Source organism: Butyrivibrio sp. WCD3002 (assembly GCF_000424265.1).
Classification (GTDB): Bacteria; Bacillota; Clostridia; order Lachnospirales; family Lachnospiraceae; genus Butyrivibrio.
The window spans coordinates 1,795-59,465 of the sequence record NZ_KE384156.1 but is presented as its reverse complement, the minus strand read 5'-3'; the positions used below and the strand labels follow the sequence as shown (position 1 = coordinate 59,465).

The 57,671-nt window shown below is 41.1% G+C and carries 43 protein-coding genes and 1 tRNA gene (1 of these 44 running past the window's edge); 41 read left to right on the top strand and 3 right to left on the bottom strand.

Annotated features, from left to right (window positions below):
- From flgK to G608_RS23490, 32 genes are all read left to right on the top strand, one after another.
- Positions 1 to 1,147, top strand: partial view of a flagellar hook-associated protein FlgK gene (gene flgK, locus G608_RS0119270; RefSeq protein ID WP_026497349.1) — the 3' portion only. 710 nt of this gene lie to the left of the window's left edge; 1,147 of the gene's 1,857 nt are visible here — the last part of the coding sequence; the start codon falls outside the window, past its left edge; the stop codon is at positions 1,145 to 1,147.
- A gap of 93 nt (positions 1,148 to 1,240) precedes the next feature.
- On the top strand, positions 1,241 to 3,346 hold the full coding sequence (locus G608_RS22735) for a flagellin N-terminal helical domain-containing protein (protein WP_051209577.1): 2,106 nt from the start codon (positions 1,241 to 1,243) through the stop codon (positions 3,344 to 3,346).
- A gap of 82 nt (positions 3,347 to 3,428) precedes the next feature.
- Entirely contained in the window at positions 3,429 to 3,896 is a 468-nt protein-coding gene (gene fliW, locus G608_RS0119260; RefSeq protein WP_026497348.1) for a flagellar assembly protein FliW, read from the top strand.
- 52 nt (positions 3,897 to 3,948) lie between these two features.
- The gene (gene csrA, locus G608_RS0119255; RefSeq protein WP_026497347.1) at positions 3,949 to 4,167 is read left to right on the top strand and encodes a carbon storage regulator CsrA; all 219 of its coding nucleotides are present in this window, start codon (positions 3,949 to 3,951) and stop codon (positions 4,165 to 4,167) included.
- A 91-nt stretch (positions 4,168 to 4,258) separates the two neighbouring features.
- Positions 4,259 to 6,898: a flagellin N-terminal helical domain-containing protein gene (locus G608_RS24385; protein WP_207637700.1), complete on the top strand. Its 2,640-nt coding sequence runs from the start codon at positions 4,259 to 4,261 to the stop codon at positions 6,896 to 6,898.
- A gap of 211 nt (positions 6,899 to 7,109) precedes the next feature.
- Positions 7,110 to 7,574, top strand: coding sequence for a flagellar protein FlaG (locus tag G608_RS0119240; protein ID WP_026497346.1), 465 nt, complete (start codon positions 7,110 to 7,112; stop codon positions 7,572 to 7,574).
- 87 nt (positions 7,575 to 7,661) lie between these two features.
- Complete coding sequence (gene fliD / locus G608_RS0119235) at positions 7,662 to 9,317, top strand: flagellar filament capping protein FliD (protein WP_026497345.1); 1,656 nt, start codon at positions 7,662 to 7,664, stop codon at positions 9,315 to 9,317.
- A gap of 58 nt (positions 9,318 to 9,375) precedes the next feature.
- Positions 9,376 to 9,810: a flagellar export chaperone FliS gene (gene fliS / locus G608_RS22005; protein ID WP_242829438.1), complete on the top strand. Its 435-nt coding sequence runs from the start codon at positions 9,376 to 9,378 to the stop codon at positions 9,808 to 9,810.
- Between the two features lie 42 nt (positions 9,811 to 9,852).
- A complete protein-coding gene (locus G608_RS22000; protein WP_051209575.1) occupies positions 9,853 to 10,332 on the top strand; it encodes a hypothetical protein in 480 nt (159 codons plus the stop codon).
- A 61-nt stretch (positions 10,333 to 10,393) separates the two neighbouring features.
- Positions 10,394 to 11,392 carry a hypothetical protein gene (locus tag G608_RS0119220; RefSeq protein WP_026497344.1) on the top strand — a complete coding sequence of 333 codons (999 nt, stop codon included), beginning with the start codon at positions 10,394 to 10,396 and terminating at the stop codon, positions 11,390 to 11,392.
- A 45-nt stretch (positions 11,393 to 11,437) separates the two neighbouring features.
- Positions 11,438 to 11,893 carry a flagellar assembly protein FliW gene (fliW, locus tag G608_RS0119215; RefSeq protein WP_026497343.1) on the top strand — a complete coding sequence of 152 codons (456 nt, stop codon included), beginning with the start codon at positions 11,438 to 11,440 and terminating at the stop codon, positions 11,891 to 11,893.
- A 21-nt stretch (positions 11,894 to 11,914) separates the two neighbouring features.
- Entirely contained in the window at positions 11,915 to 12,997 is a 1,083-nt protein-coding gene (locus G608_RS0119210) for a nucleotidyltransferase family protein (RefSeq protein ID WP_035796338.1), read from the top strand.
- Between the two features lie 15 nt (positions 12,998 to 13,012).
- Positions 13,013 to 14,173 carry a UDP-N-acetylglucosamine 2-epimerase gene (neuC, locus tag G608_RS0119205; protein ID WP_026497341.1) on the top strand — a complete coding sequence of 387 codons (1,161 nt, stop codon included), beginning with the start codon at positions 13,013 to 13,015 and terminating at the stop codon, positions 14,171 to 14,173.
- A gap of 21 nt (positions 14,174 to 14,194) precedes the next feature.
- The gene (locus G608_RS0119200) at positions 14,195 to 14,878 is read left to right on the top strand and encodes an acylneuraminate cytidylyltransferase family protein (protein ID WP_026497340.1); all 684 of its coding nucleotides are present in this window, start codon (positions 14,195 to 14,197) and stop codon (positions 14,876 to 14,878) included.
- Positions 14,879 to 15,161: 283 nt separating this feature from the next.
- Positions 15,162 to 16,568, top strand: a complete 1,407-nt coding sequence (locus tag G608_RS0119195) for a flagellin N-terminal helical domain-containing protein (RefSeq protein WP_026497339.1) — start codon at positions 15,162 to 15,164, stop codon at positions 16,566 to 16,568.
- A gap of 143 nt (positions 16,569 to 16,711) precedes the next feature.
- Positions 16,712 to 17,017 carry a hypothetical protein gene (locus G608_RS0119190; RefSeq protein ID WP_026497338.1) on the top strand — a complete coding sequence of 102 codons (306 nt, stop codon included), beginning with the start codon at positions 16,712 to 16,714 and terminating at the stop codon, positions 17,015 to 17,017.
- A gap of 27 nt (positions 17,018 to 17,044) precedes the next feature.
- Entirely contained in the window at positions 17,045 to 18,844 is a 1,800-nt protein-coding gene (locus tag G608_RS0119185) for a motility associated factor glycosyltransferase family protein (protein ID WP_026497337.1), read from the top strand.
- A gap of 10 nt (positions 18,845 to 18,854) precedes the next feature.
- The gene (locus G608_RS0119180; RefSeq protein WP_196810257.1) at positions 18,855 to 20,711 is read left to right on the top strand and encodes a motility associated factor glycosyltransferase family protein; all 1,857 of its coding nucleotides are present in this window, start codon (positions 18,855 to 18,857) and stop codon (positions 20,709 to 20,711) included.
- A 13-nt stretch (positions 20,712 to 20,724) separates the two neighbouring features.
- On the top strand, positions 20,725 to 22,470 hold the full coding sequence (locus G608_RS0119175; RefSeq protein WP_081677518.1) for a glycosyltransferase family 2 protein: 1,746 nt from the start codon (positions 20,725 to 20,727) through the stop codon (positions 22,468 to 22,470).
- A 29-nt stretch (positions 22,471 to 22,499) separates the two neighbouring features.
- On the top strand, positions 22,500 to 23,465 hold the full coding sequence (locus G608_RS21995) for a polysaccharide deacetylase family protein (protein ID WP_026497334.1): 966 nt from the start codon (positions 22,500 to 22,502) through the stop codon (positions 23,463 to 23,465).
- 13 nt (positions 23,466 to 23,478) lie between these two features.
- Positions 23,479 to 24,576 carry a hypothetical protein gene (locus G608_RS0119165; protein WP_026497333.1) on the top strand — a complete coding sequence of 366 codons (1,098 nt, stop codon included), beginning with the start codon at positions 23,479 to 23,481 and terminating at the stop codon, positions 24,574 to 24,576.
- A 407-nt stretch (positions 24,577 to 24,983) separates the two neighbouring features.
- Positions 24,984 to 26,417: a flagellin N-terminal helical domain-containing protein gene (locus G608_RS0119160; RefSeq protein WP_026497332.1), complete on the top strand. Its 1,434-nt coding sequence runs from the start codon at positions 24,984 to 24,986 to the stop codon at positions 26,415 to 26,417.
- Positions 26,418 to 26,560: 143 nt separating this feature from the next.
- Positions 26,561 to 27,205, top strand: a complete 645-nt coding sequence (locus G608_RS0119155) for an acetyltransferase (protein ID WP_026497331.1) — start codon at positions 26,561 to 26,563, stop codon at positions 27,203 to 27,205.
- Between the two features lie 129 nt (positions 27,206 to 27,334).
- Entirely contained in the window at positions 27,335 to 28,180 is an 846-nt protein-coding gene (locus tag G608_RS0119150; protein ID WP_026497330.1) for a Uma2 family endonuclease, read from the top strand.
- A gap of 52 nt (positions 28,181 to 28,232) precedes the next feature.
- Positions 28,233 to 29,231, top strand: coding sequence for an N-acetylneuraminate synthase (gene neuB / locus G608_RS0119145; protein ID WP_026497329.1), 999 nt, complete (start codon positions 28,233 to 28,235; stop codon positions 29,229 to 29,231).
- 30 nt (positions 29,232 to 29,261) lie between these two features.
- The gene (locus G608_RS0119140; RefSeq protein ID WP_035796333.1) at positions 29,262 to 30,551 is read left to right on the top strand and encodes an ATP-grasp domain-containing protein; all 1,290 of its coding nucleotides are present in this window, start codon (positions 29,262 to 29,264) and stop codon (positions 30,549 to 30,551) included.
- Positions 30,552 to 30,586: 35 nt separating this feature from the next.
- Complete coding sequence (locus G608_RS0119135; RefSeq protein WP_026497327.1) at positions 30,587 to 31,357, top strand: SDR family NAD(P)-dependent oxidoreductase; 771 nt, start codon at positions 30,587 to 30,589, stop codon at positions 31,355 to 31,357.
- 29 nt (positions 31,358 to 31,386) lie between these two features.
- Positions 31,387 to 32,838 carry a LicD family protein gene (locus tag G608_RS22725; RefSeq protein WP_051209574.1) on the top strand — a complete coding sequence of 484 codons (1,452 nt, stop codon included), beginning with the start codon at positions 31,387 to 31,389 and terminating at the stop codon, positions 32,836 to 32,838.
- Between the two features lie 176 nt (positions 32,839 to 33,014).
- A complete protein-coding gene (locus tag G608_RS0119125) occupies positions 33,015 to 35,324 on the top strand; it encodes a glycogen/starch/alpha-glucan phosphorylase (protein ID WP_196810256.1) in 2,310 nt (769 codons plus the stop codon).
- A 147-nt stretch (positions 35,325 to 35,471) separates the two neighbouring features.
- Entirely contained in the window at positions 35,472 to 36,170 is a 699-nt protein-coding gene (locus G608_RS0119120) for an MgtC/SapB family protein (RefSeq protein WP_026497325.1), read from the top strand.
- 64 nt (positions 36,171 to 36,234) lie between these two features.
- Complete coding sequence (locus tag G608_RS0119115) at positions 36,235 to 37,416, top strand: acetyl-CoA C-acetyltransferase (protein ID WP_026497324.1); 1,182 nt, start codon at positions 36,235 to 36,237, stop codon at positions 37,414 to 37,416.
- An 11-nt stretch (positions 37,417 to 37,427) separates the two neighbouring features.
- Positions 37,428 to 37,958 (top strand): hypothetical protein, encoded by a 531-nt coding sequence (locus tag G608_RS23490; protein ID WP_051209573.1) that lies wholly within the window; start codon positions 37,428 to 37,430, stop codon positions 37,956 to 37,958.
- A 366-nt stretch (positions 37,959 to 38,324) separates the two neighbouring features.
- Here G608_RS23490 and G608_RS0119105 read toward each other — a convergent pair whose 3' ends face one another.
- On the bottom strand, positions 38,325 to 38,948 hold the full coding sequence (locus G608_RS0119105; RefSeq protein ID WP_026497323.1) for a TetR/AcrR family transcriptional regulator: 624 nt from the start codon (positions 38,946 to 38,948) through the stop codon (positions 38,325 to 38,327).
- Positions 38,949 to 39,129: 181 nt separating this feature from the next.
- Here G608_RS0119105 and G608_RS21980 point away from each other — a divergent pair, with 181 nt between their 5' ends.
- From G608_RS21980 to G608_RS0119060, 9 genes are all read left to right on the top strand, one after another.
- Positions 39,130 to 41,280 carry an efflux RND transporter permease subunit gene (locus tag G608_RS21980; RefSeq protein ID WP_051209571.1) on the top strand — a complete coding sequence of 717 codons (2,151 nt, stop codon included), beginning with the start codon at positions 39,130 to 39,132 and terminating at the stop codon, positions 41,278 to 41,280.
- Between the two features lie 55 nt (positions 41,281 to 41,335).
- A complete protein-coding gene (locus G608_RS0119095) occupies positions 41,336 to 44,485 on the top strand; it encodes a hypothetical protein (RefSeq protein ID WP_026497322.1) in 3,150 nt (1,049 codons plus the stop codon).
- A gap of 193 nt (positions 44,486 to 44,678) precedes the next feature.
- Positions 44,679 to 45,548, top strand: a complete 870-nt coding sequence (locus tag G608_RS0119090) for an ROK family protein (protein WP_026497321.1) — start codon at positions 44,679 to 44,681, stop codon at positions 45,546 to 45,548.
- Between the two features lie 38 nt (positions 45,549 to 45,586).
- Positions 45,587 to 46,924 carry a replication-associated recombination protein A gene (locus G608_RS0119085; RefSeq protein ID WP_026497320.1) on the top strand — a complete coding sequence of 446 codons (1,338 nt, stop codon included), beginning with the start codon at positions 45,587 to 45,589 and terminating at the stop codon, positions 46,922 to 46,924.
- Between the two features lie 30 nt (positions 46,925 to 46,954).
- A complete protein-coding gene (locus G608_RS21975) occupies positions 46,955 to 48,763 on the top strand; it encodes a DUF5722 domain-containing protein (RefSeq protein WP_051209569.1) in 1,809 nt (602 codons plus the stop codon).
- A 95-nt stretch (positions 48,764 to 48,858) separates the two neighbouring features.
- Entirely contained in the window at positions 48,859 to 50,013 is a 1,155-nt protein-coding gene (locus G608_RS0119075) for an NAD(P)-dependent malic enzyme (RefSeq protein WP_026497319.1), read from the top strand.
- Between the two features lie 21 nt (positions 50,014 to 50,034).
- On the top strand, positions 50,035 to 50,550 hold the full coding sequence (locus G608_RS0119070; RefSeq protein ID WP_026497318.1) for a DUF4364 family protein: 516 nt from the start codon (positions 50,035 to 50,037) through the stop codon (positions 50,548 to 50,550).
- 34 nt (positions 50,551 to 50,584) lie between these two features.
- On the top strand, positions 50,585 to 52,201 hold the full coding sequence (locus tag G608_RS0119065; protein WP_026497317.1) for a HAMP domain-containing sensor histidine kinase: 1,617 nt from the start codon (positions 50,585 to 50,587) through the stop codon (positions 52,199 to 52,201).
- Between the two features lie 97 nt (positions 52,202 to 52,298).
- Positions 52,299 to 52,371 (top strand) — tRNA-Thr (locus tag G608_RS0119060).
- A gap of 84 nt (positions 52,372 to 52,455) precedes the next feature.
- Here the strand turns inward: G608_RS0119060 and G608_RS0119055 are convergent.
- Both G608_RS0119055 and G608_RS0119050 read right to left on the bottom strand, forming a co-directional pair.
- Positions 52,456 to 53,007 (bottom strand): tyrosine-type recombinase/integrase, encoded by a 552-nt coding sequence (locus G608_RS0119055; RefSeq protein WP_026497316.1) that lies wholly within the window; start codon positions 53,005 to 53,007, stop codon positions 52,456 to 52,458.
- Positions 53,008 to 53,607: 600 nt separating this feature from the next.
- Complete coding sequence (locus G608_RS0119050) at positions 53,608 to 57,666, bottom strand: hypothetical protein (RefSeq protein WP_026497315.1); 4,059 nt, start codon at positions 57,664 to 57,666, stop codon at positions 53,608 to 53,610.
- Positions 57,667 to 57,671: the final 5 nt, after the last annotated feature.

Below are 57,671 nucleotides of genomic sequence, written 5' to 3'. Positions count from 1 at the left end.
AGCCACAAGACTTCGCGTAAGTATCGCAGGCGGACAGCAGCTTCTTGATACCAACTCTTTCAGAAAGCTTATATGTGTTGCAAGAGAACCCAATGAAAATGTAAACCAGAGTGACCTTGAGGGACTATATGATATTAAATGGGCACCATCAAATTTCAAGGAAGGCGACAGCACAGCCAAGCTTGATCACTTTGACCTGGATAATAAGCTTATAGGCGGAGAGCTTCAGGGCCTTATAGATATGAGAGAGGGTAATAACAACTTCTACTTTAACGGTGAGGTTGTAAGAGCCATAAAAGACACTGTTACAGGAATTACCACAGTTACCATAAAGGTATCAAATCCTGATCTTATGGATATGAACAAATGCACACTTCCCGGTGCAGGTAAGCTGGAGGTGGCAAGTAAGATTTATTCCTATGAAGGCTGGGAATATGATGGCGGAGATACATATACCTTTAAGCTGACAGCAGACAGTACCAGATCCACAATTCCACCTACGGGAAGAACAGCCCAGGTGGGAGGTGCCTTTGATTATCAGGGCATACCCTACTACATGCAGCAGATGAATGACTGGGTAAGAAGATTTTCAGCTAGCGTAAATGACATCATGACTAAGGGCTACACCTCTGATTCCATGGAGGGCCAGTACGTTCTTACAGGTACCAGCAACATGGATTCGAGCGCACAGTATTCATTTGAAGCCCTCACAAGTCTTTCAAATAATAAAGGCTATTATGAGGTTACTGCAGGTAATTTCATAGTGGCAAGGGAAGTGAAAGCAAATGCAGATCTTCTGGCAACTAAGATGGATGTTACAGAGGGTGAGTCGGAATATCTGAATATCAAGCATCTGTACGAATTCCTTACAAAGGAGGAGATGTTCAGAGGTGCAACCAGCGGAGAGTTCTTGGATAAGGTACTTGGAGATGTGGCACTGAATACAAGTAATTCCAATACTCTTGAGGAGACCTACACAGCCCTTGAGAACACTATTCAGAATCAGAGACTTTCGGTTATGGGTGTTGACTCCGACGAAGAAGCATCAGCTCTTGTACAGTTTGAGCATTCATACACACTTAACTCAAAAATGATAAATACTCTTACAAAGGTATATGACAGACTGATACTTGAAACAGGAGTATAAAGTTGTAACAAAGACCTGACAGGGAGCGTTGGGTAGCATAATAAGCGGACAGATAAGAAAGGATTCATGATCGGTACGCCAAGAGGAATAACCATGAGAATCACCAATAAGATCATGAGCAACAACTCCCTTTACAACATTAACAACAACAAGGTAGCTGAGGACGAGGTCAGCACACAGATGGCCACAGGCAAAAAGATAAACCGTCCTTCAGACGATCCGGTTGTTGCCATAAGATCTTTAAGACTGAGATCTACAGTCACTCAGCTTGATCAGTATTATCAGAAAAATTCCAAGGATGCAAAGAGCTGGTTGGACGTAACTGAGGATGCACTTTCCACAATTACGGACGTTCTTACTGATGCCATTTCCCAGGCAACAAGGGGTGCCAACAAGGATCTTACAATGGATGATCTTGAGACCATCATCACACAGCTTAATGCTCTGTCAAAGGAATATTATTCAACAGGAAATGTGGATTTTGCAGGAAGATATATTTTTACAGGCTACCGCACAGACACTACACTTTCCTACGACGGACCTACAACTGAAAACTTCACCGACATAAATGATGAGTTTAATGCAGAGGACATCAGTAAATCCATCAGAACTCTTAATCTTCAGTATCTGGATGCGGGAAATGTTCTTGAGACTCCTTATGAAGGTCTTTATACAAATTCAAATACAGAGAATGATATCCATCAGATAGAGGTTGGAAGAGTAAGATTATCCTACGACAATCTTGACTACACAGTGGGCGACGGACATACGGCTCAGCTTAAGTTCAGAGAAAATCTCACTCAGACAGCTACATCCTCAATAACAGATACGAATCTTACATATTTTGATCTGACCTTTGTTAATGCTGACGGCGTTGAGCAGAAGGCATATATTCCTCTCTCAAATGATTATTCCGTTACTATCGGCGATTATACTTATACGGCAGAGGTTGCCAGCAAGAGACATCCTGAGAGAGGCTATATACTCAATGTGACGGACAACAGAACTTATGATATTTACCAGTTTGAAGTAAGTAAGGACGGCGTTCTTACAGATGATGACGGTGATGGAGAAGTGGATATTCCCGAAGGAATCCAGCAGGCAATCGTATCCATGTCAACCACAAGCATTTCAACCCTTGCATTTTCTGATGATGAAAACACATCCGTTACAGTACCGCTTCTTGCTCCTGTTGGGCAGCAGTACAAGGTTGAGACAGATCACGGCTTCATGGTAACGGTAAATGGTGACGGCACATATACAGTAGAGAAGGCTACCGACGATGATGAAAACGGTAACCGCACGAAGACCGTTCTTCAGGTAACAGATAACGGAAGCATGCATTCCTCCTACAGGGAGACAACTGTTGAGATAGATTCAAAGCACATTATTTACAGCACCTCCACTGAGGATGAGATTGATGCAGCCTATAAGGATCTCACCAATGACGATACAGGTACAGTTGTGTATTTAAATGCCAAGACAGGAGAGCTTCTTCTAAATGATTCACTAAAGGAAAAGCTTGCAGCACTTCCTTTTATCAAAAATGCGAATACCATTGATGTTGCATATGACAAGAAGGAGTGGCTTGAAGGCGATATCAGACCTCAGAACCTGTTTGCATGTGTGGATGGCGAAGGCGTTATTTACAACGGCGGCTCCAGTGATCATGAGATTCAGTACGATGTTGGATACGCGCAGAAGATCACAATTAATACAACTGCAACATCTGTTTTCACAACCACAATGAAGAGAGATGTATACGATCTTACCCAGATGGCATCCAACATAAAGATCATAAACACAACAATGAAGACTCTTAAGGAAAAGCTTGAAACCCTCACCGATGAAAAGGAGAGGAGAGCTGTTCAGAATGAGATAGATGCCTGCCAGAAATCCTACGATTATCTAAGGCAGAACATTCAGGAGGAATTTGAACACAAAATATCCAGTATCCAGAAGGCCCTTGATATAGCCAATGTTGCGGTAACAGATAACGGCGCAAGAAGTAAGAGACTTGAGCTTATTGATTCAAGACTTCAGGATCAGACAACAACCTTTAAAACACTTCAGTCCGATAATGAAGATGCTGATCTTGCGGAGACGGCAACAAAGCTTGCAACAGCTCAGCTGACCTATCAGGCAGCTCTTATGGCAACGGGAAAAATCAGTAAGGATTCACTTATGAACTATATTTAATCCTTGCTAAAAATCGCTAACTTTACTACAATAAATAGTAGGTATTTTTACTGCTCACATTTCGATATGGAGGGGTATCAAAATGAAATTAATAACCAGGATTTTCGGAGAAATTGAGATTGAAGATGACAAGATCATAACATTTCCGAAGGGTATTATCGGTTTTCCCGATATGACTCAGTTTGCTCTTATGCATGATAAGGACAAGGATTCAAATGCGATCAGATGGTTGCAGTCATTGGATGATCCGGTTTTTGCAATGCCGGTAATGGATCCGCTTTATGTAAAGCCTGATTTTAATCCTGTGGTAGGAGAGGATGTCATTCAGGATCTTCTTCCCATGGCTGATGAGGATATGCTGGTGCTTGTTACTGTTACAGTACCTCATGATCTTACCAAGATGACGGTTAATCTTAAGGGACCCATTATTATCAATTCCAACAGCTGCGTTGCTGCTCAGGTAATTATTGACGACGATGATTATCCTGTAAAATACCCTATATACGATTATCTACAGAAGCAGAAAGAACAGGCTAATGCCAATAAGTAATAAGTTGTATCTGCGAGGGGAAAAGGTAGAAAAATAAGAAAAGAGGGTGAATATGTTAGCATTATCAAGAAAAAAGAACGAGTCGATCATCGTTAATAACAATATAGAGATTACAATACTTGATATCAGGGGAGACCAGGTAAAAATCGGAATAGCTGCTCCAAAGGAGGTTCCGATCTATCGTAAGGAGGTTTATCTCCAGATTCAGGCTGAGAACGAAGCAGCAACAAATGTGGATGGAATTTCCGCACTTGCCGATCTTCTTAAATAAACAGAATAATATCAGAACTAATGAGAGCTTTGAGGATTTAATCCACAAAGCTCTTTTTTTCATTTGTGTGGATTTAAGGTTTTGAATTGATATGACCGATATAGATAATGTAACTATGTCATTTTTCAGAGGTGTTTGTATGGTCATTCAGCACAATTTTGCATCTATGAATGCAGCAAGAATGCTTACAATTACATCATCTAAGCAGAAAAAGTCTGCGGAGAAGCTATCATCCGGCTATCGGATTAATAGGGCCGCTGATGATGCTGCCGGTCTTTCCATCAGTGAGAAGATGAGGAAGCAGATAAGAGGCCTTGACCGCGCATCCACGAACAGTGATGACGGAATATCCATGGCTCAGACGGCAGAGGGAGCTCTTGCAGAAGTACATGACATGTTACACAGAATGACAGAGCTTGCAGTACAGGCAGCAAATGAGACGGAATCAGTAAGCGACAGAGAGGCTATACAAGCCGAGGTAAATCAGATACTCACAGAAATAGACAGAGTATCGGAATCTACAAAATTCAACGAAACCTATCTTCTAAAGGGAGGCTCCGGAAGCAGGATAGATTATCTGAATTTACATGATGCAGGACTTGGCGGAATAGTATCAAATTGTACCGATGGACCATCAAGAGGCGCGGTTACCATAAAGAGGCTAAATACCGGATCAGAGTGCATGATAGCCGGTCGGATATATACCATAGGAACAGGAAAGGCAGATGTTCAAAATATTATCAATACAACAGGTGAAGCCGGAGATACGGTAGTTATCAACGACACTAACGTCTATCACATAATTGATCTTGCGACCGGTTCATCAGGAAATGGGGCAGAGGCAAGGCAGTCCTCATGGATTGCAGACAGGATCGGCACATCCACAAGAAGAGTTACGGTGGATGGAGGTACAGAAGTATACAGCCTTATAGATTCCTATGGAACAGCTACATTAAGAAATGATGTGGCATCCAAGGTTACGTCATCAACAGATTCCGTGACTATTTCCGGTGATAATAATGGACATAGCGGTACTTACACCCTTTTAAGCGGAGGTTACAGAGCAGAGCTTAGAACTAATATAGCCGGCGCGATCAATAGTAATACCTACAATGTGACCATCGGCGGAACCACCTATAATCTAAAGAATGCAAACGGCTACGTGGCAACACTTAAAAGTGATATTGCAGGTCTTGCCGCTTCTGCAAATAGCGTATCCTATAACGGCAGAACCTATACCCTTAGGAGTGGAAGTGCAGCTGCGGAAACAAAAGGCAACGTGATAAATACTCTTGGAAGTGAAGCTCTGCCTGCTTCGGTTGCGGTAAAGGATAAAAATACCGGGGTTACAACTAACTATCAGGTAATAAGTGACAGTGAGACAGTTGATGTAACGGCTGTGCCTGCTCAGATAAATCTAAGCGATATGGGAACATTAATTAACGGCCTTGACTATGATTCTACAGTCAGGATAGGAGCAAATACCTATCTTTTGGAGGAGCGCAGTATTGCTGATGTTCAAAGCGCCCTTGGCTCAGTTGCGGATGATACTGAGGTTTTGATAAACGGCAGCGGCAAATACCTTGCTGAATCCCAGGTAAAGACAATAGCGCAGCTTAGAAGCGATATAAACAGTTCAGGAAACGGAACGGGCGTATCCATAACAGGAGCGTCAGGAACAAGTCAGTATACGGTCCGGGATTATAATGCGGCCACTGTCAGAAGCTACATACAAAGTGCCGGTGTCGGCGAGGGAAGTCAGGCTACAACAAGCGTTACCATAGGCGGGAGTACCTATGCCCTTAGAAGCTACAATCTTGATACTGTAAAGACCAGAATAAGCAGCTACGGGGATAGTGAATATGATGAAAATACCATAACCGGTACCCTGATTAACGTGGACGGCGCTGAGTATACGGCTGAGAGTACATATTACAGACAGGCTATATGCATAGCCTACGGCGAGGATCAGCAGACTAATGTTACGGCGCGCGGAGCTGGTGATGATGACGTCATAAGGGGCGGAGATAAGGTGACATACAAGGGCGTTGACTACTATACCATGCAGGATAGCGACGCCGATGGCTATGATGATAAGGACTCACTGATTGTAACTGAGGGAAGAGCCTACAAGATTATTGCCAAGGAGCTTGAAAAGGCAAGCAGCATAGGTGCTACCGAAAGCAGGGCAGTTGCCTACGATAAGGATGGCAACGATATCGTAGATAGTGTGACAATGGCAGCAGACTTTCTTCTTGACCCAAATAATGAAAGCTCTCTTGTGAGATTCACGCTGGACAGAGCAAGTGTAAAGATTGAAAAAGATCTTAGAATCGATATTCATGCAGGCTCAGATGCCGATATGACTAATAAGATTGGCGTTGATATTAGAGCAATGAGCGCAGCAGGACTTGGCATCAAAAATCTTAATGTGGTAGATGACTGCGGAATAAATGCTACGTATGCTCTGGATGCCATTGAGGATGCCCTGGGCGTGGTTTCTGCCCAAAGATCCCTTCTTGGCGCAGTTCAAAATCGCATGGAGCACACCATAAGAAATCTTGATAACGTTGTCGAGAACACAACGTCAGCAGAGAGCAGACTCCGCGACACAGATATGGCCGACGAAATGGTAGAGTACAGCAAAAATAACATTTTGATCCAGGCAGGACAGGCCATGATGGCACAAGCGAACCAGACTCCAAATGCTGTTCTGAATCTGCTTAGCTAACCGGGGTTCTTTATTCTGGCAGGTGAAGGTCAATAATTATTTAGCGGGGATAAACATTTTATTAAATTTTCATAAGAAGCTAAATATACGATACTTATATCCGATATAATTGATAAGAGACTACAACTATGCATAACTATGCGTAGGAAGGGTAAACAAAATTGTGCGGATAAGGATATCCGCTTAAGGATGACACAAGGAGGTGAAAGAGATGGCTATGGAAGCTATTAGCAATGTGGGAGCTGTATCGCAGATCCCCGAAATCCAAAAGCAGGAGAGAGCTACGCAGGCCGTTGAAGCAGGTGTACAGGGACAGGAGCATCCCGATGTGGCTGTGGGAACACAGTCTGCTCAGAGCGCTTCGGCACCAAAGCCTGACACTCAGCAGAGTGAGGAAAATGGTTTTAGCTTTACTCCTACAAGGCAGGAAAGAACCAAGGAACAGATTGATGCGGAAAATAAGCGCGTCAAGGAAGCTATCAGCGAGATGAACAAGAAGATGTTCAACAACTCTGAGGCAGTCTTTGGAATCCACGAGGATACCAACCGTATCACGATCAAGATCGTCGATAAGACCACGAAGAAGACTATTAAAGAGCTGCCGCCTGAAAAGACTCTTGATATGATAGCAAAAGCCTGGGAGCTTGCCGGCCTTATGGTCGATGAAAGAGGTTAATAACGAGCTTTTCTGAAAGTACGTTTTTTAGTGCAAGGGGTATTTTGCGCTTAAATAAGGCAAAAAACCCATAGAAAGGAGCAGCTTATGACCATGAGAATAACCGGACTTGCCTCCGGACTGGATACAGAGAGCATCATAACTGAGCTCACAAAGGTTGAGTCCAAAAAAGTTGATAAGATAAAAAGTGACCAGAAAAAACATGACATGAAGATGGATAAGTGGAAGGAACTCAACAAGAAGGTTGTGGACTTCTACAACAAGACCCTGAGTAATCTTCGTTTTGATTCATCTTATACAAAAAAGACCACATCAGTATCAAACGAAAATGCTGTGACTGTTTCGACCTCCTCTTCGGCAATGAACAGTAATCAGACATTATCAGTAAATAAACTTGCCAATAGTGCTTATCTCACCGGAAGCAAGATATCTTCAAGTGTGGGAGATTTAAAGGCAACCACTTCCATAAGAGATATTGCAGGTTTTGACTATACTCCTAATGTACATAAGGAAGCAGAACTGGATGAAGATGGTAATGTAGTTGTTCCCGAAATAACTGATACGGACGTAAAAGAAAATATCAGGATACGTTTTGGCAAGGCTCCGGCAGAAGGAGAGGCTGATAACAGAGAATATGTTGACATCAGACTTACCGGGACAGAAACAATAGCAGATATAATCAGCAAGATAAAAGAGATAAAGTCAGAAAGCGGACATTCTCTTAATGCCAATCTGGATGTAACACAGGGACGTATATATGTAACATCATCTGATTCCGGTGAAGATGAGAGCTTTGATATAGATTTTATGCATAGTGATATGAGATATGTCAAAGCACTGGGACTTGATTATGAAAACAATAATGATTCAACTCATGTCGCAGGATCAGATGCAGAGATTACATTAAATGGTGTTGAATATAAGTCCAATAACAATACATTTGATATAAATGGACTTACAATAACAGCCAAGCAGGTTGCCAATGATATTTCTCTTTCCACAAAGGATGATACCAGCGGCATTTATAACATGGTAAAGGATTTCCTCAAGGAATATAACGATCTCATTGGTGAGATGTATACACTTTATAATGCGGATTCTGCAAAAGAATATGACATCCTTACAAAGGAACAGAAGGATGAAATGACAGAAGAAGAGATAGAGGATTGGAACAAGAAGATCGAAGATGGCCTTCTCTCCAAGGATCAGACCATATTCAGAGTTATGTCTGAAATGAAGAAGATCATGATGAATTCCTATGACTTCGGTGAAATCGAGATCAACAAAGAGACCGGTAAGGAAGTCAAGGTAATGACATCCATGTGGTCCTTTAGAATTACTACGCCCGGTTATTTTGAGGCCGATGAAGCAGAGAGAGCTAAATGGCATATCTATGGCGATGAGGACGATGATAAATACAGCGGTGAGGATGACAAGCTTAAGCTGAAGATAGAAAAGGATCCTGAGCTTGTAAGAAACTTTTTCAAAAATATATCCCAGGAGATGTATTCAAAGCTGGGCGATCTTATGAAGTCAACAGATTTCTCCAGTGCTTACACTCTTTATGAAGATAAGCAGATGAAGAAACAGGTTGATAACTATAAGACGCAGCTTAAAGAAGCACAGAATAAGCTTGGCGAGATGGAAGATAAATATTATGACAAGTTTGCTCAGATGGAAAAAGCCATGACAAAGCTCAACGAGCAGACAAGTTCCCTCTCAGGCATGCTTGGAACAGGCTGATGCTGTTAAATGAAATGTAGAAATGGTTATTTAAGCACACACCACGGAGGTTAATTCTATGCCTATTGCCAGAAATCCATACGCTAAGCAGATGAATCAATACCAGAATACAAAGATACAGATGGCAAAGCCTGAAGAGCTGACTCTTATGCTTTACGACGGCGCTATTAAATTCTGCAATATTGCAATTATGGGACTTGAGAGCGAGGATGAGAGGAAATTCACCACATATCTTCTTAAGGTTGAAAATATAATTGATTACCTGAATAACACACTTGATATGAAGTATCCTGTAGCCAAGGATTTTGAAAATGTTTACAATTATCTTATGAAGAGGCTGGTAGAAGCTGATGTCCACAGAGAAGAGTCCTTAGAAATCATGAATGAGGTTAATAAGCACCTTCATACCATGAGAGATACCTGGGCAGATGCAATGAAGATTGCAAGGGGACAGATGCCGGCACCGGTGCCGCAGGGGGTTGCACCGGCCTAAGGTAAAATAAAAAACAATACACAGTAGTGGGGGAAAAGAGAGATGACAGAGTCTTATCTGGATATGCTGGAGGAAAGTCTGGATCAGAAAATTGCAGTTCTTGAAGAAATCGAAAAGGAGAATCTGGTTCAGAAAAACATACTTGAAAACGAAGAGGGTTTTGATGAAGAAGGTTTTGACGAGACACTCAACCGTAAAAGTGAACTGATAAAGCGAATCGAAAGCCTGAATGATGGCTTCGAGACTGTTTTTGCCAGAGTAAAAGAAGAACTTGATAATAATAGAGAAAAATATAAGGACAGGATACATATTTATCAGGATAAAATTCGAAGGATAACTGACCTGTCAAACTCTATAGAAGTAGGGGAATTGCGTAACAGAAATCTTGTTGCCACACATGTGAGCAAATCAAGGGAGCAGATAAATACCAAGCGCAAATCCTCTAAAGCAGCACTGGACTATTACCTGACAATGAATAAGTCAAATATCACGCCGCCTCAGTTCTACGACACAAAGAACTAGTGAAGCGAGTTTAGACAGCCCTGAAGATCCAAGAACAGCTTCACTGGAGTGAGGTTTCTAAGTGAATGAGCTTCCGATTGTAAGGGAATATGAAAACAGAATACTAGATATTCTCTCAAGCGAAGATATCACCGAATATTTTGATGAGATGTTACAGATTGGTGCAAGGATCATAAGCGGTGCCCTTTCTCCCGAGGGGAAGAAGGAGCTGGCAGAGAGACTTCGCAGGAACATGTATTTCTTTCCAAGAGAGACCATGGCAGATATGCTAAGACATGTGGCATATCTGCATCTGATGGTAAGACTTACAGAGAGCAGAGAATATTTTATGCAGCTTATGCATTATATAGAGGGAATCCGTATCGAGGAGAGATACAGGTTTTTCCTTTTGATGCAGACAAGGTATATTTCATACCTTAAGCCGCAGATCATATCGGCCGAGTCCGACAGAATGTTCCACAATATCTATCTTAGAAGCAAGAGATACTATGCGGATCTGGTTGGAAATCTCGGTGATTTTGTTAAGCTCCGTGATAGAAACTGCGGACAGGTAGTTATTTTGACACAGCAGTATCTTACCGATACTCACAAGGAAACTCACCTGACAAATCTTATTGCGCAGGAAGTCCTTGTAAGTATGTGTCAGAATGTTATGATAATTAATACAAACGACCTTCTTCCCGTCAGTAACGTGGTTCCGCTTTTTGGGATAGAAGGACATAATTCATTACAGTTTCTGGATAATTCCAACAGTGTTTTCATAAGAGGATTATCCGTGCCATTTTTCCAATGTACAGGGGATATGCCCTCGGAAAAACCGCTTCGCGTAATACTATCAACTATAAGAGAGATGAGGCCAGAATATATCATCAGCTGCGGAGATCACTCAATTACCGCATCCTTGGCGGCGGGAATTGTTCCTGTAATACCGGGGCATGAGATAGCTCCAAATGATGACATACAGCTGATCAGAGAAAACATTCTTGAGTACAGGAGAATGATGGAGGAGAAGAGATTCTGGCAGATACGTTTTCGTGTTCAGAAGGGCGAGAAGATTTAAGTTTCAGCAATGGTGCTGATTCTCAAAATAGAGGGAGAGATAAGCATGAAAGTAAATACCAGGATATTTGGCGAAGTTGACATTGAGGATGAGAAGATCATAACAATGCCTTTTGGACTTGTGGGATTTCCGGATTTTCAGAAATTCGCACTTATTCATGACAAGGATAAACCTATAGGTGCACTTTGGTATCTTCAGTCTATGGATGATCCTGATATTGCACTTCCTGTAATAGATCCGCTTACCATAAAAAAGGATTACAATCCTCAGATAAGCGAAGACGAGGTTGAGCTTTTAGAGCCACTCACCGATAAAAACCTGCTTATTCTGGTAACTATAACGGTTCCGGATGATATTACAAATATGACCGCTAACCTGAATGCGCCTATTTTAATAAACGCAGATACAGGAAAAGGTGCTCAGATTGAAATAGTTTGGGGTAAGGAAGAATACATTACAAAGTATCCTATCTATGATTATTTGAAGAAAGTCAAAGAGTAAGTGGTAAGCCTGGGGGGGACTATGCCGGACGAGAATACTCAGAGTCTTAATAAGCTTATCGCCACAAAGGATATTACTGTTCTTGAGGCGATGCAGAAAATAGATAAGAATGCCAGAAACATCCTGTACATTATTGAAGATGACGGGACGCTTTTTGGCAGTCTTTCTGATGGAGATATCAGAAGATGGATATTGAAATCAGGAGATCTTAACGCGCCTGTAAAAGATGTGGCTTTTACCAAGACAAGAGCCCTTCACATAAATGAAATCGATAAAAGCACTTTCCTTATGGATAGTGCGCTTCTTAAATCTATTCCAATATTAGATGATGATAATAAAATAGTTGATATTATCTTTAGGGATGAGAACGACCTGGAGTATATGGCGGCGACTGATCTTGCGCTTACAGATACTCCTGTTATCATTATGGCCGGAGGAAAGGGGACGAGACTGTATCCCTATACCAAGATTCTGCCAAAGCCCCTGATTCCTATTGGGGATGTACCCATACTTGAAAGAATAATGAACCGCTTCTATGAATACGGTGCTAAGGAAATTTATCTTACCGTAAACTATAAGAAGGAAATGATAAAGTCCTATTTCGCGGAGCAAAAGCTTCCCTATGAAATAAAGTATGTGGAAGAGAATAAGCCTCTTGGAACAGCAGGAAGCCTTAAGCTTATAAAGGAAAAATTCAACCGGCCCGTGATCGTAACTAACTGTGATATCCTTATCGACGCTGATTATGACAGCATATTAAAGCATCACGTGGCTGCGGAAAACGGACTTACCATAGTGTCATCACTTAAGAATTTCTCTATTCCCTATGGAATACTTGAAGCAGAAAAAGAAGGGGTGGTATCGGCAATCAGAGAAAAACCCCATCTGTCCTATTTTGTAAATACAGGAATGTATGTGGTTAATCCCGAGCTGTTTAAGATTATTCCGGATGATACCATGTACCATATGACCGATCTTGCGGAGGATTACATGAAAAAGGGCGGAAGAGTTGGAATGTATCCAATAAGTGAAATGTCCTTCCTTGATATGGGCGAGTTCCAGGAAATGAAACGAATGGAAGATCGTATAAACGAAGTGCTGTGATGTGGGGATAAAACAGTGAAGAAGCTAGCTATAGTCACAACGACAAGAGCCGAATATGGACTGCTTCGGTCTGTCATTAAGAAATTTGATATAGATGAAAATATAGAGCTAAGGCTCGTGGTAACCGGGGCTCATTTATCCGGGGAACAGGGAAACACCGTTACCGAGATTGAAGCTGACGGAGTAAGGATAGATAAAAAAATCTCTATACTGGATGATGCGGAAAATAATCCATCTAAAATAATGGCAAATGCTCTTATGGGCTTTTCTAAATATTTTGAAGAGGAAAAGCCGGATGCCCTGATGGTTCTGGGTGACAGATTTGAGACCATGGCAATATGCATCGTTGCCTATAATAAGAGAATTCCAATCATTCATATTCACGGCGGCGAAACCACAGAAGGTGCGGTGGATGAAGCCTACAGACATTCAATCACAAAGATGAGCCAGCTTCATTTTCCTGCAACAGATGAGTATAGAAACAGAATAATACAGCTTGGCGAGGATCCAAAGAACGTATACTGCGTCGGAGCGCTTGGCGTAGAGAATGCAAAAAGCTTAACCCTTATGAAAAAGGAAGAGCTTGAAGATAGTATAGGCTTTAAGCTTTTAGGCAGGTATGCGGTTGGAACCTTCCATCCTGTGACCCTTGAAAATAATACGGCAGGAGATCAGGTAAGAGAGCTTCTATCTGCTATAGATAGTTATAAGGATATTAGTTTTATTTTTTCCAAGGCTAATCTTGATACAGATGGATTAGTTATAAACAAAATATTGCAGGAATATGCAGACAGTCATGAGAACTTTATGCTGGTGGACTCTCTTGGAGTTATAAGATACATGAGCGCTCTTAAAGGCGCAGCTTTTGTTATTGGTAATTCTTCAAGCGGTATCATTGAAGCGCCTGCCTTTGGTATTCCTACCATAAATATAGGAGACAGACAAAAGGGACGAACAGCGGGAAAATCAGTTATTAACTGTAAGCCTGCTTGCGAGGATATCAAAAAAGCTATAGATACCGCATTATCAGCTGAGTTTTTGGATAGTATAAAGGATGCCGTAAATCCCTACGGAGCAGGTGATACCTCGGATAAAATCCTGCAGATAACAAAGAAATACATGCTGGAAGATGGATTTAATCTAAAGAAAAAATTCTATGATCTTCCGGTTAAATAATATTTATAGAAGGAATAAGTTATGAAAAGCATAGCAATAATTCCTGCAAGGAGTGGGTCAAAGGGCCTCCCCGACAAAAACATAAAGGAGCTTTGCGGAAAGCCGCTGATTGCATATACCATTGAGGCTGCCAGAGATAGCGGACAGTTTGATGAGATTTTTGTTTCCACAGATTCTGAAAGGTATGCGGAAATTGCCGGAGAATGCGGAGCAGAGGTTCCATTTCTTAGAAGTGATGAGAATGCTAAGGATGTATCCAGCTCCTGGGATGTAGTGGAAGAGGTTTTAAGTCGCTATGAGAAGGAGGGAAAGGTATTTGATACCTTCTGCCTGCTTCAGCCAACATCGCCCCTTAGAAGCGCCGATGATATAGCAAGGGCATTTAATATATATAAGGAAAAAGGAGCCCGGGCAGTTGTTTCCGTATGCGAGCTGGATCATCCATTATCCTGGTGCGGAGAGCTTACAGAAGATATGAGCATGGATGGCTTCATCGAAAAGGATGGAACCCTTCAGCGACAGAAAATGGGGGTGACCTACAGACTAAACGGAGCAATTTATTTAGCTGATGTAAGCTTTTTTAGAGAAGACAGGTTCCTCTACAGAGCAGGCACCTATGCCTGTGTTATGGATAAGCGTAGTAGCGTAGATATTGATACGATTTATGATTTTAAATATGCGGAGTTTTTGCTGAAAAACGCTTAAAATGGCGTTTTTTAGAGTGCTATCATAAGTTTATAAATAATTTATATTTTTTTTGAGAAAAGGGGTTAACTTTATGATAGCTTGTCCGATATAATGAGTGTAGAACACAATGTACTTAGATTTTTGTGGCACGGAACACGAAAAGATGTACATGTGGATATAGTAGGATAGCAGGGAGAGAGCAGCCTAGGAACTCCGCTCACCGGATATCCGAATCGAAACACAATCAAATTATTAATTACCGCAAAAGGATTTGCGGCGTACACAAACAAGGAGGTATATTATGGTAGTACAACACAACGTCACAGCGATGAACGCTAACAGAATGCTCGGAGTAACAACTGGTTCTCAGTCAAAATCAGCTGAGAAGCTCTCTTCAGGTTATCAGATTAACCGTGCAGCAGATGATGCAGCAGGTCTTTCAATTTCCGAGAAGATGAGAAAGCAGATCAGAGGTCTTGATCGTGCATCAACGAACGCAGATGATGGTGTAAGTTCTGTACAGACAGCAGAAGGTGCACTTACAGAAGTACACGATATGCTGCAGAGAATGAATGAACTTGCAGTTCAGGCTTCTAACGGAACAAACAGCGCATCTGATCGTACATCAATCCAGAACGAGATCGATCAGCTGACAACCGAGATTGATCGTGTTGCTGAGACAACAAAGTTCAATGAGACATACCTGCTCAAGGGCCAGACAGGATTCAGACAGAAATATATGGCAGCTCATGATGCCGGTCTTGAAGGAACACTTGCAGATAACCTCAATGGTGGAAAGTCTGCTACATTTACAGCTGAAATCAAGTCTGACACAGATAAGACAATTGCCGGTAAGGACTATCATATTTTTGATGCTTCTAAGGATTTGATTAAAGATATTCAGCGTAATATAACAGCTGGAACAACAAAGAGTGTTACCATCAATGGTGCAACATATGTTGCAGCCAAAGCTTCTCAGGATGGACAGACAGATGTATTTAAACTTGGTGAAGAAGAGTTTACAGAAGATGAGCTTAAGGCAAAGATCGTTGACGGAGCAAAGGTTCGTGTTGAGGATGGTGAGACAAGAACTGCAGTAGATACATCTCTTGATAAGAATATCTCAGTTAATACAGCTAGAGATAAGATGCAGGCTGCATTGCTTCAGGCCAACAAGATTGGTGTTGATGCAACAAAAACTTCCGGTGGAAGAAGCCAGTCAAGCGTAAAAGTAGATGTTAAACAGGATGGTGACAAGTTTACATTCTCTATCTCCAAGGGTACTGCACAGGTAGCTAAGGATCTTGGTCTCCAGCTCCATGTTGGTGCAGACGCAGATATGACCAATAAGATCACTATCGGCGTAGAAGCAATGACATCTAAGAACCTCGGCGTACAGAACCTGAACGTAGTAGATAACACCGGTATTGCTGCAACATATGCAATCGATGCTATCGAAGATGCTATCAAGACAGTATCTTCTCAGAGATCTGCACTTGGTGCTGTTCAGAACCGCTTAGAGCACACAATTAAGAACGTTGATAACGTAGTAGAGAATACCACAGCAGCTGAGTCCCGTATCCGTGATACAGACATGGCTAATGAGATGGTTACCTACAGCAAGAATAACATTCTTGCACAGGCAGGCCAGTCAATGCTTGCTCAGGCTAACCAGTCCAACCAGGGTGTTCTTTCACTCCTCGGCTAATCACGTTAGCGAAATACTAGAGTACTTTAAGTACAACCATAGAAAGGGCTCTCCCGCAAGGGGGAGCCTTTTCAGTAGATAGGGCCTATGATATAATTATCTATGTATTTTGCAAATTGTATGACTATTTCGAGGGGGAATCTATGAGTCAGCTACAGGATATGGGAAGACAGGTAATTGCCAATAATGAAAAGGCTGCAGATACAATTTATCAGAGAAAGCCCGGGGGCCCTGAGATGATTGCGCCTGTTATGAAGCTTTTGGTTACATTTACAGAGCTTCTGGTTCAAAGCGGAAAAGCTGATGCTGAGCATATGCAGCAGATGCAGCAGTGGCAGAATGATTTTACAAGGCTGGCAGAGGCAAATCAGCAGCAGGATTATATTTTAGTAGCTGATATTCTCCATCACGATCTTAATCGTGAAATAGAGGAGTGGATAAAGAAGTAAGGCATATCTTATGCAGGGGGATCTGACTTGATTCATAAAGATGAAGTCATGCGGAGCAATAATTTCGCGGCCTTTGAGGAAAGATATGGTTTTATTCCCAAGGTGGATGACCGCGAAGATACAATGTACAGAATGGAAGAGGCTTCTGATAAGGAGCCTGTTCTTTTTGCAAAAAATGCTCTGCCCTCAGGAGACCTTCGTTTAAACAGCAGCTATTCACCCTCCTATGAAGCTTTTGTCTGGGCTAAGGGCAGGGAGAAACAAACAAGGCGCACCATCGTCATTTTATGCGGATTTTCTACGGGGGTGTATTTGGAGGCGCTTTTAAACAGTATGCGCCAGGATACTGAAATATATGTCTATGAGCCGGATCAGGCTCTTTTTTCCTTTGTCTGTGCCTATAAAGAGCTGACAGATCTTATTAACAATCCAAGAATACATTTATTTATCAGTGAACAGCAGATAAATAAAATGATAGATATTATCTACAACAGAGTCATCAGTGATAAGCCTGAAATTATAGGAGTAGTAACACCCTTTTATGCGGCTGATGAAAGATATAACAGTATCTGCAGTCAGATAGGGGATTTAAGCGTAGCCCTTAGAAATTATAAGAAAAAAAGAGGTAGAAACGCCCTAAAGTGCAGAATATATGCCTGGAACCATTTAGATAGAGCCCGCACCCTTGCGGATTTCCATATGGATGACCTTGCTGATTATCCTGCAGTGATAGTGGCAGCAGGTCCATCCCTTAGAAAAAATGTTCATGTATTAAAGGAGCTTAAGGGGAAGGCATTTATTCTGGCAACGGACAGAGCTCTTGATACACTAAAAGAAGTAGGCGTATTGCCTGATGCTGCAATATCTGTTGATGCTGAGAAGAGTGCAGATTTTTTGCAGTATGCAATAGAAGAAAAAATACCGGTTATTTCTTCTTATCAGCTAAATATTGATGCGCAGAAAAAGCTTTTGGGGCAGCTGATTTTCTTTGATGAAATAAGTTATGAGAGGTCGCTTCTTGGGAAAAGCTTCTCAAATGCGGCAATTGATATGGGCGGAAACGTAGCAGGAGCAGCCTTTAGTGTCCTTAGAATAATGGGCTTTAAGAAAATAATCCTTGTGGGCCAGGATCTTGCCTATCTTGAAGGAAAGCATCACGCAGATGACAGGAATGATGGAATGGATGAAATAAGTGACACCATTGAGATTCCGGGTGTAAACGGAGATACTGTAAAGAGTAACAGAATGTGGATTAAATACAGGGATTATTATGAAAGACAGATAAAAATTTATCCAGGTGTTGAAATAATAGATGCCACAGAGGGCGGCGCTCTGATACAGGGGACTAAGGTAATGACTCTTAAGACTGTGGCAGACGATATTACGCAGGACGGTAAATGCTCTGATTTTGAAAGTGTATTTAGAGAAATTCCTTTTGCTGTTGATGCAAAAAGCGCCGGCAGAGTAAAGGATATAATATCCGGTTGGACAGCGGAACTTAAGGATATTAGTGAAATATCCGGTGAGCTTGGTGATCTGTGCGGGGTGCTATCTGAAATATGCAGGCATAGCGGAATAAATTCAGGCGAGGCGCAGGATAAGCTACGGGGGATAGACGAGCTTAGAAAAAAATTATTTTCCATGGAAATGAACAGGCTTCTTGAGGAGTATTGGGTGGAGGATATGTACAAAATCCCGCCCAGGGTTATGTATATGCGTACCGATGAGGAGGCTTTGGAAAGCTTAAAGGAATCCATGGAATACTATTTGGCATTATCTGTAGATTCAGACAGCTTAAGGCATGAGTTTAAAAACTTTAATGAATGAGGGCGGAAATATGGAAAGAAAAGTAGAGGGCAGCTTTGAGAAAAACGAGGAATTAAGAAGAGTCAATCTGGAGCTTTTCAAGGCCAGATATCATGAGGAAATTCAAATTGATCCTGACGAAGATGAGAAATATCGTATAGAAAAAGCATATAACGGGGAGCCTGTGCTGTATATAAAGGGTGCAATAAATGGTGAAGATTTAAGGCTTAACAGTATCTATGATCCATCCTATGAAGCGGAGAGATGGGCAGATAAACAGGAGCTTTTAAATCGCAGAACAACAATAGCACTTATGGGCTTTTCAACTGGGGTCTATCTTAAAGCGCTAATGAAAAAGCTGCGTCCAGATACGGTTTTTTTTGTGATAGAGCCAATTGAGGGATTATTTGCATATCTTTGTGCATATATTGATATGAGTCCTTTTCTTACAGAAAAAAGAGTGAATTTTGCCATAACAGAGAACCAAAAAAATCATCTCTCGGACTCGATGATTCATGATGTTGTAAGCTTCAGACCTGAAACAAAAGGTATAGTTACACCTTTTTATTCAAGCAGCGAATGGTTTGATAATTTGTGCGAAGAAATTCATATAACCATGGAGTCAACAAAGAACTATCAGATGGATAGGGGAAGGAATGCTTTAAGATGCAGAATGTATGCATGGAACCATATGAGAAATGCATATCTTTTATCGGATTTAAGAGACAGAATTCCCAAGGATATTCCTGTTGTTATAGTGGCAGCAGGACCTTCCTTAGAGAAAAATGTTGAGGTTCTAAACAAAATTAAGGGTCATGCATTTATATTATGTACGGACAGAGCATTACTTGTCCTTGATAGGCATGGGATAGTACCGGATGCCGTAATCTCACTGGATGCAGAGAAAAGCTCCGATTTCATGCGGGTTAAGGTGGCTGAGAATATACCTGTTATCTGTTCTTTTCAGTTAAATTCGGATAGTCAGAAGCTGTTCTATGACAGAAGAATTTTCTATCATGCACTGGCCTACGAAAAGCTCCTTATAGGAGATAAGATAGTTGTTCAGGATGGTCTTGATCAGGGCGGAAACGTTGCAGGCGGAGCCTTCACGGTTTGTGAGTTTCTGGGTGTTAAGACAATCATACTGATAGGTCAGGATCTGGCGTATTTAGATGGCAGACATCACGCAGATGAAAGGAGCGATGGCGCGCCTACAGTGCCGATTCGGGAAATTAAAGGAGTTGACGGAAATCCGGTTCAGAGTAATGACATGTGGATCGGATTTAAGAATTTCTTTGAACGACAGATAGCAATGCATCCTGAAATGCAGGTTATAGATGCCACAGAGGGCGGTGCTTATATTGAAGGTACGCAGATAATGACCCTGCAGGAGGTGGCAGATAAGGTATGCGTTAATTCCTATGATCTAAGCAGTATTTTTGATAATCTTCCGGTCGCTGAAAATGAAGAGGAATATCTGGCTACTATTAAGGCTCAGGAAAAATGGATTGATGATCTTGACATGATGGCGAAAAACTCTAAGGAGCTTGAAGTTCTTAGCAGACAGCTCCTTCGTATAAGTAAGTATCAGGATATAGCTGATCCAAAGAACAATAAGAAATTGAACAGGATGGATGAGCTTAGATTAGAGATATACAGTACTCTTGTAAATCCGCTGATGGAGGAATTCTGGGTTGAGGATATTTATTCCATCCCTGATTACACCTTTATGGTTCGAAACAACGAGGAGGCTATACCGGTGTTTGAGAATGCAATGAAATTCTTTGAACACTTCCCGGAGGATTGTATGAGTTTAAAGAAGGAGCTTCAGGCTGCAATCGATCTGGGGAAAGAGGATTGGGAGAAGGAAAAAGCGGATAAAGTCTGACGAAGTCAGAAAGATGAGGGTTGTCAAAATGTCTGTTGAGAGTTTACTACAATATGCATTCGATAGGTTTGATGAGAATAATTATGATGATGCCATTAAGGGGTTTATTGCTGCTCATGTTGCATCTGAAGATCAGGACCAAAAAGCGGATATTTTTGGAGTAGTCTATGAGAATTTTATCAAACCAAATGAAGAAGAGTTCAGGAATGCATTTACAGAGAATATCAGAGCCATGATCGAAAAAGGGATTATAAGTGAGGATGATGCGCCTGATTATGAGAATAATGCTCTTTTGATGATACCTGTTTCAGATACTGTGTATTATGTCTGGAATAAGGTAGAGAACAGGTTTTATAGCGGACAACATTATGATTTTTCATATAATAAGTCAGAAATATCATCTAAGGCTGTTGACTCCATAATAATAGATGGTTTCTCGAATCTAAAAATGATTATTGATGTAGTAGCTAAAAATAAGTATCTGCATGAATATGTTGTAGTTGAAGATGAGGCAATAAGAAACGAGCTCTTTTCCTTTTTTATGATACCGGGTGTAGTATCAGGCCTGGGGGATAAAATAAAGATTTTTTATGCAAGACAAGATTTACTTTACCATCTTTATGAAACCGGAAACTACATTCCGCGAACCATAAAATGTGCGACCGGATACGATTATTCAGAAGATATGTCAAAATTACATGATAAGCGAATTTCTGAAAAAAAACGCAGCGTACCAATGGTGGCAATAACTATACCAACCTTTAACCGTGGAAAGAAAGCTCTGGAAAATGTAAAAAGATTACAGGGGCTTATGTATGATGAAGAAGTCGAGTTTATTATATGTAATAACTCATCTACTAAAGAAGTTGAATATTATGATGAAATAGAAAAGTTATCCGCGCAGGATTCACGAATAAAGTATTATGTGAAGCCATCGGAGGGATTTCATCAAAGTGTAGAAAATGTTTTTGGTTTTTCAGATTCAAAATATGCATTGTTTTGCAGCGATGAAGATTATATTATAGGCGAAAATTTTAGTTATGTATTGGAGGAACTGGCTGGTAATCCTGATGTAGGAGTTATATGCTTTGGAGTTTTGGGAGAAGATTATTATCTTCGGGAAGGCGTAATACGAAAACAGCCCGGTTCATATGCACTGCAGTCCGGTTTTGGATGTACGTATATTTCCGGTATATGCATAAAAACAAAATATATTAAAGAAAACAGGCTTATAGAAAAGTTTAGTAAATTTGGAGATAATGTTTTTTACAGATATTATGCGCATTGTGTCTATACAGCTTATCTTGCTCACAAATATGGACTTTACGCTCCTAATATTCCTATTTTCTCTGACAGTGTAGGGAATGTTCTGGCGAATAATGAAAGTGATAAAGTAACCGAGGCCCCTGAACATGTCAGATTAGATCAAAGACTTGAGCAGGCAGAAGCGCAGAATAAATTGCTAACATGCATGAATCTGGATAAAGAAACATTGACCGGCTGCATGATAAGTATATTTTGTGGGCTTATTATGAGACTCAGAGTGGCATATGGATTTTATTATGATTATATGAATAAGATGCATACCTGGGATGAGAGCTGTGAGATTATTAATAATTCTTTTGTGAAACAGGCGAAGTTATTTTCTGAGCAGGGAGTACTGACTGAAGATGAAGTTCCGTTTTTAATTACGAATTATTTGAAATATGCAAAAGAAGAAATAAATAACAGACCCGTTAATTTTAAGGAAAATGATTAGTTAACGTATGATATTTATGGAGAGTGAAAATGGGAGGAAAACAACAAAAACTTTTAATATCAATGTACCATTATACGCGGGATCTTAAACATAGCAGATATCCCCAAATACGAGGGCTTGATATAAATCTTTTTAGGAAGCAGATGGAGTTTTTTTCTGAGAATTTTAATGTTGTTACTATGGAACAGGTCATAGCAGCAGTCAAGGGTAAGAAGTCCTTGCCTGAAAAGGCACTGTTACTCACTTTTGATGATGGATATGTTGATAATTATACTGTTGCATTTCCTATTTTGGAGGAATTTGGTTTTCAGGGATCGTTCTTTATTCCGGGTAAGACGTTTGCAACACATCAATTGTTAGACGTTAATAAAATACATTATATCTTAGCAAGTGCCCAAATTGAGAGTCTCGTGCAAGACGTAAAAGAGCGCATTGATTACTATAGGGGTAAGGAATTTGATTATCCCACTACAGAGGAATTGTGGAATCAGTATGCTGTGGCAAACAGATACGATGGGAAAGATATTATTTTTGTTAAAAGAATTCTTCAAACTATACTTCCGGAGAAATTAAGGAACCAAATATCCAGCGAATTATTTGAAAAGTATGTTGGTATTACGGAAGAACAACTTGCTTATGAGCTATATATGACGCGTGAACAGATCCGTACAATGAAGAAGCATGGTATGTTTATCGGATTACATGGATATGATCACTATTGGCTAGGAAATCTTTCTTCCAATCAGATGCGTAAAGATATTACAAGAGCTTTAGAAATTTTGGATGAATTTATAGATAGAGAAGAATGGGTAATGAACTATCCATATGGAAGTTACAATGATGACGTTCTTTCATTCATAAAAGAGCAAGGGGCTTGTATGGGATTAACAACAAGGGTTAAAGCTGCTGAAATTGGGTTGGATGATGCCTTGCAGTTGCCTAGACTTGATTGTAATGATTTTCCACCTGTTACAGAAAATTATAGTAATTTTTGATGGAGGACAAGCTATGAGAGATATCTTAGCGGAACTGGAAGGAAAAGAATATACAGAAGGAATATACAACGATTATGATATTCGATTCTGTAATGATGATGAGTATGACGATATAAAGAGCTTTCTAAAGATTCATTGGAAGGAAAATCATATCTTTTGTCTGTCTAAAGAGGTTTTTGATTTTCAGCATCTTGATAAAGAAAATCACAGATATAATTTTGTTATTGCACGCTATAAAGAAGATAATGCTATACATGCTTTATTGGGCTTTGTGCCTACAAGTCAATTTGACTCAGGCATAAAGAGAACAATGGTGTGGCCTTGTATTTGGAAAAATCGTGATGATATAAAGAGAAAAGGCCTTGGAGTTTCGATGTACCACTATCTCAAGAATCATATAGAAATTGAAACAATTTCTATTTTAGGTATAAGTGCGGTGGCTTTGAGTATTTATAAGCATTGGAACTTTAGCACGGGAACAATTGAGCAATATGTAATGCCAAATTTCTCAGCTCAGGATCATCTTTCGAGTGGACTTAGAGATGTATATCCGTCATTTAGTGCAGATACGAAGGATGTTTTCGAACTGGTGGATCTTTCGTATGATGATTATTGTGCTATTCCGGATTCTTCAGAAATATTTGGAGAATATGCACAGTACAAATCTAAAATATACTATGTTAACAGATTTATAAAACATCCGGTTTATAAGTATCAGTTTTTAGCTATTAAGGATAAAGGTGGAATAAAGGCGATAATCATTGCCAGAAAATGTGGGGATGGAAATTATTATTGCCTGCGGATAGTGGACTACATCGGAAGCATAAGTTATTTAGCAGGGATTAAGAACCAAATGCAGGACTATCTTGTTGTAAATGATCTGGAGTATGTCGATTTTGTAGAAGTTGGTCTTGACGATAAGGAGCTTAACCAGGCAGGTTTTATTAATCGAAAGGATTATGCAGATGTTATAGTTCCAAATTATTTTGAACCATTTCTTAAGGAAAACATTGATTTGGATTATGCCTTTAAAACTGTTGTGGATGATGCAAGAAAGGTGTTTTTCAAAGCTGATGCAGATCAGGATAGACCAAATATATTAGCTCATTAGAAATGAGGAATGAATTATGCAGAGAAAGTTACATACCTGAATATGTAGAAAGATGTGGTTAAGGTTCGGAGATTAGATATTAAAAGACAGGTAGAAAATGCGAAAATGAAATAAAATCATAAAAAAATATGGTGGCGAAGATGCGCATAAATACTGCGTTTCTTCGCTTTTTTATGGAATGAAAATACATTTTGAAATAAAAATTCAAAAAAATTTCAAAAAAGGGGTTAAGGAAACAAAAAAGTTAACGATATATAAAGTGTAAAGAATAAAAAACATCGTCATGGATGATCGATGTGGGAGCGCACTCAACTTAATAAGTAACTATTATTTTGAAACAAAGTATCAAGCAGCAGCCCCGGCTCTAAGGATTAGAGGGATGGACTGCACCCACATGGAGGTATAATATGGTTATCCAGCATAATTTGACGGCGATGAATTCTAATAGAATGCTTGGCATTACAACAGGAAGCCAGGCAAAGTCTTCAGAAAAACTTTCCTCAGGTTACAAGATTAATAGAGCAGCAGATGATGCAGCAGGCTTATCCATCAGTGAAAAGATGAGAAAACAGATGAGAGGTCTTGACAGAGCATCAACAAACGCTGACGATGGTGTAAGCGCAGTACAGACAGCAGAAGGTGCACTCACAGAAGTACACGATATGCTTCAGAGAATGAATGAACTGGCAGTACAGGCAGCTAACGGAACAAACAGTAAGAGTGACCGTGACGCCATTCAGAACGAAATTTCACAGCTTACAACTGAGATCGACAGAGTAGCAGAGACAACAAAGTTTAACGAGACCTACCTCCTCAGAGGCGGCACCGGAAACTATAACAAATACATGGTTGCACACGACGCAGGTCTTAATGGAACAGTTGCAGATCTTGGAACAAGTGCAACATTCACAACATACCTTAAGTCCAGTGAAGACATCAAGATTGCAGGTATCAACTATCATATGTACAATGCAGATACAGATACAATCGGATATCTTCAGGGCGGAATATCAGCAGCACTGACAGCAGGTACATCCGTAACAATCAACGGAACAACTTATGTTAAAGCAACAAGTTCATATGACACCACTACAGATGTATTCAAGGTTGGCGATCAGGAATACACACTTGAAGAGATTAAGGCAATGGTAGTTGATGGTGCTCAGGTAAGAATTCCTAAAGGTGTTCAGAATGGAACCGGAAGTACCAGAGTGGCTGCAAATGTATCCATCACCACAAACATTACTGTATCAACAGCTATTGACAAGATGAAGGAAGCCCTTAAACAGGCTAACCTCATCGGTGTTGACAGTAATAAGGTAGGCATGGTAGATGTAGGCGTTCAGGCATCTGTTCAGCCCAACGGCGTAACAAATGATGAAAAGAGATTCACCTTCTCAATTTCAAAGGGAACAGCAAAGGTTGCTAAGGACCTTGGCCTCCAGCTTCATGTAGGATCTGACGCAGACATGACAAATAAGATCATGATGAACGTACAGGTTATGAACGCAGCTAACCTCGGTATCCAGAACCTTACAGTAACAGACAGCCTCGGAATTTCAGCTACATACGCAATCGACGCTATCGAAGACGCTCTCAAGGTTGTATCAGAGCAGAGATCAGAACTCGGTGCTATCCAGAACAGATTAGAGCACACAATCAAGAACCTGGATAACGTAGTAGAGAATACAACAGCAGCAGAGTCCAGAATCCGCGATACAGACATGGCAGACGAGATGGTTACCTACAGCAAGAACAACATCCTCGCACAGGCAGGACAGTCAATGCTGGCTCAGGCAAACCAGAGTACACAGGGTGTTATGTCACTCCTTCAGGGCTGATAATAAAACTGATAATCAAAATCAAAACCTCAGAGGCACCTTCCAAACGGAGGGTGCCTTTCCTTTTTATTGTTTAACTATATCGTAATTCCGTTTATAATTATATATAACAGATGGACCGGTTTTGATACTGAGGTAAAGGCATGGATAATATAGTTATGATAGGTGGCGGCGGTCATTGTAAATCCGTTATAGATGCTGCGCTAAGATCTAAGAGATTTGGAAAAATTTTCATAACAGATGTAAATCTTAAGCCCGGAGACGATATCTTTGGCTGTGAGGTTGTGGGTACTGATGATGTGCTACCAAAGCTTTTAGCTGAGGGTACTACCAAGGCCTTTATTACTGTTGGCTTTGTAAAGCCCAGCGGCCTTAGAAGCAAGCTTTTTTATATGGCAAAGGATATGGGCTTTTCTTTTCCCAACATTATTGATCCATCGGCAGTGGTGTCCGTAAACGCCAAGCTCGGCACCGGTATTTTCGTGGCTAAAAATGCGGTGATAAATGCAGGTGCAACAATTGGCGATAACGTCATAATAAATTCCGGAGCAATAGTTGAGCATGACAGTATAATAGGTGATTTTGCTCACGTTGCTGTTGGAACAAAGGTCTGCGGAGAGTGCAGTATAGGTGCCAATACTTTAGTTGGTGCGGGGGCAACAATTCTTCAGGGTGTGAAGGTTGGAAGCGATGCGATAATAGGAGCGGGTGCCGTTGTCCTAAAGGATGTTGGAACCCAGTGTACTGCCGTTGGAATGCCTGCCAGAATTCTAAGGGGCTGGAACTGATATTGACGAATGATATTTAATGATATAATGTGATATTAAAATATATATAATGATTGGCATTGATATGCTGCGATGCAAATCATTATCATTTGCCCTATCAGTTTTTTATCGCAGATGCAGGAGGCTTCCATGACTATCGAAGAGATGAACAGGATCAAGGATTCAAGGGGATATAGTTTTACCCAACTTTCGGATTACACCGGGGTCCCGGTGGTTACACTGCAGAGGATTTTTTCCGGCAATACCAAAAATCCCAGGAAGGCTACACTTGATGCAATTGAGAAGGTACTTGAGGGAGATGAATCCAAATATTTTGGCAAGGCATATTCCTATGAGCAAAGTAGCGTTATTTTTTCCGATAGGGGTGAAAAGTTATCAGAACTGGCGGAGAGCTCACCATCTTATGGGAGTAAGAAAAATGGTGAATATACTGTGGAAGATTATTATGCGCTACCAGAAGATCAGTGGGTTGAACTGATAGATGGTGTTTTCTATGACATGACAGCACCGAGACCTGTTCATCAGATAATTAGCAGTGCTGTGTTTAATACAATATATAACTTCATACGATCCAATAAGGGCGATTGCATACCACTGTATTCCCCCATTGACGTGCAGCTGGATTGTGATGACAGGACCATGGTTCAACCGGATGTGGTAATTGTTTGTGATGAAGATAAGATTAGGGATAGGGTAATCTATGGTGCGCCGGATTTTGTTTTGGAGATATTGTCACCATCTACGCGTAGAAAAGATATGTTCATCAAATCTGAGAAATATTGTAATGCCGGTGTGAAGGAGTATTGGATGATAGATCCTAAGAAGAGGTTTTTGATCGTGTATAACTTTACGGATGAAGACGTTACACCTGAGATTATGCCCCTTGAAGGAGATTATCCAATGAATATCTATGATGGCAAACTCAGGATAGATCTGGATGAGGTGAATCAGATTATAGAAAGATTCTCGAAATAAAGCAGGGCTGGCAGTGGATTTTCCATGAATAAATATAACTTTGGAGGTTTGGATGGCTGACAGAATTCTTATAATTGCGGAAGCGGGAGTTAATCATAACGGGTCACTTGAAATAGCAAAAAAACTGATCGATACAGCAAAGGAGTGCGGCGCTGATATAGTTAAATTCCAAACGGCAAAACTTTCAAGTCTGGTGTCAAAGAGTGCACCTATGGCTGAGTATCAAAAAGAAAATATTGGAAAAGAAGAATCCCAGAAGGAGATGCTTTCAAAGCTCCTTCTTCCTTTTGATGATTATAAGATATTAGCTGACTACTGCAAGACTATGGGGATTAAGTTTTTATCAACTCCATTTGATGCAGAGAGTATCGAGTTCCTTGATCCATTACTTGATATCTGGAAAATTCCATCCGGCGAGATCACCAACTATCCATATCTTGTGAAAATAGCTAAGACGGGCAAGGATATTATTTTGTCTACAGGTATGTGCACCATGCAGGAGGTGGAGGACGCCCTAAAGGTTCTTAGAGAAAATGGAGCCGGGAAAATTACGATCCTTCATTGCACCACCAACTATCCTACGCCTATGGAGGATGTAAATCTAAAGGCCATGCTCTCACTTAAGGAGAGCTTTGGATGTGATGTTGGATACTCAGATCACACAAGAGGAATAGAGGTTCCGATAGCTGCCGCGGCTCTTGGAGCAACTGTTTTGGAAAAGCATTTTACCCTTGATAGAAATATGGAAGGTCCTGATCACAAGGCAAGTCTTGAACCCGAGGAACTAAAGGAGATGGTGCAGGCAGTCCGGAATATTGAAAAGGCCCTTGGTACCGGGATAAAAGAGCCCACAGAGGCAGAGCTTAAGAACCGCCTTGTTGCAAGAAAGAGCATAGTTGCAGCAAAAGACATAAAGATGGGCGAGCTTTTTACAGAGGATAATATTACGACCAAAAGACCGGGAAGCGGCATATCCCCAATGAGATGGAAGGATGTTATAGGGACAAAAGCAGTTCGTGATTTTGAAGAGGATGAGCTTATAGAGCTTTGAATATAGAAAGCGCAGAGGTGGGAGATAAAAATGAGTATCTATGAAAATAAGAAGCTGCTGATACTTGGCGGCAATTATGAGACGATGCAGCTTGTTGAATGTGCAAATAACCTTGGTATAAAGACTATTGTAACCAGCAATATTGAAGATGAGCCTTCAAAGAAAATTGCATGGAAGGCAGCAGGTGTTGACGGGATGGACGTCCCGGGACTTATTGCATTTGCCAATGAAGAAAAGGTGGATGGAATTCTGGTGGGCGTAGCTGATACGCTGGTGCCTGCTTACTGCAGAGTTTGTGATGCTCTAAAGCTCCCATGCTATGCCACACAGGAAATAGTTGATGTTTTTGCATATAAGGATGTTTTCAAGACTACCTGTGAAGAGTATGGTATCCACGGTATTCCTGAGTATTATCTTGATGAGTCCTTTAAGAGAGAGGACCTTGACAGAATAAAGTATCCGGTGATGGTTAAGCCGGTGGACAGCTCAAGCGGTAAGGGAATCGTTAAGGTGGAATCCGAGGCTGAGCTAAAAAGCGCAGTTGAAACGGCACTTTCATTCTCAAAGAGCAAAAGATTTATTGTCGAGCAGTACATGGACTGCGACGATATGGGAATTTATTACACTTTTGTTGACGGATATTGCAGTGCGTCCTGCGTATATGATCGCTACGCCTGCACGGAGCAGGAGGGCGTTTCAAGGGTGTGCCTTGGCGGAACTTATCCCTCCAAGCATATAGATGAGTACTATAGCAGAATGCATGATAATGCTGTAAGAATGTTCCGTGGAATAGGTATCAGGAATGGCGTATTGATGCTATCTGCTTTTTATAAAAACGGTGAGTTTTATGTGTATGATACGGGCTTTAGATTACAGGGTGAAGCACCGCATCTCCTTCTTAAAGCGATACATGGCTATGATCAGCGAAGGATGCTCATAGATTTCGCCATGACAGGGAAAATGGGTGACATTGATCTAAAGGCTGTCGATGATTCAAGATATGGCGGCAAGTGGGCTGCCACGCTATGGCTCCTTTTGAAGGAAGGAACCATTGGGAAAATAAAGGGCCTTCCTGGCACCGATGATAAGACTGTTGTACATATCGGTAAGAGATTCTCCGAGGGAGATGTTGTACTTCATGAGTGGATAGGAACCGAGAGACAGGTGCTTGCTAGGATTTATTTTGTCTGCGAAAGCAAAGAGGAGCTGGCAGAGAAACTGAAATTCTATCAGAATTCCGTGAAAGTAACCGATATAAATGGTAACAATATGCTTTTAAAGGGCTTTGATGTGGATAAAGCACTTGAGATAAATGATTGATCACAGACATTTTTGAATGATAAATGAGGGGATATATGTCTGAGCTTAGATTAGATGATAAGGTTATAGTCATATCCGGTGGGACCAAGGGCGTAGGAAGAGCTGCGGCAGAGCAGTGTGGAAGCCACGGTGCCAGGGTTGTAATTGGAGGCCGTGATAAGGTTGCTGCAAAGAAGATAATCAGGGCAATAAAGACCTACGGCAGTGATGCCATATTTGTTCACACGGATCTGGAAAATACACAGGACTGTAAAAAGCTTTTTGATGAGGCGGTAAAAAAATTCGGCAAGGTGGATGGATTTCTTAATTATGCGGGAGTCACACCGGTTTCGCCTCTTGATACCTGCTCTGAAGAGACCTTTGACAGTGTTTTTGATGTTAATTTTAAGGCTGCCTTCTTCTGTTGCCAGGCAGCAATAGAGTGCATGAGAAAAAATGGCGGCGGATCCATAATTCTTGTAGGATCGGCCCATGCCTGGGGCGGTCAGAAGGACAGGGCTGCTTATGCATGCTCAAAGGGAGCGCTTCTTACCCTGATGTCACATATAGCCCACAACTACGCTTCGGAACAGATAAGATGTAATTATCTGACCCTTGGTTGGACTCCCACTGAGGGTGAAGTTGCCCTTAGGAAAAGTCAGGGAATATCCGAGGCTGAACTTAGAAAACAGGCAGCCGGCATTCTTCCCATGGGGCGTATGCTTGAGAGAACTGACTACCTTGATGCAATTATCTATATGCTCTCTGATGCTTCAAGCATGATGACAGGAAGCGAATTTAGAATTACTGCAGGTGAGTATATTTAGCTTTTTTATATAAGAAATGGAGTTATTCAATGACAGAAGCTGATCGTCTTATTGCAGAGGGATTTGTTCCTGAAGATTTTTTTAAGGAAGAATATATATGCGGCTATCTTGTAACTAAGAAGCAGAAGAAAATCTGGGCAATAGAGCTTGATATCCTTATGCATGTAAGGGAAGTGTGCGAAAGGCATAATCTTCGGTGGACTTTGTATAACGGAAGTCTTCTCGGAAGTATCAGAAGTCAGGGCTTTGTCCCGTGGGATGATGATCTGGATATCGCAATGCCCTATGAAGATTATGAGAAGCTTATGACCCTGCAGTCAGAGCTTCCTGATTATATTTTTTTACAGAATTATAAAACGGATCCGGGTTTTGCATATTCTATCGGTAAGGTTCGTAACAGCAGAACCACGTGCATTTCGAGAAAATTCAGATATGAGAAATGGAATCAGGGGATTTTCATAGATATAACTCCTTTATTTCCCTTCGATGATAATATAGAAAGTGATGATCCAAGAATCCTGCGGATAAGGGAAATTGGAAAAGACCTTGGAACTATAATGAGGCGAAACAATCCCTATCTTGATTACAATGACAAGGCCAGGGTTGAAGCCTTAAGCTCACAGGATATAAGCGAGTATTTCAGAGAGCTGTCTGTTTTAACGGATAGCTGCCGCGGACAAAAGCCTGATATTTACTGTCCGATAACACAGCCCGGGGCAACCGGTTATGATATCCATATTCATGAGAATGAGTTGTTTCCTATTCAGAAGGGTGTTTTTTGCGGAAAAGAGGTAAATGTACCCTATGATACCCTTGGAATTCTCTGTAAGATGTATGGAAATCTGGGCTATCCCACCAGTGATTTTAGAGGCATGAATCATGAGGGACTGTTTTTTGATCCGGACAGACCCTATATGGAGATATCAGATGATGAGCTTATTACCTTAGAGGATGGAATACTGCGAGGCGATAAGGCCGCTGAAGGAAATGATGATAATGGAGGTTTATCAAAGCTTTCCTTTGGAACAGATGAGTATAAAGAATTCCTCTTAAAATGCAAGGAAAAGGCAGATATTCCGGAGGAGTGGAAGCCTTATTTGCAAAACAGGGACGGGTCATATAAGAAGGTCATGTTATACTGCACCGGTGCCGGAAAGCTTCTTGGCGAAGAGAAAATGATAAAGAAGCTTCGTGAAAACTTCGATGTTTTCAGGGAAAACAAGGACAAGATCGCTCTTATATGGAGACCGGAACCGGGAGTCTATGATACCGCTTTACTAATTAACAAAGGGCTTGCGGAAGAATACAGAAGTCTCGTGGAATGGTATAAGGAAAATGAGATAGGTATCTATGATGATTCCGATGATTTGGACAGAGCAGTTGCGGTTGCGGATGCTTTCTATGGAGATGAGAGCTCGGTTACCTCTCTCTGTGTAAAAAAAGGAATACCTGCGATGATTCAGAGCGCTGAAATGTGTTAAGACATTTCAGCGCTTTTCCATTTTGATAAATAATTGGGGATTGCGGAAAACGTTTTCTTATGCTATGATACTTGTACCGCTGAGAAAACGTTTTCTGCAATTTTGTGCAGATGTGAAAAATAAGTTTTGATTTATATGTCATACTTAAATAAATGTATGACGGAAAAGGAGAGAGAATGAGTCAGCATTCAAATTTACAGCAGGACGTACTTGTTACTAACATGGAAGAAGCGATTTCTGAGATTTCAAATCAGAAATACGGAAAGGAACTTAAGGATTTAACAGATAAGGAAACCTATTATGTTCTTCTTGAGTATACAAGCCGTCTTATGAAGGTTGCACCTATCGAAGCAGGTGAGAAGAAGATTTATTATATTTCAATGGAGTTCCTTATTGGTAAGCTTCTTTCCAATAACCTTATTAACCTTAGAGTATATGACAAGGTGAATGAGATTCTTGAAAAGAACGGTAAGAATCTTGCACAGATTGAGGAGTGCGAGCCTGAACCGTCACTTGGTAACGGTGGTCTTGGAAGACTTGCAGCATGCTTCCTTGATTCTATTGCAACACTTGGACTTGCAGGAGAGGGTATCGGACTTAATTATCACTTCGGACTTTTCCGCCAGGTATTTAAGGATAACCTTCAGACAGCTGAGAAGGATTCATGGATCGAGGATGAGTCCTGGCTTGAGAAGACAGACACAACGTTTGATGTTTACTTTGGTAAAAAGAAGGTTACCTCAAGACTTTACAATATGAACGTTGTGGGTTACGACACAGGTGTAAATAAGCTCAGACTTTTCGATGTTGAGTCAGTTGACGAGAGCCTTGTTGAGAAGGGCATCACTTTTGATAAGAAGGAAATCGAGAAGAACCTTACTCTTTTCCTTTATCCCGATGACTCTGATGAGGCAGGTAACCTCCTTAGAATCTATCAGGAGTATTTCCTTGTTTGCAATGCAGCTCAGCTCATTTTAAGAGAGCAGAAGGAGCGCCAGTATGACCTTCACGAGCTTTACAAGCATGCTGTAATTCAGATAAACGACACACATCCCACAATGATCATCCCTGAGCTTATCAGAATCCTTGTTGAAGAGAAGGCATTCTCAATGGATGATGCTATCGATGTAGTATCTAAGACCTGTGCTTACACAAACCACACAATCCTTGCAGAAGCGCTTGAGACATGGCCTCTTAAGTATCTTGAGAAGGTTGTTCCTCAGCTTGTTCCTTATATCAAGGAGCTCGATAAGAGAATCCGTGCAAAGGTTAAGAATCCTGATGTACAGATCATCGACAAGGATAAGAGAGTACACATGGCATTTATTGACATCCACTATGGCTTCTCAGTAAATGGTGTTGCAGCTATCCATACAGAGATTCTTAAGAACTCTGAGCTTAACGATTTTTACAAGCTCTATCCTGAAAAGTTTAACAACAAGACAAACGGCGTAACCTTCCGCAGATGGCTTCTTTCCTGTAACCATCCTCTTGCAGATTTTATTTCTGAAAAGATCGGTGATGGATTTAAGAAGGATGCTGATAAGCTTGAAGACCTTCTGAAGTTCATGGATGATCAGGAAGTTCTTGATAAGATCGCTGATATCAAGTTCCAGAAAAAGGAAGAGCTTGCTGCTTACCTTAAGAAGAAAGAGAATGTTGAAGTTGATCCTAACTCCATTTTCGATATTCAGGTTAAGAGACTTCACGAGTATAAGCGTCAGCAGATGAACGCCCTTTACATCATTCATAAGTACCTTGAGATCAAGGGCGGCAAAAAGCCTGTACGTCCCATCACATTTATTTTTGGAGCAAAGGCTGCACCTGCTTATGTAATCGCAAAGGACATCATCCACCTGCTTCTTTGCCTGCAGGAGATCGTAAACAATGATCCTGATGTATCTCCTTACATGAAGGTCATCATGGTTGAGAACTACAATGTAAGCTATGCTGAGAAGCTCATTCCCGCATGTGATGTTTCAGAGCAGATTTCCCTGGCATCCAAGGAGGCTTCCGGAACAAGTAACATGAAGTTCATGCTTAACGGCGCTGTTACTCTTGGTACAGATGACGGTGCTAATGTTGAGATTCATGATCTTGTTGGTGATGAGAACATTTACATCTTCGGTATCAGTGCAGATGAGGTTATCGAGCACTACAAGAAGGCTGACTATGTATCAAAGGATTACTACAAGAAGAGCAAGGTAGTTAAGGAGGCTGTAGACTTCATTACCTCCAAGCAGTGCCTTGCAGTAGGACACAAGGAGAACTTAAAGCGTCTTCAGGATGAACTCCTTAATAAGGACTGGTTCATGACACTTATCGATCTGGAGGATTATATCAGAGAGAAGGATCTTATCTTTGCTGATTATGAAAACCGTGAGAAGTGGAAGAGAATGATGCTTAAGAACATCGCTAAGGCCGGCTTCTTCTCATCAGACAGAACAATTGAAGAGTACAACAGAGATATCTGGAAGCTTAAATAATTGTAAATCATATTGCCCCGCATGCCATGAAAATGGTATGCGGGGCTTGTTGTTTATAGGAAATTTACGGGAGAAAATCAGGGAGGTGCATTATAATAAAAGTAAGATAAATGCTTTTGAAGCTTACTATAGAAATGGAGGTTTCTTATGAGCATGGGAAATGTTTTGAACTATCTGCAGGGAACAAGTGATATTGCGGTAGCTCTTAGGCTTATTCTTGCTACTGTTCTCGGAAGCCTTGTCGGGTGGGAAAGAATAGCTACTCATCACAGTGCGGGAATAAAGACCTTTTCACTGGTGAGCCTTGGTTCTGCTGTTGCAACGGCTTTAAATATCTATCTTGCGATGATGCCCGGGCTATCTTCGGATGCCGCCAGAATTTCTGCAGGAGTAGTAAATGGAATTGGTTTTCTCGGCGCAGGCACGATTCTGGTAACAGGAAGGAAACAGATAAAGGGGCTTTCTACCGCTGCGACGCTCTGGGTAACAGCCTGCATGGGCATGGCAATAGGTGCCGGATACCTGGCAGTTGGAATCACAGCATTTATACTTATTGTCTTTACAAATATAGTCCTTCTTCATCTAAGTAACAGTGTTGAATCCCATAGTCAGTACCTGAGCATTTATATAGAAGTAAGTAAGGAACGCGGTGTCACTGAGCTTCACAGGTTTATTTCCGAAAAGGGATTTGTGGTAATGAGTATGAATAAGAGTAAGGATAAGACCATACTTCCGTCTGATACAGGGCTTATCATCAATCTTAAGCTGGACAGCAGGGTATCACATCATGAGATTTTGAAGCTTTTTAATAAGCTTGATTACGTCACTTATGTTGAAGAGGTTTGATTGAATTATGATATAATTAGTATACGTATTATTAATCATAATTTTCTTAAGGAGGATAAAGTTCATGGCACGAAAAGTAGTTTTAGCGGGAGCTTGCAGAACAGCAATTGGTGTTATGGGAGGTGCTCTTAAAGACATCCCGGCTCCGGATCTTGGTACAATTGTTATTAAAGAAGCATTAAGACGTTCAGGAGTTAAGCCTGAACAGGTTGACGAAGTATACATGGGCTGCGTAATACAAGCAGGCACAGGACAGAATGTTGCTCGTCAGGCTGCGGTAAATGCAGGTATTCCGGTTGAAGTTCCGGCTACAACCATTAACGTTCTTTGCGGATCAGGTCTTCATTGTGTCAATCTTGCAGCTAAGCTCATTTCTATGGGTGATGCAGATATTATCGTTGCAGGTGGTACAGAGAATATGTCAAGAGCACCCTATGCACTTCAGAATGCGAGATTTGGATATCGAATGAACAACGGCGAGCTTATCGATACAATGATCAAAGACGCCCTTACTGATGCATTTGGAGGCTTCCACATGGGTATTACAGCTGAGAATATCTGTGAGCAGTGGGGACTTACCAGAGAAGAGCTGGACGAGTTTGCGGCAAATTCACAGCAGAAATGTGAAAAGGCTCAGGCTGAAGGAAAATTCGACGAGGAAATAGTTCCTGTTGAGGTAAAGGTTAAGAAGGAAACAGTTCTCTTTGCAAAGGATGAGGGCCCAAGAGCAGGTGTTACCAAGGAGAGTATCTCAAAGCTTCGCCCTGCATTCAAACCCGATGGAATGGTTACGGCAGCAAATTCATCAGGAATTAACGACGGTGCAGCAGCTATCGTTGTTATGAGTGAAGAGAAGGCAAAGGAGCTTGGCATCAAGCCTATGGCTACATGGATTGCAGGTGAGCTTGCAGGTGTTGAGCCTCGCATAATGGGTATCGGACCTGTTGCAGCTACTAAGAAGACCATGGCTAAAGCGGGATATCAGATTTCTGACTTTGATCTGATCGAGGCAAATGAAGCATTTGCTGCACAGTCAGTTGCTGTAGGTAAGGATTTGGGCTTTGATCTTAGTAAGCTCAATGTAAACGGCGGTGCAATTGCGCTTGGACATCCTGTTGGATGCTCGGGATGTCGTATCCTTGTAACTCTTCTTTATGAGATGCAAAGAAGAGATGCCAAGAAGGGTCTTGCAACACTTTGCGTAGGCGGCGGAATGGGCGCAGCTGCGATTGTAGAAAGAGATTGATAAGAGGTTTTATGAAGGTTAATCTTGGACGAGGCTTTGGTCCTCTGGATTTTGATGAAAACGGAAGGTTTTTCTCACTTTTTCCTGAGAATCTTCCATATATGGACGACGATTTTGAAGGCGATGATTCCGATTATATGGTCTATGTGGATGCTGATCTTGTAGAGGCTGTATGCAATGCTGGCCTTGATTTTAATCAGTTCCTTGCCGAGGACGTGGAAGGCCGCCGTGAAATGCTGGAGGAAGCCGGAGTAGACTACAGTCAATTCGATCTGGACTTTGATCATGATGTCAGAGAGCGTCTTGAGGAAGAAGGACTTCTTGGAGATTATGATGAAGACTTCGACGATGAATATGATGATGAGTATGACGATGATTTTGAAGATGATGAAGATCCGGACGAAGACGAGTTTGACGAAGAATATGACGACGAAGACGGCGAAGACTTTGAAGAAGATGATGACTTTGAAGGGGACGACGATTATCCTGATGATGACACAGACGGTAATTCCGGAGATACTTTTTTCGGGAATCTGAGATAACCTTAATCAAAACTTTTAAAATGGTTATATGCGCCACAGGCAGTAACTACGCTGCTTGTGGCGCTTTTTTGATGACTGTAAATAAAAATATGAAAAAAACACTTGCACAGTTTGTTAGCCTATGCTAATATAACCATGTTAGCAGCAGCTAACCGAGACGAAAGGTTATGCTGTTAATAAATGACATATATAGTCATAAGAAATCTCCTACCTGAAAAACCCGCGTCTTGCCAACGCGGGTTTTCTTATTTAAATGTTTCGCGGAAACATTTAAAAGCGCTCCGCGGGATGCGCAGCTCGCAGAGAGGAATTTAATTGCTTCGCAATAATGCTCGCGCGCAAGGATTTCGCAAGCGAAATCCTATTTTAAGTGTTATGTATGGTTTTACTATAAATTTCGTGGGCGTGCATGATTCCTCGAACTGATTGTTCGAGTTCAGGCAAAAGTTCGTCCAGAGGAAGAGGTTGTTTATGAATGATGGAGCTGTATCCTGCAGAGCTTACCATTTCCACTATCATAAACATCATGAGCTCAGGATTATGATATTTCACTTCTGATTCCTCGAACATCACTGTCATTATATGAAGGATATCTGTTTCGGCATCCTCGCTGTCAGTGGTCATAGCTTCCTTAAACAGTGCCCAGCTAAGATCCTTATAAATAAGAGTGAGAAGCATATGATTTTCAGCAAGCTCAATAAGGATATGCTTCATCATGAAAATGATTTTATCCTCTGCGGTATGAAGGTTCTCTTTTTGCAGAGCTTCATAGGCAGCAGTAAAAAGCTGGTTTGACTTTTTGGCGATAAGTCTGTTCCTTATATCATACTTGTCCTTGAAGTACAGATAGAAGGTGCCCTTAGCCACACCGGCTTTTTTTACAATATCAGATATTGAAGTCTGATTGATTCCCTGTGAAGTAAACAACTCAAAGGAGGTGTTTAACAAAGAATCTCTTTTTAATTTCTTATTAGCATCCCATTTTCCCATAGCTTTATCCTATCACAACTACATTCACTTACATATATCATACATGCAAGCATTCGTCCTGTTTTATAAATTATTTCACTTTTCTCATTTGTAAATATTGACTACCGGTCATTTTTAGAGTATAACATAAAGTGTAAAAAATGACTACCGGTCATAATTATTTTTTAATGAGGTGATTGTTATGAAGTATTTGTCTAAGGCAATAGTAAAATCAAGGTTCATAATACTGATTGCCAGCATAGCACTCATGATTCCCTGCTTTGCAGGTATGGCAGCTACAAGAGTTAATTACGACATACTCTCATATCTGCCGGGAGAGATTGAGACTATGAAGGGTCAGGACATCCTGATGGATCAGTTCGGAACCGGAGCCTATTCCCTTTTTGTGGTTGAGGGAATGGCTGATAAAGACATCGCAGCCTTGAAGGCGGAAGTTGAAAAGGTTGAGCATGTAAAGAAGGTCATCTGGTATGACACCTTCATGGATTACACAGTACCTAAGGAAATGCTTCCCGATGAAATACAGGAAGCTCTTGGAAAAGGCGATACGCAGCTGATGTTCATCATATTTGATGAGACGACTTCAAGTGACGGTACCATGGAAGCCATTACTAATATAAGGAAGATAGCCAATGAGAAATGTTTCCTTTCCGGAATGGCAGCAATAGTCCTTGATACCAAGAACCTTACAGAGAAAGAAACTCCTATATATGTAGGTATGGCAGTACTCCTTGCCACAATAGTTCTTTCACTGACAATGGATTCATATTTAATACCGTTTTTCTTTCTCGCAAGTATCGGTATTGCTATAATGTTTAATATGGGAACGAATATCTTCCTTGGGCAGATATCCTTCCTTACAAAGTCCTTAAGTGCGGTTCTTCAGCTGGGTGTTACACTGGATTATTCGATTTTCCTCTGGCACAGCTACCAGGAAGAGATTGAAAAGGGAGAAGAAAATAAGAAGGAAGCCATGGCGAATGCCATCACAGCAACCTTCCAGTCAGTACTTGGATCTTCCATTACGACAATAGCCGGTTTCGTAGCTCTTTGCTTTATGAGCTTCACAATCGGTCTGGATCTTGGAATTGTTATGGCAAAGGGTGTTATCTTCGGTGTTATAAGCTGTGTAACAGTCCTTCCTTCAATGATCATCGTATTTGACAGGATTATTGAAAAGACCAAGCATAAGCCGGTTGTTCAGGAGTTTGTTAAGACTCCCAGATGGATTTCCAAGCATGCACTTGTATTCGGACTTATCTTCCTGTGCCTGCTTCCTCCCGCAATATGGGGATACAAGCACACAGCAGTTTATTATGACCTTTCAGAGACATTGCCTGAGAATCTTTCAAGCAGACAGGCGATGATAGAGCTTGAGAAAAACTTTGAGACAAATACGACTTATATGATTCTCGCAGATGCCGATATAGATACTGCAACCATGCAGGGCATGATCGGAGAATTAAAGAAAGTAAAGGGCGTCGATGGAGTTCTTGGTGTTGAAGCACTAATAGGACCTACTTTTCCTAAAGAAATGATCCCTGCGAAGCTTCGAGAGGAGCTTACAAGCGATGACTACCAGATGCTGATGATTACAAGTAAATATAAGACAGCATCAGATGAAGTCAATGCACAGATAGAATCAATAAATGAAATAGTAAAAAGATATGACAGCGGCGCGATGGTAGTTGGTGAAGCTCCTTGTACAAAGGATCTTATCAATATCACAGCAAAGGATTTCCAGACTGTCAGCATAGTATCCATAGGATGTGTATTCCTTATAATCGCTCTTGTTATGAAGTCAATATCACTTCCGTTTATACTTGTAGCGGTAATCGAGTTTGCGATTTTCATCAATATGGGTATTCCCGGATTTACAGGTACAGTAATACCGTTCATTTCATCGGTTGTAATCGGTACCATCCAGCTGGGAGCTACAGTCGACTATGCTATCCTGATGACCACACGTTATTGCAAAGAGAGAAAGGATGGTCAGAGTAAGAAACAGGCTACACGAATTGCTCTTTCCACCAGCATGAAGTCAGTTATTGTCAGCGCACTTAGCTTCTTCGCTGCGACATTCGGCGTAGGACTTGTATCAAGCGTTGATATGATCGGATCCCTTTGCTTCCTGATGGCAAGAGGTGCCCTTATCTCAATGGCAGTTGTTATACTTGTTCTTCCTTCAATGTATATGATCTTTGATGGACTTATCATTCGTTCAACATGGGGAATGCGCGAATGTATCAGGATGGATAAAGACAGGAAGAATCAGGATAAGAAACAGGACAACGATCAGAAACATAAGCTTGTCCATTTTAAAGCTGTTTAAGCTAATAAAGTAACGTTCGGGTTTATAGAGATAATCATAGAAAAGAGGTTATGTTATGTATAAGAAGAATTTACTCAAAGCCACATCAGTATTCACAGCATTTGCTCTTGCGTGCTCTACAATGGCAATGTCTGGATGCGGCCTTAATAAAAAAGAAGATACAGTTGCTGTAGAGACTCAGGCAGAGACAGGAGAAGATACAGTAGAAAACGCAGAGGCAGATGAGCTTGTAGATACAATGACCAAGACAGCCTACACAGGTTCATCCGAAAATGCCGAGAGTGGAAAAGAAGAGACTGTATATGTAATGACAGATGCCAGTGGTAACGTTGATGATGTTGTTGTAAGCAACTGGCTTAAGAACAAGGATGGCAGTAAGACACTTACAGATAAGACCAATCTTAAAGATATTGTAAATGTAAAGGGTGAAGAGACCTACACAGAGAATTCCGATGGCACAGTTACATGGGACGCAGAGGGTTCAGATATTTACTATCAGGGAACACCTACAGAGGAAGTTCCCATCGGTGTAAAAGTTACCTATACACTTAACGGAAAAGAGATGACTGCCGATGAGATCGCAGGTCAGAGCGGAAGTGTGAAGATCCGTTTTGATTATACAAACACTCTCAAAAAGGAAGTAAATATCGATGGTCAGGAAGAAAACATTGATGTTCCTTTTACAATGATTTCCGGAACAATGCTTGACAGCGATAAGTTCGCTAACGTAAAGGTATCAAACGGTAAGGTTATATCAGATGCCAACAATTACGTAGTAGTTGGTGTTGCTATGCCGGGCCTTAAGGAATCTCTCAAAATTGATGATGAGAAGCTTAAAGAGAATGACATCGATGAAGAGGATGTAAGTATTCCTGATTATGTGGAGATCACAGCCGATGTAAACGATTTTGAACTTCCTATGACAATTTCAATGGCAAGCGCAAATGTTGTATCAGATCTTGGCCTTGATAAGATTTACAATTCAGATAAGGTTGATACTCTTAACGACGATATGGATAAGCTCTCTGATGCTTCTACAGAGCTTCGCGACGGAACAGGCGAGCTTGCAGACGGCACAGGCAAATTCCAGGATGGTACAACAGAGCTTGCAAACGGTACATCAGATCTTAAGGATGGAACAAAGAAGCTTAAGGATGGAACAACAGAGCTTAAGGATGGCACAGCACAGCTTCGTGACGGTGCAGGTACTCTGGCATCAGGTGCAGGCACACTTGCTGACGGAACAAAGACTCTCAGCTCAGGTGTAACTGCTTACACAGATGGCGTTGGCACAGTAGCAAGCGGTGCATCAGACCTTAAAGATGGTGTTGAGACTCTTGCTAAAGGTTCAAAGGACCTTACAGGCGGAATCACTTCAGCAAAGGATGGCGCAGGACAGCTTTCATCAGGTGCTAATCAGCTTAGCAAGGGTATAGGAACATTAGCTGACACTGTTAATACAAATCTTACAGCAGTAACTTTGGCAGAGAATACCTTCTATACCGCATACAAGGCTGTAATAGATGAAGTTGCATCTCAGGCTGCATCAGCATCCTCTCCTACAGTGGCTACTACCAATTCAAACGGTACAGATGTAAGTGCTCTTATATCAAGTATTACAGATCAACTGGCTGACGTATATGCAATAGAAGCAGATATTGAAGCTGCAAGAGCGCAGGCAGCTGAGAATCGCGCTGATCAGGCAGAGAACAGAGCAGAAGAAGCAGAGACTCGTGCAAATGATGCTGAAAAGGCTCTGAATGAGATAAATGATGAAGATACACCTTCTTCAGATGCAGCAGACGATTCCGATAATGCATCAGATGAGAACAGTCAGGACAGTTCTCAGAATGATAACCAGGATGCAAAGAACGCCAGTGATGAGCAGAACACACAGCCTGACACTGCTTCAGATGAAAACAACGCACCAGACAATGGCTCCCAGAGTTCTGAGAGCACAGAGGATAATAGTTCTAGTACAGAAGCTGCTGATAACAGCTCATCAGATGATAATGGAAGTAATGAAGAGGCTTCTCAGAATACCGAAGAGGTAAGTGATTCTTCTGCCGAGAGCACAGAGGAATCAGTAGAGAGCCCTGAGGCAGTAAGTCTTGATGCATCTTCAGAGGAAACAGTAGACGGAACTGTAGAGTATGCAAATGATGCCGGCTGGGCAGCGGTAGAAAGCCTCACAAAGATTCCTAAAGCAAAATGGGATGCTATGTATCAGGCAGTAATTACGGCAAAGGCAGCAAGCGGAAGCGATGAGCAGGTTACACAGCTTGGTGATCTTCTTGAAACTGCCGGCAATCTTATAACTCAGGGAAAAGCAGCTAAGGTGGCAGCATATACAGCTGGTGAGGAAGCAAAGCAGGCATATGCCGCAGGAGATTATGCTACAGCTCAGGCAAAGCAGGCAGAGGCACAGCAGAAAGCCACTGAGGCTAAGACATGCTATACACGGGCCCTGACAGCACTTTCACAGAATGTTGTTACTCCTGCACAGAATGCAACACAGTATGCTATGACAATTTACATGGCCTACAGCTCACTTTCAACATCAAAGACCATGCTTGATCAGCTCTACAACGGAGTAGGAGCCGGCGGACTTAAGGATATCAAGACCGGTGCTGAGACACTTGCTAAGGGAACAGATGATTTATATATCGGTCTTAAGAAGCTTGATAATGGCGGCGCTAAGTTTAATAAGGGTATCAAATCTCTTAAGGATGGAAGTAAGAAGCTTTCATCAGGTGCTGCACTTCTGAGCAGCAAGGGAGATGAGCTTAAGAGTGGCGTATCCAAGCTCTCCGAAGGTGCAGATAAGCTTGCTGGCGGCGCTACAGAGCTTTCAGATGGAACAATTAAGCTTGATGACGGCGTAGCAGAGCTTAAGGATGGCGTAACAGGGCTTGATGACGGCGCAGGAAAGCTTAACGATGGTGCTAAAGAATTAAAGGATGGCGCAGTCACATTAAACGACGGCGCAAAGAAGCTTGCAGACGGAATGGTAGAGTTTGATGAGGATGGTATCCAGAAGCTTACAAGCACAGTTGATGAGGATCTCCTTTCTGTAAAGGACAGACTCAGAGCAGTAGATGAAGCTTCACAGAGCTACACATCATTCTCCGGAGCAAATGAAGATGAACCCTGCTCAGTACAGTTCATCATCCGTACAGCCGGAATAAGCTCAGATGAGGATTGAGGGAGATAAGGTATTAAGATATAGATATTAATAGTATATTTGACCACCGCACACCAGCGGTGGTCATTTTTTTTGAATATTTTTTAATGCGAAATTCTATTTTAATCTTTTGAACTTTTAAGCTATAATTACTATATTGCGGTTTAAACAGAATATTATCTAAGGCAAATAGGTATATGGGAGGTTTTAAGCTATGTTATATGGAGCTCTTGAAGCAGGCGGAACAAAGATGGTTTGTGCTATAGGAGATGAGAACGGTAAGATTTTGGAGAGGACCAAGATTCCTACAACTACTCCGGAGGAAACTATGCCTCCGATTTTCGACTTTTTTAAAGATAAGGGTATTAAGGCTATCGGTATCGCATGCTTTGGACCGATAGATTTGAACAAGGACTCTGCAACCTACGGAAGTATTACTTCCACACCTAAAAAGGGTTGGTCCGGCTACAATATAGTAGAAGAGACCAAGAAGGCACTTGGAATTCCTGTGGGATTTGATACGGATGTTAACGGATCCATGCTTGGCGAGGCAACATGGGGATGTGCTAAGGGCGTAAGTGATGCGATTTATCTTACAATCGGAACAGGTGTAGGCGGCGGAGTAATCTCCAATGGTAAGCTCCTTCACGGAATGCTGCACCCTGAGGTTGGTCATATCAGACTTCCTCGCGTAGAGGGAGATCCCGGTAAGAGCGTTTGCCCTTTTCATGATAACTGCTTAGAAGGTCTTGCTGCAGGCCCTTCAATCAAGGCGCGCTGGGGAGTAAGTGCTGATCAGCTTGCAGATAAGGCAGAGGTATGGGAGATCGAGAGCGAATATATCGCTACAGCCCTTATGAGTTATGCTCTTATTTTAAGCCCCCAGAAGATTATTCTTGGCGGCGGTGTTATGCACCAGGAGCAGCTTTTCCCGCTTATTAGGAAAAAGTTTAAGGAGCTTGTAAACGGCTATATCGTTACTAAAGAGATGGATGATCTCGATAATTATATTGTTCCTGCAAGTCTTAATGACGATCAGGGTATTATGGGAGCTGTCAAGCTCGCAATCGATGCCTGCGAATAAGATAGAGCAGGGCAGGTTTTAAGTTTTAAGAGATAATTATGGATTTATTTGAGTACGCAAGAGAAAACAGCATGAAAAAGGAGTCTCCCCTTGCTGCCAGAATGCGTCCTAAAACTTTGGATGAAGTGGTTGGACAGCAGCATATCATCGGCAAGGACAAGCTCCTTTATCGTGCAATAAAAGCAGATAAGATAAGCTCTATTATTTTGTACGGACCGCCGGGAACAGGAAAAACAACCCTGGCCAAGGTCATAGCAAATACCACTAAAGCAGAGTTTATGCAGCTAAATGCCACCGTATCCGGGAAAAAGGATATGGAGGAGGTGGTTGCCAAGGCTAAGCAGAATCTTGGCGGCTTTGGCAGAAAGACAATTCTTTTCATAGACGAGATACATCGATTTAATAAGGGGCAGCAGGATTACCTCTTGCCTTTTGTTGAGGATGGTACGGTCATACTGATTGGAGCAACCACAGAGAACCCTTATTTTGAGGTTAATGGGGCGCTTATATCAAGGTCAGTAATTTTCGAGCTACAGCCACTTTCCGAAGATGATATAAGGATACTTATGGAGAGAGCCGTTACCGACAGTATAAACGGTATGGGCTCTTATAATGCTGTGCTTGAGCCTGATGCCGCAGATTTTCTTGCGGATATTGCAGGCGGAGATGCAAGACATGCACTTAATGCAATCGAGCTTGGTATTCTCACAACTGAGAGAAGTGAGGATGGCAAGATACATATAACCCGAGAGGTTGCGGAGGAGTGCATTCAGAAGAGAGTTGCCAGATATGACAAGGACGGCGACAATCACTATGATACAATTTCTGCATTTATAAAAAGCATGAGGGGATCTGATCCCGATGCGGCTGTATACTATCTTGCAAGGATGCTTAATGCGGGAGAGGATCCCAAGTTTATAGCAAGGCGAATGGTAATCTGTGCATCAGAGGATGTGGGTAATGCCGATCCTCAGGCACTGCAGGTTGCTGTGGCAGCCTTTCTTGCAACAGAGAGGATAGGTATGCCTGAATGTCAGATTAACTTATCCCAGGCGGCAAGCTACATTGCAACAGCACCTAAGAGTAATGCAGCGGTGGAGGCGATTTTTCAGGCTATGGATACAGTTAAAAACACAGGAAATCTTCCAATTCCAACACACTTACAGGATGCTCACTACAAGTCGGCAGGTAAGCTGGGACATGGAATCGGTTATAAATATGCACATGATTATCCAAATAATTATGTGAAACAGCAGTATCTCCCCTATGAGCTCAACGGTAAGGAGTTTTACAGCCCTTCCGGCAACGGCTACGAGGTTAAGATTAAGGAGCATATGAAATTCCTTAAGGAGAATGCTAAGGATTCAGAAGAATAAATATTTTTAGAAAGGCAAGAGGACACGATTTTGAAGAAACTCTTACCAGGTAAGTTTTTTGAGAAACTGGACAGGGAATTGTCCGAGAAAATTAAAGGAATAAGTATTGTATGCAGCCTTGTGGCGATAATGTCACTGGTTATGGCAATAGCAGGAATATCAGGGGCCTTCGATAAAGAGGAAGAGCCTGAAGAGGTTGTTATAGAGGAACCGATTTTTGAGGTTAAGGAGACAGAAAAAGAAAAGAGCTACCTTGACCCGGATATCATAAAGACCATAGCAGGGTCCGGTGAGCAGGTTAAAAATGCCCTTGATGCAAGACCTGCCACAGTGGATGTTCCTGCGGATCAGCTCTCTGAGTATGTTAAGGTGGACAGCTGTACAATAGTAGAAAGCGGAGCAGTGGAGGTAAAGGGCCTTGCCGAAGCAATCCCCACATCAGATGATAAGTACTACTATCTTTTTGATGCAGCAACCTATGAAGATGATTTTAATGCTGAAGCAGAGCCAATTTCCAAGGTTTATAAGGATAAGGAAATAAGACTTGATGCATCCCTTAATAAGGGAGCACCGGGTTCAAGGCTCTATAGAAAATTCACGGTGGCTGTTAAGAGGAATGGTGTTTTTACACCTGTTTCTCATGCCAGCTATGTTACTAACCCCGAGGCGGTTGCTTCATATAATTACGGCGGAATGCAGCAGAGTTCCAAGAAGGGACTTTTGATCGATCCTTCAAGACTTAATGATGCAGTGGATCTTGGAGTGAATTATGCAACCTACAATATTCCGCTTAACAGACTTCTTTCGCCAAGTGCAGAGGGTTCTGTATCCTATTCCTATAATGGAGTGACCTATCATTTCAATGGAAGAATTCTTCAGGAGTATGATTATCTTTTCACTACCCTTAATGCAAAGGGAATAGATGTTGCGGCAATTGTTTTAAATGACGTATCACCCTCAACCTTCCCGGAGGTTACGCATCCAAGCGGAAGAAGCGGTTCAACAGCACCCTACTACATGTTCAATGCCACTGATGAGAGCGGTGTTAATGCGGTTGCCGCCATCGGTTCATTCCTTGCAGGCAGATATTCAGGCGCAGGACATGGAAATGTGGCTATGTGGATCTTCGGAAACGAAGTCAATGCCAGAAAAGAATGGAATTATATGCAGCAGACAGATCTTGCGACCTATACTGCTGCTTACACAAGAGCATTCAGAGTATTCTACAATGCTATAAAGAGTACCAATGCAGGAGCCAATGTTTATATATCTCTGGATCAGCAGTGGGATAGGAATCTTAAGGGAAATCCCGATTATGACGGAAGGGATATGCTTGATGCTTTTGCATCTTCTCTTAGAAGCTATGGCGATATAGGCTGGGGACTTGCTCATCATCCCTATACCGTGCCCCTTTATGAGACAGCTTTCTGGAATGCCAATAAGCTGGTTACGGATTCCGCAGATACTTCTTTTATAACCATGAAAAACATAAATGTTCTGACAAGTTACATGAACAGTGAAGCAATGCTGTATAATGGCGGTGTCAGATCTATCATACTGAGTGAAGTGGGTTATACTTCAACCCATGGAGATACCCTGCAGGCAGCAGCAATTGCATACGCCTACAGCAAGGTTGCAGCTAACGGAAGTATTCATGCGATCATGTTTTCAAGGCAGACTGATGCTGCTGAGGAGATAGCCCATGACGGTCTTGCAATGGGACTTTGTAGTGCAGGCGGTGGACATAAGTATGCATATAATGTTTTCAAATATATGGATACACCACAGAGGGAAGAATACGTTTCCTTTGCAAGATCAATTGTAGGTGTTAACTTCTAAGTAATTATCCGGTGAGGTATTTTCCGGCCCGGTGCACTACTTAGTTCGATCGAGCATAGCGATATGCAATAGAGTTCATTAAGGAGGAGTATATTATGACAAACGCAGAAAAGGCACTTGAGCTTCATGAAAAATGGAACGGTAAACTTGAAATCACTTCCAAGGCAAAGGTAAAGTCCAGAGAAGATCTGGCTCTTGCATATACACCCGGCGTTGCTGAGCCCTGCAAGAAGATTGCTGAGGATAAGGAGCTTGCATACAAATACACCATGAAGGCTAATACCATAGCTGTTATTTCAGATGGCAGTGCGGTTCTGGGACTTGGTAATATCGGAGCTGCGGCAGGTATGCCTGTTATGGAAGGTAAAGCAGTTCTTTTTAAGGAGTTCGCAGGTGTCAATGCTATTCCAATCTGTCTTGATACACAGGATACTGAGGAGATAATTAAGGCGGTTACATATCTTGCTCCTAACTATGGCGGAATCAATCTTGAAGATATCGCTGCTCCCAGATGCTTTGAAATTGAAGAGAGACTTAAAGAGACTCTCGATATCCCTGTTTTTCATGATGATCAGCACGGAACTGCAATAGTTGTTTTGGCTGGTGTCATCAATTCACTTAAGGTAACAGGTAAGAAAAAGGAAGAGTGTAAGGTAGTAGTAAACGGTGCGGGAAGTGCCGGTATTGCCATCACAAAGCTTCTTTTAAGATATGGCTTTACGGATGTTACCATGTGCGATAAGGAAGGAATTATCTGCAGCAGCTATCCGAATCTTAACTGGATGCAGAAGAAGATGCTTGAGCAGACAAATAAGAAGGATGTATCAGGAAAGCTCGCAGATGTCCTTGTTGGAGCAGATGTTTTCGTTGGAGTTTCAGCACCCGGTATTGTGAGCCAGGATATGGTAAGAAGCATGAACAAGGATGCCATCCTTTTTGCAATGGCTAATCCCACACCTGAGATTATGCCTGATCTTGCAAAGGAGGCAGGCGCAAGGGTTGTTGGAACAGGCCGTTCTGATTTCCCTAACCAGGTCAATAATGTACTTGTTTTCCCCGGTATATTTAAGGGCGCTTTGGAAGCAAGAGTTCCTCAGATCACAGAGGATATGAAGCTTGCGGCAGCTAATGCACTGGCTGAGCTTATCTCCGATGATGAACTTTCAGATGAGAATATTCTTCCCGCAGCCTTTGATCCCAGATGCGCCGAGGCAGTTTCAGAAGCGGTTAAGAGGTTTGCAAATAAATAAAAGATAAACGGTGGAAGTTTTATGAGTTCACAGTATCTTACTTTATATAAGATGATCGTGCTGTATATGCTGAAGAAGTCCGGTGACAGACTCAGCAAGGCTCAGATCTATGATTTTATTCTGGAAAATGAATACACCAATTTTCTTACGCTGCAGGAGGTTTTCAGTGAGCTTGCTGAATCAGGGCTTATAACCGAGTCCAATGAGGGTAGCAGGACCTATCTTAAGATCACGGATGCAGGAGATGAGACCCTGGGCTTTTTCGAGAACAGGATAAATCCTGATATCAGGACGCAGATAAACGAGTATTTCAAAGAAAATGGCATGAAGATTCGTGATGATTCTGCCATAAATGCTCATTTTAAAAAGACCGGAGAAAATGAATATGTCGCTTATCTGTCGGCCTATGAAGGTGGCAGCTCTCTGATCGAAATGTCTATTCCTGTTTGGACAGAATCAATGGCGGAGTCCATCTGTGAGAATTGGAAAAAGAAGAATCAAAGTATTTATCAGTATCTTATCAAAGAACTAATGTAATAGATTTGGGTTCATATATATGAGGTGTGGATAAATGGCCAAATTTTTTGACAGCATGAGAAGGGAAAAGGGCAGTATTTATTCCCTTGTTTCCAAGTATTATGTGCTGTTTGCAATAGCTATATTGCTGCTTGCTTACGGCGTAAATTATATTACGCAAAAAGCAATTTATGATGTGGATTTTTTAAACAGTAGCAAAATCATTACCAGCCAGATGACGGATTTAGAGAATGAGCGCTACTATAAACTGAACCTTGAAAAGGTAATAGGTAAGGACGGCTACTTCGAGGTCCTTGATAATAAAGCCAATGTGATTTTTATAAGCAAATCCGGAATAGCAAATGAGTACAGGATGGATGAGCTGTCATTTATTCCGCCTGTTTCCGGTAGTTCATATTATTATGTTGAAACTATTTATAAGGATGATGTCGTAAACGGATATATACTTCATAAATACAACTTTGTTAAGAACGGTGAGGGTAAGAAGGACGGAACCTCTTATGGTATCACCGACATTGCAATCCTCGATAAGGACAGAAATATCATATATAGCAATTATGACGAGGAACGCAGTCATCTGTCTGAGAACGAGCTTGCCTATGCTATGGAAAATATTGCAGACGGAACATATCTCCAGAGATTTTCCTTTGTGACGACCGGCGGCGAAGAGCGTGTTATGCTGCTACATACCTCCTACACATCGTCAAATGCTGATGAGGAAAAGAAGATATATACCACGGGATTACTTATTTTCCTTAGTGTCTTTGCGGTTCTTCTTTTCATATTCGTACTAAGAACCATTATGTCGGTTAAACGTCCTATGGATATGCTTAAGAATTCTATGGGTGATCTTACGGAAGGAAAGAGAGATGTGGCTATTTCCTACTCCGGACCCAAGGAGTTCGTACAGATTGTAGATGCTTTTAATGATATGGCTGATAAGCTTCATGATACGGAAGAGGCTCGTGAGCATCTTGAGAATGAGCGCCAGAAGATGCTGACCTACCTCTCGTACGATCTGAATATACCTATTACAGCTATTAAGGGCTATACCAAATTTGCGCTGGATCGAAATGCTTCGGAGGAAGATAGAAGAAAATATATTGAAGCCATAGGTCTGCATACAGACGATCTTTCAGAGTTTATAGATGACCTTGGAGACTATGCATATCTGGAGGAAGCAGGGTTCAGGCTGGATAAATCCAATGATGATATATTTGAATTTTTCAGAAATTATTTTCTGCCGAAAAAGGAAGAGGTAGAGCTTATAGGATATTCAATGGATGTAGATGTGCCGGATGAGAGTATGTATAAATCCTTTGACAGAGTCCAGATAAAGCGTGTATTTGAGAACCTGATTTCAAATGCACTTAGCCTCAATCCCCGTGGAACCAAGCTATATGCTGATATATCAGCCAGCTCAAATAAGGTTGTGATCCATATTGGAGATGATGGAGAAGGCATTCCTGAGGAAGCGACCAAATATCTTTTCGAACCATATGCCGGTGGCAGTGCTCCATTTTACGGCGAAAAGAGAGCGGGGCTTGGTTCTTCTATAGCAAGGATAGTTGTGGAAGCCCATGGCGGTACCATCAGACTGATGGACAAGGCTGAAAGCGGCCATTCTACTATGTTTGAAATCGTATTCTGAGTGACCCGAAGAATTGTTTACATAATATAAAATCAGTGATTGACAAGCGCCCTGACGCTTGGTATTATATTCGTTGTGACTAACGAAGTCACGGATTGCTGGCATAGCACAGTCGGTAGTGCGTCGCATTGGTAGTGCGGAGGTCACGGGTCCGATTCCCGTTGCCAGCTCGCCCTTAAATCCAGTATTTATCTGGTTTTAAGGGTATTTTTTTGTTCTAAAAAAGTGGTCTGCAAGTGGTCTTTTACGTAATATCATGCAAAACATGACCTAATTGCGTCCAACTGTGCATCTGCCTGAACGGCTCTGATGTAGTGAAGAGTAGTGTTCTTGTCTGCATGACCTGCAGCGTACATGACGGTTTCAAGATCACCTCCGGTTGCTCTTGCAAGTTCTGTTACACTCCAAAATCTGATTTTGTGTGATGACAGATAAGGGACACCGGCTCTTGCTGTGATAGCTTTCAAATGATCATTAAAATGTCCTGTATTGAGTGGATTACCTTCGGCAGTATAAACAATGTGTTCATATACTTTAGGTTGTTCTCTGAGGCATTTAAGGATGATTAAAGCTCTATCGGACAATGGTAAGACTCTTGAACCATGTTCACCACCTTTAGTGTGATTAAGTTCAACAGAGCGATTTATACCATTGCTATCTTTTCTGAGTACAACTTCGCGTGAAATATTGATGGTCTTTTTTCTGAAATCCACATCGTTCCATCTGAGCGCTTTCAGCTCACCTATACGAATACAGAGGCAGAACATAAGCTCTATACCATATTCATAACCGGTTTTATGCTTCATGGAAGGATGCGACCTCCTTGATGTTTACAATATCGTATTCGTAGTTACAGTTCAGGCCCTAACTTGAGATACGAAGTCCGGTAGACTACACTTGATTCATCAAGTCGATCTACCGGACTTTTGTCTATCGAAGATCTTCGATACACTGTCATATACGCTGGATTCTGAATCCTGTCTTAATGACAGAAGCATGCTCATGCTCTAACAAAGGTAATCAATGCTCGCATCCATTCTTGAAGGCATCAACCTGTGCCTGAAGATTCTTGACGCGGTACTGTAGAATTGTAATGAATTCATACTGATAGTTGTTCATAGAAGTGATTACTTAGCCTTTAACTGTTTTATTTCTGCTTTGAGAGATTTGATGAGTACTTCCTGTGCTTCACATTTCTTTTGAAGCTTTTCATACAGCTTTTTATAGTCGGGTTTCTTTTTTAATATGTGATTTTTAATCGTTAGGGTTGTGTGTCAAGCTATGGTCTGAACTGTAACATGAATAGTGGCGACTTTTAAGATATTTTAAATATCATAGAAAAGACTTCCACAATTGAGAATACTATTAATTCTCCCTGTGGAAGCCTTTTATTACAAGTAAATAGATTATTTTACTTTAATTGTAATCGTCTTTGTGGCTTTTTTATACTTCCCTTTCTTGGCCACATTGATTTTAATCTTATATGTTCCTTTTTTTGCCCCTTTTTTCAAAGTAATGACAACTTTACGGCCTTTAACTTTAGCAGTAACATACTTTCTCAGATTTTTAGAGGTCTTATTTCTAAATGTTATTTTGCCTTTACTGTTTCCAACTTTAATAGTAATCTTCTGACTCTTTTTCTTAAGTTTTGTAGCACTAAGCTCTGACTTACTTTGTTTAAAAGTAGGAGCGTATGGGTCTTTTTCGGCTGCAGAGTTATCCGTGTCTGATATATTCTCTGAAGAATGATTATCCTGTGCGTTATCATTTGAGGAAGTGTTTTCGCGGGTGGTATTGTCAGGATTATTGCTCCCTGAATTGTTGGTGCCGGTATTGTTGTTTCCGGAGTTATTATTTTCTGAGCCATCATTTCCGGAATCATTACCACCGCTAGGTGTATCCTGGTCTGGGTTCTGACCACTTCCGGAATTTTCATTAAGAGCCTCGCCATATACAAGGGTATTTACAATATCCTTGTTATTATATTCATATCTGTCAGAGCTTGTCGGAACAAATACAATCTTTGAGCAGCCGGCGAACTTCTCATTATCCTCTACAGGAATCCATCTCTGTGATATAAATAATGATCCATTCTCAAGGTTGCTGATATTTTCAGAATAATACTCATTTCCTGTAACATCTAATAATTTTAATGTTCCAGAAGCAGGTACGCCGCCTTCGTTTCTTGCCCTGATAATCACACCTTTTTGGTCACCGTTTAATTCCATATGTGCACTTACAGAGACATCAGCCTCGCAAAATGTGATGCTCTCAGTATTATCAAGGATTGACTGCGGATCTTCTGTACAACCTGTTTCTATTATAGAAAGTTCATGTGTTTCAACCTGCCCGGGACTTGTAATATCAACAGTCACAGAAGAAGTGGCTCCGGGAGCAATTGAAACACTTTCAGTTTTTAATAGATTTCCGTCCAGTTTTATATCTACTGAAGTTACAGTATGGTTTCCAGCGTTTGTTATGTCCATCGTCACAGGCACATTACCTGAAATGATCGAATTATCAAGGTCAACAGAGCTTAGGGTTATGTCGCTTACGTTTTCAGAAATTCTTGCCCATACAAGGTCTTTTGTGGTTTCCATTGATGTTCCTGAAAAATCAGCTATTGTATTTAACCCTATGACATAATCTTCTCCGGATAATGTCATTGCTCCGAAATTTTCAAAGTAGATCTGATCTGATAAAACCCTTACAGGAGAATTATAAGATGTACCATCATAATCGCTTCTCCATAATTCGGTACTGTATCCATCTGTAGAGCCTGCTGTTATATAGTAAATCCCATTTTCTGAAGCTGAGTAGTTATTGCTTATACCCGGACAGTTTATTGCAGATCCATCAGCTGCTTTGAGATTACTATCCTCATTCCAGACAAACTGATAACTGTTTGTTCCGGGGAGCTTCAAATAAGATACGGATCCGTTCGTATTGGATGATAAAACACTACTTCCCGAAGCTGTAGATACACAGATTTGTTTAGTGCTCTCATCAGGGTATTTGGCATACGCAACAGCTGCTTCTCCGTTATAACTGCCTGCTTTTGCGATTCCAATATTAGTTTCTGATAAGATCTTTGAAGCTGCTCCGTAACTATCTCCCGATATTTCTGCAATATACACGTCAGTAGATTCAGGATTAAGGACGCTGTCATCATCTGTTACTTCAGATGCAGAATATGTGAATACAACATTACTTTCTGTAGCTGCTATTGAAGGTGAATAAATAAACTTACCCGTATCGTAAACCTTTTCTGATATAACAGAAAGTGTAGTCGGATCAAGTCTCTGCACAACTATTTCTCTGGTCCTTGCCATGTCATAAAGCGATGTCATATCATTTTCATATTCATCAGTTGCTCGTGTATAGGCGACATATACTTTTCCATCATCTGTTACACATATGGAAGGCGCATCATCAAGGATATCTGTTCCTGTACTAAGAGTTACCGGAGATGTAAAAGAAGTACCATTATATCTTGATACCTGAGTAAAAATGTTACCGCTTGTATCAGCATTAAGAAAAGCAATATACGCATTATCACCATTTTGTGCAAATACAGGAGCTGAATATTTATAACTATTATCAAGGAGCGTATATAACACATTGTCTTCTGCTATAGGTGACGATATCCATGAAGACTGTGAAGATAGGGTTGAGAAGTCAATTGGTGTTAAGCTGTCTGAATTTGTAGAGTTTAATGGTAACGGTGAGTTAAGAGAGTTTTCTTTGGGGTAGATTTTCCATTCACCTTTTAATCCCTCATATTCGCCTTCAGCCTTCAAGAATTTCCATTCAAACCCTATACTTCCTTCTAACTTGAATTCTTCAAGTTCTACATAATTTTTGATTTTTGCTGATCCAGTCCCCTTACCATAAGCGCCTGCATATGCATATTCTTTAAAAGCACTGTTACCTATTCCACCAGTTACCTTTAAGGTAAGCGATGGATTTAAATATGTATTGATATTTGTAACTTGTAATCCGTCATTATTAAGAGTGTAATCCAATAAATCACCATGCTCTATTTTGAATTCTTCACTAAACTCTGCAGTTACCGGGATAAAATATACGGCTGCATCCCATGTATATGAAGCTTTCTGTTCAATTATCATGTAGAGTTTGCCATTTCCTTTAACATTATCACCAAGAGGGAATTCAATATAACCAAAGAAGCTTACTTTTACAGAATTACCTGTTAAAGCGTAGGTATGTTTATCAACAACATTTTTATAGAATTCTTTTACTTCCTTTATTTTGCCTTTCTTCAATATTTCTGTATTTCTTTTCAAAGTTGATTCATCTTTCCATACATTTTCACCTAGATTGATTGTAGCAATCAATTTCTCATTTTCTCCGGCACCTGAATATTTGAAATTAACTGGAAGACCCTTTGGTAGTCCTAATGAAATCTTGTTCTTTCCTAAAAGAGGTACACTGTCATCAATATCAAATGTAAATTTCCCTTTTTTAAAATCAAGTTCCATAGATGAATCAGCAAAAGTATAAAATTCCAGCATAAGCGGAAATGAATTGGCATTTTCATCGTTGCCTACAATTACTACACTTACTTCACCTCCGGTTTCAAAATCTGAAGGCAGTAGATCCGCAAATGTTCCATCTGTTGATGTCGCAATTTCTTTTGGATTTTCCTTACCCTGTACAAGACGGTATTCTTTTACAATACTCTCATTTGCTGCTTTACAATTAATTGTAAATTTTTCTTTTGAATTCTTATTAAATTTGCAATCTTCATATCTTAAATCGTATGTTTTCCTAAATGTATCTGTTATTACACGATATTTAGCGTACTTTAACTTAAGCCCTTCATCTTCTTTAAAAAGATTGATTTCAAGATAGTCACTGCCATTTCCGGAAACCGCATTATCCCAATTAGTTAAGATTGGTATGTATCCATCTTTAGTAGCATTAATCGCAGAATATCCTTCAACTATGTCAAGGTCGACTTTACCATTATTATCTGTTAATCCTGAAAGAACCTGTCCAGAGCCATTTAAGGCCATGGGAGTAATTGCTGAATCAAGCCCAGTAGGGGTTATTCCATCATATCCGACAGATACGCCTTCGACAGGTTTATTGTCAGAATCTATAACTTTAATGCCAAGTTTTCCAGCAAGAATGGTGGATGTTTCTGAATCCCTTGGAGTTACGTCATCATATTCGGACGGGTCGTATTCTTTGCTGATATAACGGTGACTTTCACTGCTGGGGAAAATGGTTATATAAGTATCAATACCATCGAACTTACCGTCTTTATTGTCATCAAAATGAAATTCATGTGGTAAATCAATTTTTTCATTAAGATTTTTGGGGGAATCTATTCTGTTTAGGTTATTACATCTTGAAAATAAACCAGATATAGAGGTAACATTTTCAGCATTAAAACTACTTAAGTCTATGCTGGACAGACTGCTACAACCAGAAAACATAGCAT

What these genes read in the sequence shown, in the direction of transcription:
- G608_RS22735 (WP_051209577.1), top strand. Translation starts at nt 1,241, where the DNA reads ATGAGAATCACCAATAAGATCATGAGCAACAACTCCCTTTACAACATT.
- fliW (WP_026497348.1), top strand. Translation starts at nt 3,429, where the DNA reads ATGAAATTAATAACCAGGATTTTCGGAGAAATTGAGATTGAAGATGAC.
- csrA (WP_026497347.1), top strand. Translation starts at nt 3,949, where the DNA reads ATGTTAGCATTATCAAGAAAAAAGAACGAGTCGATCATCGTTAATAAC.
- G608_RS24385 (WP_207637700.1), top strand. Translation starts at nt 4,259, where the DNA reads ATGACCGATATAGATAATGTAACTATGTCATTTTTCAGAGGTGTTTGT.
- G608_RS0119240 (WP_026497346.1), top strand. Translation starts at nt 7,110, where the DNA reads ATGGCTATGGAAGCTATTAGCAATGTGGGAGCTGTATCGCAGATCCCC.
- fliD (WP_026497345.1), top strand. Translation starts at nt 7,662, where the DNA reads ATGACCATGAGAATAACCGGACTTGCCTCCGGACTGGATACAGAGAGC.
- fliS (WP_242829438.1), top strand. Translation starts at nt 9,376, where the DNA reads ATGCCTATTGCCAGAAATCCATACGCTAAGCAGATGAATCAATACCAG.
- G608_RS22000 (WP_051209575.1), top strand. Translation starts at nt 9,853, where the DNA reads ATGACAGAGTCTTATCTGGATATGCTGGAGGAAAGTCTGGATCAGAAA.
- fliW (WP_026497343.1), top strand. Translation starts at nt 11,438, where the DNA reads ATGAAAGTAAATACCAGGATATTTGGCGAAGTTGACATTGAGGATGAG.
- G608_RS0119210 (WP_035796338.1), top strand. Translation starts at nt 11,915, where the DNA reads ATGCCGGACGAGAATACTCAGAGTCTTAATAAGCTTATCGCCACAAAG.
- G608_RS0119200 (WP_026497340.1), top strand. Translation starts at nt 14,195, where the DNA reads ATGAAAAGCATAGCAATAATTCCTGCAAGGAGTGGGTCAAAGGGCCTC.
- G608_RS0119195 (WP_026497339.1), top strand. Translation starts at nt 15,162, where the DNA reads ATGGTAGTACAACACAACGTCACAGCGATGAACGCTAACAGAATGCTC.
- G608_RS0119190 (WP_026497338.1), top strand. Translation starts at nt 16,712, where the DNA reads ATGAGTCAGCTACAGGATATGGGAAGACAGGTAATTGCCAATAATGAA.
- G608_RS0119180 (WP_196810257.1), top strand. Translation starts at nt 18,855, where the DNA reads ATGGAAAGAAAAGTAGAGGGCAGCTTTGAGAAAAACGAGGAATTAAGA.
- G608_RS0119175 (WP_081677518.1), top strand. Translation starts at nt 20,725, where the DNA reads ATGAGGGTTGTCAAAATGTCTGTTGAGAGTTTACTACAATATGCATTC.
- G608_RS21995 (WP_026497334.1), top strand. Translation starts at nt 22,500, where the DNA reads ATGGGAGGAAAACAACAAAAACTTTTAATATCAATGTACCATTATACG.
- G608_RS0119165 (WP_026497333.1), top strand. Translation starts at nt 23,479, where the DNA reads ATGAGAGATATCTTAGCGGAACTGGAAGGAAAAGAATATACAGAAGGA.
- G608_RS0119160 (WP_026497332.1), top strand. Translation starts at nt 24,984, where the DNA reads ATGGTTATCCAGCATAATTTGACGGCGATGAATTCTAATAGAATGCTT.
- G608_RS0119155 (WP_026497331.1), top strand. Translation starts at nt 26,561, where the DNA reads ATGGATAATATAGTTATGATAGGTGGCGGCGGTCATTGTAAATCCGTT.
- G608_RS0119150 (WP_026497330.1), top strand. Translation starts at nt 27,335, where the DNA reads ATGACTATCGAAGAGATGAACAGGATCAAGGATTCAAGGGGATATAGT.
- neuB (WP_026497329.1), top strand. Translation starts at nt 28,233, where the DNA reads ATGGCTGACAGAATTCTTATAATTGCGGAAGCGGGAGTTAATCATAAC.
- G608_RS0119140 (WP_035796333.1), top strand. Translation starts at nt 29,262, where the DNA reads ATGAGTATCTATGAAAATAAGAAGCTGCTGATACTTGGCGGCAATTAT.
- G608_RS0119135 (WP_026497327.1), top strand. Translation starts at nt 30,587, where the DNA reads ATGTCTGAGCTTAGATTAGATGATAAGGTTATAGTCATATCCGGTGGG.
- G608_RS22725 (WP_051209574.1), top strand. Translation starts at nt 31,387, where the DNA reads ATGACAGAAGCTGATCGTCTTATTGCAGAGGGATTTGTTCCTGAAGAT.
- G608_RS0119125 (WP_196810256.1), top strand. Translation starts at nt 33,015, where the DNA reads ATGAGTCAGCATTCAAATTTACAGCAGGACGTACTTGTTACTAACATG.
- G608_RS0119120 (WP_026497325.1), top strand. Translation starts at nt 35,472, where the DNA reads ATGAGCATGGGAAATGTTTTGAACTATCTGCAGGGAACAAGTGATATT.
- G608_RS0119115 (WP_026497324.1), top strand. Translation starts at nt 36,235, where the DNA reads ATGGCACGAAAAGTAGTTTTAGCGGGAGCTTGCAGAACAGCAATTGGT.
- G608_RS23490 (WP_051209573.1), top strand. Translation starts at nt 37,428, where the DNA reads ATGAAGGTTAATCTTGGACGAGGCTTTGGTCCTCTGGATTTTGATGAA.
- G608_RS0119105 (WP_026497323.1), bottom strand. Translation starts at nt 38,948, where the DNA reads ATGGGAAAATGGGATGCTAATAAGAAATTAAAAAGAGATTCTTTGTTA.
- G608_RS21980 (WP_051209571.1), top strand. Translation starts at nt 39,130, where the DNA reads ATGAAGTATTTGTCTAAGGCAATAGTAAAATCAAGGTTCATAATACTG.
- G608_RS0119095 (WP_026497322.1), top strand. Translation starts at nt 41,336, where the DNA reads ATGTATAAGAAGAATTTACTCAAAGCCACATCAGTATTCACAGCATTT.
- G608_RS0119090 (WP_026497321.1), top strand. Translation starts at nt 44,679, where the DNA reads ATGTTATATGGAGCTCTTGAAGCAGGCGGAACAAAGATGGTTTGTGCT.
- G608_RS0119085 (WP_026497320.1), top strand. Translation starts at nt 45,587, where the DNA reads ATGGATTTATTTGAGTACGCAAGAGAAAACAGCATGAAAAAGGAGTCT.
- G608_RS0119075 (WP_026497319.1), top strand. Translation starts at nt 48,859, where the DNA reads ATGACAAACGCAGAAAAGGCACTTGAGCTTCATGAAAAATGGAACGGT.
- G608_RS0119070 (WP_026497318.1), top strand. Translation starts at nt 50,035, where the DNA reads ATGAGTTCACAGTATCTTACTTTATATAAGATGATCGTGCTGTATATG.
- G608_RS0119065 (WP_026497317.1), top strand. Translation starts at nt 50,585, where the DNA reads ATGGCCAAATTTTTTGACAGCATGAGAAGGGAAAAGGGCAGTATTTAT.
- G608_RS0119055 (WP_026497316.1), bottom strand. Translation starts at nt 53,007, where the DNA reads ATGAAGCATAAAACCGGTTATGAATATGGTATAGAGCTTATGTTCTGC.
- G608_RS0119050 (WP_026497315.1), bottom strand. Translation starts at nt 57,666, where the DNA reads ATGTTTTCTGGTTGTAGCAGTCTGTCCAGCATAGACTTAAGTAGTTTT.